This window comes from Collinsella sp. CLA-AA-H167 (genome assembly GCF_040095305.1).
Classification (GTDB): Bacteria; Actinomycetota; Coriobacteriia; order Coriobacteriales; family Coriobacteriaceae; genus Collinsella.
In genome coordinates this window covers 1-57671 of the sequence record NZ_JBBNGA010000015.1, presented here as the reverse complement: position 1 = coordinate 57671, position 57671 = coordinate 1, and the positions used below count along the sequence as shown (strand labels likewise).

Below are 57671 nucleotides of genomic sequence, written 5' to 3'. Positions count from 1 at the left end.
GCCAAGCTCTGCTACGAGACGCTTATGGCCGATGGCGTCAAGGCCAAGGTCGCGCTGGAGAAGGGTGCGCTCACGCCTGCCGTCGAGCATATCATCGAGGCCAATACGCTGCTTTCGGGCATTGGCTTTGAGAGCTCGGGCCTTGCTGCTGCTCATGCCATCCACAATGGCCTGACGATGCTGCCCGAGTGCCACGGCATGTATCACGGCGAGAAGGTCGCCTTTGGCACCATCGTTCAGCTGGTACTCGAGGATGCTCCGACTGAGAAACTCGAGGAAGTCTTGGGCTTCTGCATTGAGCTGGGCCTGCCGGTCACGATGAAGGAACTTGGCGTTGCCGAGCTTACGCGCGAGCAGGCCATGATTGTTGCCGAGGCCGCCTGCGCGCCCGATGACACCATGTGCAACATGCCGTTTGAGGTGACGCCCGAGATGGTCGCAAACGCCATCCTGGGTGCCGACGCGCTGGGTCACTACTACCTTATGGATGAGTAAATCAAGCTAAGGAAGGGGCAAAGCCAGCAGACGGCTTTGCCCCTTTTTGCTATGGTGCAAACCAACCTGACCCCATCGCACCAAGTTGGTGCAAAGGGGTCAGGTTACTTTGCACCAATCGTTGTTTGATGAAGGGCGGATTCTCGTATGGCGCTTCCTATGGTTTACGGCGGTCCCGGTCGGTATGTTCAGGGGCCGGGCGAACTTTCGCGTCAGGGCAGGTATTTGTCATGGTTGGGCTGCGCTGCCTATGTCTTGTTTGACCAGGGCACCGAGGATCGGCTGTGCAGGCAGATTGTCGATGGATTTCTGGACGACGATCTAAGCGAGCCGTTCTTTAAAATTTACAACGGTCCGTGTACGGAAGAGGCTGTTGCCGAAATGGCTAAGGAAGCCCAGGCTGAGTATTGCGACATGGTGGTGGGTATTGGCGGTGGCAAGATGCTCGATATCGCCAAGGCAGTAGCGTTTTATGCCGAGTTGCCGTTGTGCGTATGTCCCACGGCGGCCTCAATGGATGGTCCGTGCAGCGCGATTTCGGTGCTGTATCACGAGGATGGGTCGTTCGACCGCTACCTGATGCTCGAGAAGAATCCAGATCTGGTCGTGGTCGATACCAACGTGGTCGCAGCGGCCCCACTGCGTATGACGGTCGCTGGTATGGGCGATGCGCTGGCAACGTACTTCGAGGCGCGTTCGTGCGCCGCGGCGCACGGCGCCAACGAGCACGGTGGCGCGCCGGGGCACTTGGCTCTGGTTGCGGCTCGTGCCTGCTACGACACACTTATGGAGTGCGGTGTCGCTGCCAAGCGCGATCTCAAAAAGGGGCGTACGTCGCCAGCGGTTGAACGCCTGATCGAGTGCAATATTTTGCTCTCGGGTGTCGGCTTTGAGAGTGGCGGCTTGGCGTTGGCGCATGCCATCGCCAACGGGCTGACGATTCTGCCCGAGTGCAAGGCCATGCATGGTGAGGCCGTGGCATTTGGTCTGGTGGTGCAGCTGCGCCTGGAGCGTGCACCCGAGCTTGATCAGGTGCTCGAGTTTTGCCAGCGCGTCGGTCTGCCGACGACGCTTGAGGAGCTGGGGCTTGATGAGATTACCGATGCCGATTTGCTGAGCGTTGCTGACGCAACTTTTAAGAACGAGCGCAACATGGCCAACGAACAGACAAAGGTGACCAGGCAAAAGCTCGTGCAGCTCATGTGCGAGGCATAGTTTGGCGCTTGATTGGCCTTGTGCAATCGAGGCGGCGATAGGCCATGGGCTATTTGCCGCAAAGATGCTCCGCGTGTAATTTGCCCGAGGCGTGGGCCGATAGCGTATCATTATCTCTTGCTTGTTTGCACTGCTCAGGGAGGGGCCGCGCATGGCGCAGGAACACGATCTGTTTGATGACATTATCGAGATCAGCAAGGGTTTCGACTTTCTTAAAAACCCGCTTGGCGGTGTGACCGATGCGCTCGATCCGTCGGCGCCGCAGTGGAATCCTGCTGACTACAAGGAGCGTCCGCGCGGCAACACCATTCCGTGCTTGACCTGCAAAAACGAAAAGAGTGGCTGCACCGCGTGCATGGACGTGTGCCCGGTCAACGCCATCGAGGTCGAGGAAGATGCCATCGAGATCCTCGATTCCTGTCGCAAGTGTGGCCTGTGCGCCGCTGCCTGTCCGACTGAGGCGATCATCTCGCCGCGCCTGGCGCCCAAAAACCTGTATGACGACATTGTCTCGGCGGCTACAAGTCACGAGACCGCCTACGTTACCTGCACGCGCGCCCTTAAGCGCATGCCGCGCGAGAACGAGGTCGTCGTTGCCTGCGTGGGCGATATTACAGCCGAGACCTGGTTCTCGGTGCTGGCCGACTATCCCAACGTGAGTGTGTATCTGCCGCTGGGCGTGTGCGATAAATGCCGCAACACCGGTGGCGAGGACATGCTGGGCGAGGCGATTGCGAAGGCCGAGGAATGGGCTGGTACGGGTATGGGCCTGGAGGTCGACCCCAAGAGCCTCAAATGCCATAAGCGCCGCGAGTACGAGCGCAAGGAATACATGGAAAAGATCGCCCGTACCACGGGCCTGACCGTGACCAAACTCAATCCGGCGACGGCGGCACTGGCTTCGGTGACGCAGAAGCTCAAAGCCCATCGCCATCAGATCACCCAGCTGGAGCGCACGCTCAACACCATGTGCGGCACCACGACGACCAAGCGTCGCCGTTCGCTCACCCATGGGCGCCAGCTGGTGCTCTCGACGCTGCAAAACCACCCCGAGCTTGCCCAGAACATGCAGGTGAGCACGCCGGAGTGCGATTTTGACAAGTGCACGTCGTGCGGCGAGTGCGTTAACGCGTGTCCCACGTCCGCCTGCGATTTGGTGGGAAGCGGTCGCTTTGCACTGGAGTCCACGTATTGTTTGGGTTGCGGAGCCTGCGTCAAGGTTTGTCCCGAACATGCGCTCAAGCTGGTCGAACACGATGCGTCCAATCTGGTCGTCGCCGATCCCGAGGCCGAGGAAAAGGCCGCCCAGAAGGCGAAGGCTCACGAGGAGGCCGAGAAGGTCAAGGCCGAGGCAAAGGCCAAGCTCGATAAGATGCTCGATCAGGTGGAAAAGCTCGCAGACTAGTCAGCGACCCCTATCTCTGCTTCATTTGCGCCGCCGTGGCGTCCGGGTTCGCCTGGATGCTGCGGCGGCGCTATACTTATGCAGTTTGAAGTACCTGTATCAAAAGGAGCTGTCGTGTCCCTTTCCATCGGTATCGTGGGCCTGCCCAACGTGGGCAAGTCGACGCTGTTCACCGCGCTTACCAAAAAGACCGGCCTTGCCGCCAACTACCCGTTCGCCACGATCGACCCCAACGTGGGTATCGTCGATGTGCCCGATAGCCGCCTGCAAAAGCTCGCCGACATCGTCAACCCGGGTCGCATTGTGCCGGCTACGGTCGAGTTCGTCGACATCGCAGGTCTGGTGAAGGGCGCTAACGAGGGCGAGGGTCTGGGCAACCAGTTCTTGGCAAACATCCGCGAGACCGACGCCATCTGCGAGGTCGTGCGCTACTTTAAGGACCCCAACGTCATGCGTGAGGTGGGCCGCACCGGCGAGTTCGTCGATCCCGCCGGCGATGCCGACACCATCATGACCGAGCTCATCCTGGCCGACATGGGCACGCTCGAGAAGCAGCTGCCCAAGCTCGAGAAGGAGGCCAAGCGCGACAAGGAGCTCATGCCCAAGTTTGAGGTCGCCAAGCGTCTGCTTGCCTGGCTCAACGAGGGCAAGCGCGCCGCATCCATGGAGATGACTGACGAGGAGCGCGCCGCCGCCAAGGGCCTGTTCCTGCTCACCATGAAGCCCATCCTGTATGTGGCCAACGTGGACGAGGATATGCTCAACGAGGACCTGGCGCCCATCGATGGCGTCAAGCCGCTGCCGATCTGCGCCAAGATTGAGGCCGAGCTTTCCGAGCTCGATCCCGAGGACGCTGCCGACTACCTGGAGAGCCTGGGCCTGGAGCAGCCCGGCCTGGACGTGCTCGCGCAGGCCGCCTACAAGCTGCTTGGCCTGCAGTCGTTCTTTACGGCTGGTGAGATGGAGGTCAAGGCCTGGACGGTTCGTCAGGGCGCAACCGCTCCGCAGGCCGCCGGCGTCATCCACACCGACTTTGAGCGCGGCTTTATTAAGGCCGAGGTCATTGGCTACGACGATTACATCGAGCTCGGTGGCGAGCAGGGCGCCAAGGCCGCCGGCAAGCTGCGTATCGAGGGCAAAGAGTATGTCATGGCCGATGGCGACGTCGTGCACTTCCGCTTTAACGTGTAAGGACGACGCATATGTTTAAATATGGCAAAAAAGCTGGCTACATGGGTATTGCGTTGCTCGTACTTGCGGTGATTCCGCTGGTGGTTGCAGCGTGTGTTATCCCCAACATTGGTCCCGAGGTGGCAACGAAGTTTAACGCGGCCGGTGAGGTGACGCGCTGGGGCAAGAGCTACGAGCTGCTGGCACTGCCGGTGCTCAACCTGCTGCTGAGCGTGGCGACGTACTTTACGGCAGGACGTCAGGCTAAAAACAATGATGACTCCGCCGCCATGGCGCGCATCGTGTGCGAGCGCTACCTGCGAAACGGCTGCATCACGGGTGTGTTCCTCAACGTAATCAACGTCTACTTTATGTACTCGGCTATTACCGGAACAGGCTTTGGCTTTGGTTTCTAGCTTGTCCTTTTAGGCAACGAGCCTGCACGCATATTCAATGGCTGCTGCGAGGCCGCCGCTCGATCGTGGTTTAAAGACCATATCGGCGGCGGCCTCGTTTTCGTATCCGGAGCCGCGGAGGGCGAGTGCGATACCGGCTTCTAAAAGGAGCGGCAGGCCGCGTTGGCTGGTTGCGATTACGGCAGCCTGATTGAGCGAGCAGCTGTGCGCTTGGCATTGGATGGCAAGTTCGCCTTGCGCCGGGCAAGGGACCAGAACGGCGGCGACGCGACTTGATAGTAATGCAAATGCTGTGCGCTCATCGGGCGAAAGGCATTCGGCTTCAACGACGACGAGCTTGGGCGGTGCGCTGTTTGTGCGAAGCGTGGCTCGGTACGTGCGGACCGAAGAACCCGACATAGAAAACTCCTGTGTATTCGGCAAAACGTAAACTATAGTTTACGTTTATGTTCGGCTCCATTTCAAACTCGTCTGCATGGACGAACGTGCTAAACAGATTCTTGGCAGGCGGGTCGAAGAGACACGCAGGGACCTTGGTATCTCCAAGGTTGATTTTTGTGTGGCGACAGGAATCAGCCGACCCTACCTCGACCGAATCGAAGATGGGACGGCAAATTTCACGCTCAAGGTTCTATTTAAGATCGCGCCCGCCCTTGGCATGACGGTGTCAGAGCTTCTCGAGGGTATCGAATAGGGCGTTCCCCCGCTGTATTTGACGCTCTTTGGGCGGGTCCCCCTGGTTGCGATGTGCAAAATCGCGAGTATTCAGCACCTGTTCGGCCGTAGATGGTAGCCCGAGCGGCTGGCGTTGCCTTTTTAACAGTAGTTAATCCACGCGATAAATAAAAATGAGGAATAAATATTTACTAGACGGCCCGTTCGTCCTAAAAGTTTGTCTAACAATCAGCCGATTCTGCGCCTCCGGCGGAGAAATTGCAGAATACTCCGATTTTTGCACGGCCCGAGGGGGACCACCTGTCGTTTGAGGCTGCGATAAGTGGAACTGCCTTAGGGATTACGCCATCGGGATGCGGTCGTGGTTGACTTGGCTGTAGAACAGGCGCTGGATCTCGGCGGCATCGCGTGACTGGCCGAGTGCCCACATGGTTTTGGCCACGAGCGTCTCGGTTGTCATATCGTCGCCGCGCAGAATGCCCGGATGATCGGCGTAAGCACGGCCGACCTCATAAACGCCCAGGTCAAGGCCCTCTTCGGGGACCTGCGTGGTCATAACGACGGTGCGGCCCGAATCGACCCAGCGGAAAATTGTCTCCTGGAATGACTCGCCGGACTCGCCAAACTCGGGAATACCGCCAATGCCAAAGGTCTCCAGAATCACGGCGTCGTAGCTATCGGCAAGGGCGTCCAGGATACCCGGGTTTACGCCGGGCGTAAGCTTGAGTACAAATACGCGCGGGTCGATGCTGTCGTAGAAACGAACCGGGTTCTCGTCCTGGTGAGTGCCGTGGAGTCCGTTGCGAACGATGCGGTCGTTGCGGATATAGGCAATGGGCGGATAGTTGACGCTAATGAACGCGTTAAAGCTCATGGTGCGCTGCTTGCGGGCGCGCGTGCCGGCAATGGCTACGCCGCCAAAGACAATCGAGACGTCGTGCGAATGCTCGTCGAGCGCATAGAGCAGGCTCTGGTACAGGTTGAGCTTGGCGTCGGTAAAGGGATTGCCCATGGGCTTTTGCGAGCCGGTGAGTACGATGGGCTTGGGGCTGTCCTGAATCAGATAGGAAAGCGCCGCCGCGGTGTAGCTCATGGTGTCGGTGCCGTGCAGAATCACGAAGCCGTCGTGGTCGGCATAACCCTCGACGATGACGTCGCGGATGCGCATCCAGTCACTGGGGCGCATATTGGTGCTGTCGATGTTCATGGGCTGCACGACGTCGAGCTCGCAGAGGCCCGAGATCTCGGGGACGCTCTGGGCGAGCTCCTCACCGGTCAGGGCGGGGGAGAGGCCATTGCCGTCCTCGGTCGATGCGATGGTGCCGCCCGTGGCGATGAGAAGGATGCGCTTCATGCTGGTATTCCTATCGGTTTTGTCGCCGCAAGGGCGGAGTCGTTCGGCAGTATTGTGGCACAGGGCGTCCAATGTTCAAACGTAATACATCATCTGTAATGTTTAGTAATACTTCAATTGCCGTCAAATAAGGGCCCAGGTCGTGCGTTTGCCGTGCGCTGATGGCCGCGAGGGACGAGAAACCCCATATAACGTGTACACTATGGAAGTTATTTTCGTTCATTCACGCGGGTGGGCACCGGCTCCCCGCCAACAAGAGGGGGAAACCATGGATCAAAAGGCTTCCGCAAAGGTCCTCGTACTCGACTTTGGTGCGCAGTACGGTCAGCTCATTGCCCGTCGCGTCCGCGACCTCAACGTGTATTCCGAGATCGTTCCCTGCGACATCTCGGCCGATGAGATTCGCGAGATGAACGCCTCTGCGCTCATCCTTTCCGGCGGCCCGGCCTCCGTGTACGCCGAGGACGCTCCATCCATCGATCCTGCCATCTTTGACCTGGGCCTTCCCGTCCTGGGCTTCTGCTACGGCCATCAGATCACGGCCGTGACGCTCGGCGGCAAGGTCGGGCACTCCGAGGTGGGCGAGTACGGCCGCGCCACTATTACGCGCACTGCCGGCGCCAAGCTCTTTAACTCCACGCCCATGGAGCAGACTGTGTGGATGAGCCATCGCGACGCTGTTTCCGAGGTGCCCGAGGGCTTTACCGTTACCGCCAGCACCGACGTGTGCCCGGTTGCCGCCATGGAGTGCGTCGAGCGCAAAATCTTCACCACGCAGTTCCACCCCGAGGTCAAGCACTCCGAGTACGGTCAGCAGCTGCTGAGCAACTTCCTGTTTGAGATCTGCGGCCTGGAGCCCAACTGGAGCATGGACAACCTGGTCGAGACCATGACGGCCGAGTTCCGCGAGAAGGTCGGCGACGACCGCGTGATTCTGGCCCTGTCCGGTGGCGTCGACTCCTCCGTCGTGGCTGCGCTGGGCGCTCGCGCCGTGGGCAAGCAGATGACCTGCGTGTTCATCAACCACGGCCTGCTGCGCAAGGGCGAGCCCGAGCAGGTGGAGGAGGTCTTCACCAAGCAGTTTGACGTCGACTTTATCCACGTCCACGCCGAGGACCGTTATGCCGAGCTTCTGGCCGGCGTGACCGAGCCCGAGGAGAAGCGTCGCATCATCGGTACGCAGTTCTGGAAAGAGTTCTTCGCCGTGGCGCAGCAGCTCGAGACCGATGGCAAGCCGGTCAAGTACCTGGCTCAGGGCACCATCTACCCCGATATCATCGAGTCCGGCGCTCGCAAGACGGGCGGCAAGACGGCCACCATCAAGAGCCACCACAACCTGATTCCGTTCCCCGAGGGCGTGCACTTCGACCTTATCGAGCCGCTCGACCACTTCTTTAAGGACGAGGTCCGTGCACTTGGTCTGGCGCTGGGCCTGCCGGGCCACATCGTGTTCCGCCAGCCCTTCCCGGGCCCGGGTCTTGCCATCCGCATCATCGGCGCGGTCGACAAGGAAAAGCTCGAGATCCTCAAGAACGCCGACGCCATCGTGCGCGAGGAGCTCGACGCCTACAACCAGCGTCTGTTTGAGCAGACCGGCGAGCGCAACTCCGAGCACAGCTGCTGGCAGTACTTTGCGGTTCTGCCCGACATCAAGTCCGTCGGCGTTATGGGTGACGAGCGCACTTATCAGCGCCCGATCATCCTGCGTGCCGTCGAGTCCAGCGATGCCATGACCGCCGACTGGGCCAAGCTGCCCTACGACGTGCTGGCCCGCATCTCCGGCCGCATCGTTGCCGAGGTCCCCGGCGCCAACCGCGTGTGCTACGACATCACGTCCAAGCCGCCTGCGACGATCGAGTGGGAATAACGTACATACGTTCGGTTATTTTATATTACCAGGTAGCATGTGCAGTTTCAATTGAAGCTGCACATGCTACTGCATATGGGTCAATGTCGGCATCAATGCCCGCGATGCTTCTGATTGCGCCTCAGCGTTCGTCGCCCGAAACGCTCCTCCACCTCTTCCGCGCGGCATCGTACCTTCCCTCCTCGGCGCGCTTCGCCAACCCAACACAAAATTGACCATCGTAATATACAGTCAGGGTTGACGACAAGCTGATCTGCATGGTTGATTCCCCCTTTATGTAGACGACCATGCAGACAAGGGGCAACCGAGGAGACGGGTTGCTGATGCAAACTCCTGCATGCCCGCCACTACCCGACGGAGACCGTGTTTTGTTTCCAGTGGCCGCGCTGAAGGACGCCGGAATCATCCAGAGCATGTCCAAGAAGATCGATACTCTCAGCACCAGAACATGACCGTGCTAAATGAAGATTTTTTCGACTTTTACAGGAAGAATGAGTCTTCGCAGTTTGATCTCATAATTGGCAATCCTCCGTACATTAGGTATCAGTATCGCGAAAGCACCCAGCGCTCTCCCTATCCTCGATATTGACCTCGCACAACATGAAAGCAAACAAGCTGGTCAAACAAGCTAGTTAATGCTTGGGTTGGATTTGTAGTCGCTTGTACCGATATGCTTCGTAATGATGGAACTCTGGCCTTTGTTATTCCAGCCGAAGTCATTCAAGTTGCGTACGCGCAAGACCTACGATTGTTTTTATCAACACATTTTTCGAGTATTACTTTGCTCACATTCGAGGTGCTTGTCTTTCCTGAAATTGAACAAGAAGTGCTCGTGTTTGTTGGAAAAAGGGGAACCGATGACGGCAAAATCCGTGAAATTGAGTCAAAGACATAGAGACTTTGTCGAAACGTGACATCTCCACTATTCCATTTCAGCCAATAAGGCGCGTTCATGAAAAATGGATGAAGTGTTTCATTGGCGCTGAAGATGCCAAAGTTCTATTTGAAATTAAGCGAGACTCGAGATCCGTGCATTTTTCGGACGTCGCTCTAATCAACGTGGGCATAACGACAGGAAGCAACAGGTTTTCTCTCTCTCGACGACAACACCTCTTACAAGTATGAACTGGATTGTTGCCATGCCGCCAATTGGCAGAAGTTCGCGTGCATCGAGAATTAGATTCGAGGAGCACGACTGGAAAGAGAACAGGGCTGTAGGAAAGAGGTCTCGACTACTCGTCCTTAAACCCAATCAGCACGGCATGCTGAACCCCGTTCAGCATGCCGTACCTTGACGAAGGTGAAGAGAATGGCGAGCACGCAGAATATAAATGCTCGATAAGCGGCAGCTGGTATTCCGTCCCATCCGTATGGGTTCCCGACGCTTTTTTCTTAAGGCGTAACAACCTGTATCCGAAGTTTGTTCTCAATGCATGTTCCGCGGTTTCCACCGACACGATGCATAGAATGAAATTCAACGATGGCTTCAATCATGAAATTGCGCTATTGGCGTACTACAATAGCATTGACTTTGCTTTCATTGAGCTATGCGGACGAAGCTATAGTGGCGATGTTCTGGAAATCCTCCCGAAGGAAGTTGGAAGCGCGATGCTCCCTGATTTGTTTTCCCTGGAATTCGAAGAGGGGCAATAGAGGAATACCTGCATTTCATCGATGGCGCGACACGCTCCAACCCGAACATAGGAGTTGTTTTTGGACCGTATTGATTCCGAGATCCTTGTTAATCGACTTGGACTAGCACTCGAAATGTGCAATCCCGCCGACGAGTTTGGAAAACACCCCAGAAAAGGCGTCTACTCAGAGCAGAATAGTCTCCTTATCCAATAAGTATCGAAAAGACTCACAGAGGCAAAGATGGCAATATCAGCACCAAAATCAAATGACACGAATCTTTCCGATTTGCTGTTCAGCATTCATAAGGGAGAGACACAGCTTCCCGACTTCCAACGCAAATGGACCTGGGACGATAATCGAATTAGAAGCTTGCTCGCAAGCCTTTCGCAAGGTTATCCAATGGGCGCATTGATGCAACTTGAATATGGCGGCTCGGAGGTTAAATTCAAATATCGCACCATCGAAGGAGCTCCTTCCTCAGAAGCAACACCTCGTTATTTAGTTATGGACGGTCAGCAGCGTTTGACTTCGATGTATCGATCCCTGTACGGGAAGGATGCAGTTGCTACAACCAACGACAAACGCGTCGCCATCTCACGTCTCTATTATCTGGACATGAACACTTGCCTTGATCCGGAAGCTGATAGGTATGACGCCATTGTTTCCGTTCCCGAGGACAGGAGAATTAAGGAGAATTTCGATCGAGACGTCAAGCTCGACTTATCTACCCGTGAACTCGAATATGAACATGAGATGTACCCTGCAAACATCCTTTTTGACTCCAGCGCTGCAACGCAATGGCTTCTTGGATACATGGCTTTCCACCAATCATCTCCGGATGCTATGGCCAAGTTCAACAAGTTCCAGCAAGATGTCATCGAGACAATCACCTCATATAGACTTCCTGTAATAACCATGGATAAAAGCACGCCGCGCGAGGCTGTTTGCAAGGTATTCGAGAACGTCAATACCGGAGGCGTATCCCTCACCGTATTCGAGCTCGTTACTGCCACTTTTGCCACATACGAGTTTGACCTCCGGGGCGATTGGGAAGCCAACAAGCGCCGAATCCATGCGCTCGACAAGGACATTCGCACCGACGTTACGGAAAGTGTGGACGAAACCGCGTTCCTGACCACAGTGACACTGTTCACGAACTACAAGCGCAAACGCGATGGTTTGAGTGGAGCCGTCAGCTGCAAAAAGAAAGACGTGCTGGACCTGCGATTCGAGGATTATCAGGCAAACAAGGAAGTCGTCATCGAGGGCTATGAGCTTGCTCGCGAATTTTTGCTATCGCAGTCCGTATTTAGGAAGCGCGATCTTCCATACACAACCCAGATCATTCCATTGGCTGCAATTGCAGGCTACGTGGGCTCCAAGCTGTTCAAAGACCCTAAGAGTCAGAAAATTGTTGCGCGCTGGTTCTGGTGCGGAATCTTCGGTGAGATGTATGGCGGCTCGAACGAAACCCGCTACTGCTATGACATCGAGGATGTAGTCGCTGAAATTGAAGGCGCTGAATCCGAGATGCGCACCGTGAACGATGCCCACTTCCAATCCACCCGACTTTTGGGACTCCAGTCGAGGCAATCGGCAGCATATAAGGGAATCATGGCTCTTCTCTATAAGGGTAAGGGTCTAGATTTCATGCGTGGTATATCCATCGATATCGTGAACAGCATGGAAACGGCTCCTGATATCCATCACGTCTTTCCGCAGAGCTACTGCGAAAAGATGGGGTACGACAGGCAGAAATGGAATTCTGTCATTAATAAGACGCCCCTACTTCCTGAATCGAATAGAGAAATCGGAGGTGCAGCTCCTAGCGTCTATTCAGCGAAAATCCTCAAGAAGGCTGATATCGAACAAGATGAGCTTCGTAATCGAATCGAGTCGAACCTCATCGCATGGGACGCCTTTATTGTGGATGATTTCGACGCTTATTTCAAAGCTCGTGCTATTGCCTTGCTTGATGCGATTGAGCTTGCTATGGGCAAATCTATCTCCGACAGAAGCACAGAGGAAACGATAAAGAGATTTGGTTGTTCGCTGGAATAACAAGTTATTAGAGTTTGTATTATTCACGGAAAGAAGGCTTGATGACCGATTTCGAAGCTTTGCAGCAGTTATGCAACACAGCCGATCAGTTGTCCAATAGGTATACCAGCGCTAGCTCGCCTGACTTCAAAGCATGGAAGACGAAAGCCGATAGGCTTTTGATAAGGCGATTCGGCGAAGACAGCTACGAATTCAAGAGCTTTAATAAAATCAGTTATTCTCTGTCTCTCTTCACTATCAGCACACCTGACTCAGCGTTCGTTGAGGCTTGCACAAGCGGCCTGCGAAAGGCGAAGGCCGTACTTGAAACATACCTCGATGAATTTTCGGACCAGGAGGAGTCTGCATCGATAACAAACATAGGTGACTTCTCGAAAGTATTCATTGTTCATGGTCATGACGGAGAACTTCGAGAGAGAGTTGCAAGAATCATCGAAAGGCAGGGCTTGAAAGCGGTAATTCTAAACGAGCAATCAAACCACGGTCAGACAATCATTGAGAAATTAGAGACAGAAGGAAACGCCGCTGGTGCCGTATGTCTCTTTACCGCAGACGATGAGGGAAAATCACGTGTTGAACAATCAGCAAGGCCCAGGGCACGACAGAATGTCGTCTTTGAAGCAGGATACTTTATCGGTCGGCTGGGCCGAGAGAACGTCACCATCCTCGTAGATAAAGGAATCGAAATCCCCTCCGATCTTCAAGGCGTCGTATATACCGGAACAGATAATTGGGAATTCAGACTCCTGAAAGAGTTGAGATCGATGGGATACTCCATTGATCTCAACAAGATGGACTTCTAACTAATCCAGTAAGCCATTCTTCGCGCGATAAACTTTCGCTTCATAATGCGTTCGCCGTTTGATCAGGAGCAAATCGTGACCCACTGTGGCTCACGAAACCGCCCTGCCCCGCCCCGAAATCTGTGACCCAAATTTGACCCCATGGACTCGCGGCCATTTTTGAGACTGGATGCAAATGGGACAAACTGCAACAAACTGGAGGCAGTTTTTTTAACCATCGAGTGGGCGTGAGCGATATTCGTTGATTTCAAGCCCTCGACCTGCGAGAACAGGTCGAGGTTTCTTATTTTGTAACCTTTGCGGTTTCGCGCCCCGTGAACAGGGGACGTAGCACTGTTCACGTTTGGGCCCATGTCGGCACCGACCATTGCCCGCGCTGCTTCTGCTTGCGCTTCAGCTTCCGCCGCTCGAAGCACGTCGCTTGGAGTTCCCCGCCAGGGGAGAGCTAACCGTTCCTTGCGAAACCGCGAGACCACCTATATCCGCTTGCTGCGGGCTTGCTTGAGCCAGTTCCTCTTGAAAGAGCCTATACCTCCGAAGAACTTGTTGTACGTCTCACCGTTCTCCTTGGCCTCGTACTTGACCAAGGCAAGTTCGATAGTGCAGAGGTAATCCGCAACTTGCTCGAGGCGGTAGTCGGTCATCGAGGTCTTACGGCGTCGGACGACCCCTTTTGAGAGGACCTTGCCCACCGAGCGGTCGAGCGCCTGCTTGACAATGTCCTGACCGTTGTCGTAATAGACCTTCACATCGTCGAAGGATTGAAAGAAGCCCAGGTGTTCAATCATGGCAGAGGAGATATCGCGCCCCATACGCTCCATTAGCCTTGTCGGGTCTTCGAACTGGCTGCGGCGGTAGACGAACGTAATATAGGAAATGGGAAGTTTGCGGACGAACGAGGAGAAGTAGGCGAGCATCACCTTGCGCTGCTCGATGTTAAGAAACTCATAATCCTTGTGCCCGTTCATGAGAGGCTCGGAGTGAAACGGAATGTTAGGGAGATCGGCCCTGGCAAGCTTGGCCTCATAGCCCGTGACCGCCTCGGCGATGCTGTCTGCCTGGTCGTGAAAGACGAGTGTGAGCAGGTAGTAGCGAGCTTTGCCGCTGCGGTCGCCGCTCTCGTCGACGAAGATGCTGAGCTCCTTGGCCAATGGGGACTCCTAATGGAATGGATAAAAAAATAGCCGGGGGACTCCCCCGGCACTTGGAGGTAGCTTAATGAGCCACCAATAATCTTATAGCATGCTCTGACGGTGAGTGCAAGGGGGGCGAGCCGGTACATGGCGTCGCGGCTTATGCGCAGCATCGCGCGCCTCGTCGGCGCCGAATATCGCGTTAGTCGATGTGATGAGCCTCACCTGGCTCCTGCTAATGCTCTTTGTCATGGTCGTCCTCGAGTTCCTTTCGTTTCTAGGCTCCCTCGCGTGCCCGGCCGCGGGCGGCTCCCGGGGCGGTCGCCGCCGTCATTTCCTGCCGAGCCTGTACGAGTCGATCTCTCCCGTCCAGATGAGGTTGTACGCCTTGTTTCGGCTCGCCCTCATGTATTCCTGCATCTCGATCACCGTCATCCATTCGTCCCGATCTTGGCTTCCCTCGGGCGTGGCGCATTCGGCTGTGCGTGCCATGGTTCCTCCAATCTTCCCGTGCGGCACCGCGCGAGGACACCGCACGACACCGTGTGCCTTTTCGTCTGCGCGATGGTTGAACCGCCTGATGGCGCGATGCACGCGGCGGGGGCGGAGACGGGTCGAGCTGGTCGGGCCTCCACGAAACTGCCATGAGCCGCGCTTCTTAGTTCTCAGCTAAGTCTCTGGAAAGTGAAAGGCGCCCATGCGGGCGCCTGCCTAGTAGCTGGAGTTGTTCGGTTGTGGTTGGAATGCTTCTCTTCCGCGGTGCTGTCGTCCGGGGTCCGGCATCTGTCGCTCGCCTCTTTTGTCGTGTTTGATATTGCGTGTTCTGCGAGCGACCTTGCACAGGTTTTTCAGCCCGTTGCCCCAGGTGCACCCGGGTAAATGGTACCCACCCGCTGGGACATGGTTCGCCATGGCTAGCGTTTTGACAATGGGAGGCAGACGAGCGGCGTAGACATTGGCGCCGAATCAGAGGCGAACGATGCCGCCTATCTCAACCCTGTGTCTTTCGATGGCTTTTGCCGCCAGCAGTTATCACCCGGTAGAAAGTAAAGCCGTCTTCGTTTTGATAGGCCTGGAGTGTTGAATCGGTGCCACGAAGGGCATCTTCCAGTGCGGCGATTATCTCGCTTCCTTTCCCAGGCGAGGGTTCATTTGCCAATTCAGCCAAATAAAGACTTGCGAGGTTTGCATAGTCCTGTGGCATCATGATGCTTGAATTGGATTCAGGGGTCGCTCTTTTTGTGGGGGAAGCCTCGTAAAGCGCGGCCGCTTTTGCATAATTCTTCGGTATCCATCTGCCGAATAGATACTCCCTTGCAAGACACAGTTTCATCGAGGGAGATTCCATTTCGGAAAGAATGGCATTGCCCCTATCGGCTGAGGCGTTCGAAATCAAGCCACGCAAATGTATTCCGGCATACTGGATTCGTTGATACCACATGAGGTCATCTACGCCCCGTTTTTCAAAATAGTAGGCTGCCTTTTCGTAGTCGACGGGAGTGATTTCATCACCTGAATAATACGTATCCGCGAGGTTCGATGCTGCGAGCGTAAATCCTTCGGCCACTAATGCCTCATTGAAGCTGTACCGAAGGTGGAAGGACGCGCGAGAGTCGTTAGGGAGTTTGCAGATCCATTTCGGAAATGCGGCACCGTAGGCATTCAGTGGGTCGCGAGATGTTGCTATGTCATGCGCTTCGGTTTCCGCTTGCCGTTTTAGCTCCGCTATTTGTCCATAGCGTGCATCGTATTCCTCTCTGTTCCTTTTCCGCGTTTCTTGGATCGTCTTGATGGACTCTTCGAAATACTCCTTGTAATGGTCTTCCTGCAGCGAGCCATTTGCGCTCTTCGCAAAAAGCTCCATGCGGTCCAGGGCCTCGCATGACCACGGCTTGACGTACTCCATGGGTTCGTTCGTCGATTCGTGCGAATCGTAGTTTTTGTCATCCACGATTTTTACGAAGAGCTCGTATTGCTCTTTAGAGAGCCATATGCCTAAGGAGTGAATGTGCAGGACGATCGTTCGCAGCGCGGTTAGGTCCCAGCTGCCCATGTCCATTTTCTCGAGACCAACGCGGTCAAGTGGCGCGGTTACCGCGTCATAGCTGGGCTTAAAGCGAGGGTTCTCGTCGCCCCTGCGGCGCGCCTCGTCGCAAATGGACTCAACCTGCCTTGTCCAGCTTTCACTATCCGGGCACCTTTCTTTGACCCATAGCTTTAAATACTCTTGGATTATTCTTGTCGCGGTCTTTTTTACGTTGTAGATAATCTGGCTGCTGTCGTTCATCTCTGCTCCGTCCCGCAGGTCAAAGCCTTTAAAAGGGTGTCTTTGCTCTCCGAATCGAGTCGATTGGGGTTGTTTTCTCGTTGGCGGCTTTTCAGGCCAATTGCAAAATAGCAGCTTCTAGTGCGGCTTTATAGCCCTCTGCGGCCGCTTCGTAATCTCGCATATAGGATCCGAAGTCGGAGGCGGCGGCATTCGGAAAGCTCCCGACCCATCGTTTTCCCTTCGGCTTCGCCAGCTTCACCGCGCCGCCCATCCCGAATAGCCACCTGAAAAAAGTGGGTGACAGCATCACGTTGACGCAGGCGTAGCCGACGACGTTATCTCCGCCGCTCTCGTCGATATGGCAGAACTTGAGGTCGTGGCCGAACCTTTCGTAAACGTACTTGGCATGACTGCCGGAGACTTTGAGGAACAGCGTCCTGGCGGTGTCCGAGCCGAACATGTCGATCCGCTGGCGCGTGTCCGCGACCACCCGCGTCCTCAGCGCCTCGACCTTTTCATAGTCCGACAGCGGCTTTCCGGTGACAACCGGGTCTACGATATCGTCTAGTCGGTAGAAGTAGGGACTGGGGGAACCGCCTTCGTCGATATGCATGCTCTCGAGATAGTAGCGGCCGAAGCTGAACACGATCGCCACCGGGTCCTCCTCATACGGCCCGATCTTTACGGTCGATCCGTTCATCAGGTGAACCTGCTTCTTGAAGGCGAGCCTTTCGTTCATACGGATCGCTCGGGATGCGGCATGGAGGACGTTGAAAATCGCGTCGGTGTCCCTGCCGGCCTTGCGGTCGACGAACACGGTCTCCACGCTTTCGTCGACGTCATAGTCGGAGGAGAATGCGAGCACCTTCAAGGAGATCTCGTCTTTCCGCCCCTCGCCGATGAAGGAGCTTGTCCCCAGCACGTCCGAGATGAGGATCGCCTCCTCGGATGACAGGGGTTTGTTCACGGCCCTGAACCCGACGTTCTCGCCATGGCCTGGTATAGCTACGCGAATCCCCATTGGCATGCTTTCGCTTATCTGGTGCAGGTCTTTAAGGATGGCGTTCTCTGACGTCGGCTTTCTGGAACAGATGCCTATGACGCGCGCGATTTCCGATGCGGATATGCCCGTCCTCTCATTGGTGAAGCGGACGAGGAGGTCGAGGACGGACAGGATCCTGCTTCTCGATGTGCCGCTCGCCGCGAATCCGGCTTCCTTTAACTCGGAGATCTCCTCCTCGGTGAATGTCCTAGACATTGCAGGTCCTCCATAAACAGCTTTATTGCCTATGAAATTGTAGGCAATCCAAACCAGTCAGAGGAGACGAAATTCCGATGGCGGTTGAAAATAAGGGTCGAAGCAATGGAAGAGAGAGTAGGGAGCCAACTATGAACGACGCCGGACGGGTGGAGAGCGTCCCCAAGATTTCGCCAACCGATGCCGTAGCGGAGGCGGCGTGCGATAGCGGAAGGAGGATCCTCGGCTTTTCGCCGGAGCAGCTGACCGCCGCTTGCGGCCTGGCTTTGATGTGCATCGTGGTTTTAACCGGGTCGAACTACAGCCTCTCCATCGCCAAGGGGGATTTCAGGCTCGACCTTCGCCCTGCATGCTAGGTGATGCGCCCACGCGAAAACAACAACCGCTGTTATGGGGAGCGGCACCGGCGACGCGTGACGCGCCCCAGGGAATTAACACTCGATTCGAATGATAGGAGACCATATGGAATGCAGTGATTTCCCCGAAGTTGGCACCAGGTTGACGTACGGGGAGGCTATCCCCGCATACGACCGCCTCGATCGGTCGATGCTCGAGAGGGCGTACGGGGCCGGGCTCCTGCCCGCGGCGGGGCTGTACGACCTGCTCTGGCAGCTTGAGTCGCTCGCGCAGAAGTTCGGGATCGAGGGCAAGGGGGGCCTTCTCAAGGCTCAAGAAGGAGATTCGGTCGTTTTCGAGCGAGAGGACCGCTCTGGCGAACGGGGTGAACGGCGAGAGATTCTACCTGCTACAGGATGAACCGGCGCTCAGGCAGCATGACGAGACGCACCTTTTCAAGGTCGGGATCGACGGGGGCAAGATCGCCGATGACCTCGACGAAGCTCTCGAGCTGCTTTCGAAAGAGGCCTCAAAGAGCGACGAGTACGGCGACACGTATTCGCGCGACTGGATGGAGCGAGCTTCCGACAAGCAAGAAAAAGACCCTTTCCTGAAATGGGCCGGAATCGGGTTTTGCGCGATGATGGTCTGCCTCGGAATCTCGATGCTCGTCCATTCGGTCTTCCAGATCGGCTTCTGCTCCAAGTGGTTTCTCTGATGCGGAAGCTGGCAACTAGGACGACCGTCGTTCAGGTCATCAACTCATAGACGCGTCAACGCGGGGCTTCTCGCTTCGTCGATAGATGACGGAGATGTTTGACCTGCGAATTTGCCACCAGCGTGCAAGCCACGGCGCTGCCTCACCTGCGGTTACGGACTGGTGGCTTGCGCCCGGGAAGGCATGAACCCTACGGACATTCCTCGCGCTTTCGCCCTTAAGACCGGCCACGATGGTCTTAAGGGCGGAAGCGCGAGGTCAACGTCCTTGGTTCGAAGTCACCCTTCGCTCGTGTCCCCAAGGTAGTTCCCGTCTCTGTAGATGACCTTTTGAGGTCCCGTGAGCTCCAGCTTCAACACCTCACTGCAGATAACAAGCGTCCCTTGTTCAACCAATGAGGGAAGACGGTCTGTTGGGTACGAGACATCGTAACGCTCACGCGATCCGATTCTCTTGAAGTACACACCCGAGAACGATTGGGCTTTTCCATATCGGTCGGGATCGGATTCTCCGTCGTCGGGGCAAGCGAACAAGGCGGCCTCGGGGGAATCGTCGCCATCGAGATAAAAAACGGGAAACTCAAGAGGATTGCCTTTAGGAACGGCCGCCGATGCCACGTAGTTGCAGAGCTTCCACTCCTCGCTTTTCTGCACGCAATCGCTTTCGATGCCGAGGAGGCTTCGCATTTCAGCATCGATGCTGTAAGAACCTAGGACTAAGTAGAAAGCCAAGAGGACTGACGACCGGGCGTTTTCCATCTCGGTCCAATCGTGGAGATTGTCTTTGTGGGCAATGCCGTTCCTCATCGTTCGAGCGCTTTGGAGTGCGCGAATTATCGACTCGTACGTATCCTCGCTTATCGCCGTATCGAGAAGGTCTTCATTGCGGCTGTACAGCTGCTGCTTCTCGCAAACGTAGCCGCCGAAGAACCTTGTGAGCCTACCGAGGTCTAAGACATATTCGAAACCATCCGTGAAAAGCGCCTCGTCGATTTCGATTTCTCCGTCCTTGACTTCTATGTGTCGCGATTTGTCGGGAACGCCATCTCTTTTCGCGGGCAGGTAGTAAGGGTTCTCACCGGGCTTTTTGCCGTAGTAAATACGCCTACTCTTCGATTTCGAAGTCTTGTGTATGGCGTAAAGAAATCTGTACAGGAATTGTTCGAGCGATTTGAAGTACTCCAACGCGATGGGGGCGAAATCTATGCATCCTGCATGCGCTAAAGAATCCCTTAGCCATTCTGCGGTCTGGAAGCTTACTGCGAAATCCGTGTCACCGGTCAACGCCGAGTATCTGCCGTCTACGACAAAGCTCTTGTCTATGGCCATTCTCTGCTCGGACCCCAATTCCACGTCTGGTTTGTAGCCGATCAGACGGTCTCGGATGTCTCTCCTGAAATGGCCCATGCGCAAATGGTTAAGCGATTTGGTTATGCTCAAGCCATAGTAGGAACGCGCTTTCTGCCTAAGCTCAGCCACAGCCTCCTCGAATTTGTCGAACTCCTCTTGTGGAAAGAACAGGCGGAAGAACTCTTTAACCGAGATGTAGGGCGTAGCGTCCTTCACCGACTCGTAATTGAGAACCTCCCTCTTCGCTCCGTCCATAACCAAAGAGACGTAGGTGATTTTCGATACCCCAAAGTTTTCCCTCAGCGAATCCTCAAGCTCTTTCGGGAGACTCTGGTCTAATCCAGGTTCCTTGAATACAAAAACGCTCGGGGAGCCATCGACATCCACCTTGATTATGCGGACCACCCTCTTGCTCGCTTTGAGGACGGTCGGCCCGGCTAGGCCGTCTTTTGGGAGATATTGGTAAGCATCGCTTCTGCGAACGCGGGCACGTAGTGTTATGTATCCATATTCTGTAAGAAGCATGGAAATCGACTCGCAAATCAGTCGATACATGCACTCATTGGCTCTGTCCATGATGAAGGTATAGTTAAGCCGTTCGGACCCTGAGACGTCGCATAGATTTTCGGGTATTAAAGAGGTCTCTCCCCTCGACTCGGAATAGCCGCTTTCATCCCTCCAGCCATCTCGAATTTTCTTCAATTCGCTTAAGCCTTCTCCAAGAAGGAATTCTTTGTAGATCGGTTCGCTATTCATCCAATACCTCGTTTTCTCTGCGTGTTTACAGCCTTGCACGAGCGAATCGCTCCCATAGGCGTATCGCGGACCGCATATGAAAAAGGAGGCTACGGAGGCGGGCCAAAAGTGCTGGCTCGGGCCATGCCGCCGTCACCTATTTTCTCAGGCTCCATTGCCTGCGTTGGATGGCATTATCTCACCGCGTTGCCTCGGGAGCCATATCGTGCGGCGGACAGGGCAAACCCAGAGGGCAGTTGGTGGAGAAGCCGCAATTAGGTAACGTAAAATTCTTTGCGCACTTTGAAAGCTGAACACGCCCAGGAAAGAGAAAAGACATGGCGCGCGCCGTCGGTATGATTTGAGTGTCGAGTTCAATCATGCTAGGAGGCAGGCCATGTCCAACCCAATCGTATCATTCGACGAGCAGGCCGTGAAAGACGAATTGCGCGAGCTGGTCAGGAAAACCATTGAGGAGACCATCAACGCCATGCTCGACGAAGAGGCCGACCAGCTTGTGGGCGCGGGCCCGTACGAGCGCACCGACGAGAGGGCGGCGTACCGAGCGGGACACTACGAGCGCGGATTCACCACGACGTCGGGCCAGGTCACGCTCAAGATCCCCAGGCTCAAGGACATGCGCTTCGCCACCGCCGTCGTCGAGCGCTACAAGAGGCGCGAGACCAGCGTCGAGGAGGCCATCATCGAGATGTATCTGGCCGGGGTGTCCACGCGCCGCATCGAAGACGTCAGCGAGATCCTGTGGGGCGCGGACGTCTCCGCCGGCACGGTCTCAAACCTCAACGACAAGGCTTTCAAGGCGGTCGAGGAGTGGCGATGCAGGCCCTGGCCTGCGAATATACCCACGTCTACGTCGACGGCATCTACCTGAAGCGAACTGGGGCGGCTCCTACGAGAACGTGGCGGTCATGGCGGCGATCGGCGTGAACGAGGACGGCTACCGCGGGGTGATCGGCTGCGCCGAGTCGTCGGAGTCTGGCGCGACTTCCTGTCGTGGCTCAAGTCCCGCGGGCTGCGCGGCGTGCGCATGCTCGTGGGCGACAAGGCGGCCGGCATGGTCGGCTCGATCGCCGAGGTCTTCCCCGACGCCAGATATCAGTGCTGCACCGTGCACTTCTACCGCAACATCCTCGCCAAGGTTCCGAAATCCAAGAGGCCGCAGGCCGCGGCCATGCTCAAGGCCATCCATGCCATGGAATCCCGCGAGGCTTCCGAGGCCAAGGCGGAGTCTGTGGCCGCCGAGCTGGAGTCGATGAGGCTCAAGGAAGCCGCCAATGTAGTGAGAGATGGGTTCGCCGAGACCCTGGCGTATTGCGGCATGCCGCGCGAGCATTGGCGGCGCATTCGCACCAACAACGCGATCGAGCGCCTGAACAGGGAAATACGCCGGCGCACCCGCGTTGTGGGCACGTTCCCCGACGGGAAATCCGCCTTGATGCTGGTGACCGCGCGCCTGAAGTACGTCGCGGAAAGCGAATGGGGATCGCGCCGCTACCTGGACGTGTCGCTTCTCAAGGAGCAGTCGTGCTGACGGCTAGCTGAATTTGCGCAAAACTATTGACGGTACCCGCAATTAGGCCCCTGATCGCGAAAGCGGTTCAACTCATGAGTAAGCCACCTGAGACTACTCACTTTTCCCACGAATGGCGAAGAGTCGCGACCTGGGGTTTTGCGCACGATGCGCAATCCGCCCGCGTTGATTCACTTGCGATTGCGGCTGGCGGCTTGCGGGCTGAAAGGGCGGTTGAGTTTCAAAAGGGTGTTTTCGGTGCTATCGAGACTCCAAAGGCGGCACGCGGCGCCCTTTGGGACAAAAACTTAAACTCAACGCTCTGAGTTTAAGATGAGTTTTTGAAGTTGCCCCAGCTTTTGTCCCCGAAGCCGACGAAGCGCGACATGGCGTCACCTGGCGGCACTCGATTCGAGACGCCGCCGAAAACTGGGCGCAACTGGAATGACGGGACGACAGAGCCAGAGCCATCGAGTGGGAATAGAACAGACGTTCGATAAAATAATATAGTATCAGATAGCGGGCACGGTTTCAATTGAATCCGTGCCCGCTGCTGTATGTGTGTCCTTGCACGCCCAATATGCGCCGTAAAAGCCGTCTTCTTCAACGTCAAAGTGAAAGCGCTTCATTTTTTTGTCTCTCAAAATCTTATTTTCACGATTTGCATTCTCATCCCGTTGTCACCGACCCTTGCGAGAAACCGGAAAAAGCCGCTGACAGAAGGGTCCCTCAAATCGTTGTAGCCCAGCATGTAGCCCCGGCTGGTGACCTGCAAGCGGCTATCCCACGCACTAATCTCTTTGGGAGCGTCGGAAACCGCGAAATACGCGCCCACATCCTTGATCTTCGCGCTCTTGAGCCATGTCTTGGCAATCATCTTTACCGCCGTTCGGTTCGCCGCATCAAACACCAGCACACCGCCGGGGAAAGCGTCTGCCATTCGCTGCACCAGTGCCTTGACCTGCTCGGTCAGAAAATAATAGAACACGCCGGAGGCAAAGAACACCGCACCGCCGGAGGCATCGATTTGGGAGAACCATTCGGCATCGTTCAAATTGCAGGGGATGTTTTCCTCCCGCTCTCCGGCGGGCAACAGCTCATTGCGCACGGCGATCACATCCGGGAGATCCAGATTATAAATCTTGCAACTGCCGTTGTCGCAGCTTCTCCCTGTGCTGTCCAGTCCGCAGCCCAGATTGACCACCGCCGCATTGGGGTGAGATTTCAGATAATCCCGCACCTCAAAAGCAAGGTCATTCTGCCGCATGGCCACCTCCAGTGAGCCGAAACGCTGCATCAGGCTGTGGGATTTTTTCTCCGCCTCAGAAAAATCGTAGTCGATCTCGTTAATCAGCCGCACCGCCGTTTCGTCCCGGTAGAGATTCGGGTATAGTTCTGAGCAGACCTTCCGCGCATACAGCGGAATGATCAGCGTCTCCTGTACGGTGTTTTCTCGATTTTGTATTTCATGGGGATCACTCACTTTCTGATAAATGGCAGTTCCGGCATACAGTCACGCTCGGCGATGTGTGCCAGCATTTCGGTGAACCCCTTTGGATCGCGTATCTGATATTGCATATGATCGTATCCCTCAAACACGGGATAATGGCCGCAGGGGTAGGCCTCCATCACTGCTTGACGGTATTTGAAATGATCTTCTGTGCTGCCAAACTCGAAATAGGTATGTTTTTGCAATTCTTTCGAAAGCGGCGGAAAGGGTTTATCCTCCAGACTGTCCGAAATCTGCCGCCGCAAATTTGTATAGGTCAGATTTTTCCCTGCGTCTATAAAAAACGGCTTTATGGAGTCGTCGTCACACCACAGTATCTTTTTCAGCGTACCGCCCTTCGACCAATATAGGCTCTTGATGGCAAAATACAGAAACGGCGTCATGATACGGCGCATGCCCTTTCTGATTTGGGCGAACTGCCCGCCGTCAAAGAAAGCGTGCTCCACGGGCAGCTTCGTCTGCGTCAGAAACGCCATGGCAAGGTCTGCACCGATGGAAGAAGCGACCACCATCGCCAGTGTCTCCACGCCCTGTCGATGCAGAAAGTCCTCCACCTGCCGTATTTCGTCCAGCTTGCTGACATATTTCTGTCCCTCGCAGTAAACGGTGGAGGTGGGCAAGATGCAGAAATATCGATCCTGCAAATACCTCGCGCAAGCGGTTTGCTGCTCGCTCCTGTCACACCCATTGCATGAAAGAACAGCACGGCAGGATTCCTCCTGTCGCCATATGTTTGAAACAGCATTTCTATCACCTCATATTTTCATAAAAAGCATCATGATCGCCGCCAGCACAGCCGCTATGGCCGTCATGCCTATCGCCATGTGCTGGATGGATGCAAAAATGCCCGTGCTCGATGCCCTTACTTCCGCGCCGTGACGCAGAGCCACCTTTTCTTTTTGCGTATCTGCACCTCGTGAAAACCCGCCTGCTCCAGACATGCCTTTAATTCAACGTCCTTATAGATGGTCATGCCGCCGATGATCTGCGTCCACCTCTCGTCCTTGTCCGTATCGCCATTGCTCTCGTTGCAGATGAGAATTGTCCCGCCTGGCTTCAGCGTCCGCCAGACCTCACGGAAGCATCGGGGCAAATCAGGCCAAAAATAGACGGTCTCAAAGGCCGTGGCGGCATCGAAGTAGCTATCCTCAAACACCATATCCGCCACACTGCCTTGCAGAACGGCGCAACGCCCCTCCTGAATTGCAATTCGGTTGAGCTTTCTAGTCTTCTCCACGCTGACGGGCGAATAGTCGACGCCCTTGACGACGCCATGCGGGCATTTTTTCAGCAGCCGTTTTATGTTCGCCCCGCCGCCGCAGCCGCAATCCAGCACCTTGGCATTTGGCGCAAGTCGTAGAAATCGAAGTCCCCACCGCGCCACAGGGCTGTGGCCCAGGTTCATCATGGCAACCATAAGTTTTCCGCCGAGGCCCACGGGCTTGCGGGTGTTTTCAAAGAACGACATCTGCCCCCTCCGATTTTGTGCATTCCGCATAGGTCAACGGGAACGAGGCCTTCAACACCGCGCTTTTCTGCACCGCCCAGCCGTTTTGACGCAGGAAACGTAGGTATTCCTCGCTTGTCCACCTGCTGTGGAGGGGGAATCCCGCCATACTCATGAAAAAGGCTTTTGCCTTGCCGGAAACCGAGTTCTCCGCGTGGGTGAAGGTTGGCGCGATGAGCACGCCGTCGTCCTTCAGCACCCGCCTGATTTCTTGCAGGGCCTTTTCCGGATGCGGCACTATGTGAAGCGCGTTGGACGCAATCACCACTTCGAAGGACTTCTGTGCATAGGGCAGGTGGAACATATCTTGTACGGAAAAGTGCAGCTTTGCGGATTGAATGTCCCGTTTTGCTTCAAGGATCATCTTTGCAGAAGCGTCCGTAGCCTCGATGTGTGCCGCCGCATTCACGATGCTCTTTGCGATAAGCCCCGTGCCGGTGGCAACCTCCAGTACGGTTTTTGCTTTCACTACCGGCCGGATCAGCCCATACATCTTCTCATACGCCGCCCGGTCCTTTCGCATGAAACGGTCGTACCGACCGGCATTCTTGTCCCAGAAGCCCTTGCGTTCGTGCATGGCTATCGCCCCCAAACAGTTAGAGCCATCTAACTATAACACACGAATCATACAGTAAGATAAGGCTAACCTTTTTTCTTGGCTAAGATGCATCTCTTCGGTTTTTGCTTATAACAGCGCGAGTCAGATACTAGGCTGGAGCTGAAGAAGGAGCTTGGCGGACAGGTAGGTCGATACCGGTTCCCGGAACGGTGATCCAGCCAATTACACCAGGGCTCTAGTCATTGAGTGGGAATAGAAAATTCCTTAGTTATGGGGGTAAAAATTTGATTCCCTTTAGGATAAACCCCCATGACTATATGAATTGACCTGCTGACTTTAATGAAGATTGGAGGGTAACGGCCAGGGGTGACGGCCCAGCGAGTGCTATTTTGCGAGCTATGCGCATTGAAAGCGACCTCTCGTGGTATAAACTACTTGCCGGAAGCTGCGGCTTTCAGAGTACGGCTTACGTGTACGTTTAACCTCCGTGGGCGATGGGGTGCCGCAAAGCGTAGAATATCGCCCACCTGTAGGGGCCCGCAGCGATGCGGGCCCCGCTTCGTATGAAGGGGGCGTAACCGATGAAGATTGTATCCATCCCCAGGACTTCTTCGTCCACGCCGAGGGCGACCGCGAGCTCATGCTTAAGCACAATCGTCCCTGCATCGTAGTGGTGAGGCTGCGTTTCCGCGGGAAGCGCAGGGACTTCGCCGTGCCGCTGCGTTCCAACATCGCCCCTAACGTGCCCAAAGACCAGTACTTTGCGTTGCCACCCCGCCCCACGACGCGCCCCAACTGCCGCCACGGCATCCACTACATCAAGATGTTCCCCATAACCAGGCCTACCAGCGCCGCTTCAGGACCGAGGGCTCGGCCTACTACGAGACGCTCCAACGCATCATCGACGGCAGCACCAAGCGCATTGTCTCAGAGTGCCAGGCATACCTCGACCGCTACGAGCAGGAGGGAAGGCCTCGCTTTGCCGTCGACATCGACCGCATCGTGGTGCTGCTGGAGGGCGAGAAGTAGGGCACCTCGGCTCAGTCTCGAGCCATACAGAGTCGCTCCGCATTTTTGAACGCCGTGTGTGCGTCCCAAATACTTGAGAAACAAGCTGTGAAGTGCGGCGGCGCGCCCGTGCCCGTGCATAGCCGTCACCATCAGCGTCTACGCGGCGTCGGCTTCAAGTGGAACTGGCCCCACTGCTGTATATGGTTTGCCTTGCTGCACATGGCGATCAATGCCCACGATGCTTCTGCTTGCGCTTCAGCTTTCGCTGCTCGAAGCGCGCCTCCGCCTCATCCGCGCGACGCTGGCTTCTTGCGCGGGCTGACTCCCGTTTCATTGTCTCCCGCTGACTCGCGAGCACCTGCTGCGCCCTGGTGCCCATCGCCGGCTGCTTAAGGGCCTTCGACGCCTCGCGGGCGCGGCGCTTGGGGTTCCTCGCGGGCTTGCTCGCCTCGGCGGGATCGTCACCGAAGAACGCGAGCTCCGCCCATTTGCTTGTAACGAATCGCAGGATTTCCTCATCGGACGGTTCCGCGCCGAAGACGATGCGGGCGGCGCCGTATCTGCCGTCCTCGACATGCTCCGCCAGCCCGACCCAGAATTGGCCGTCGTGATATACGGTCAGGGTGGATGACACGCTGATCTGCATGGTTGGTTCCTCCTTTATGTAGATGACCATGCAGAGAAGGGACAACCAAGGAGGCAGGTTACTGATGCGGACTCCCGCACGCCCACGACTACCCGACGGGGACTGTGTTTTCATCTCTGGTGCCCGCATTGTAGCACGCGCGGATTTACGATGTTGATCGCCGGCGCCTAGGCGGAGATGAAGGCGGTTCGATCTAGGTCAAGCCGGTCGCTCGTTCATGAAGTGGCCGATTCCCTGAAAATAAAAGGCGCCCAGGAGGACACCTACAGGCTATCTTCGAAATACTTGGTTTGGGGCAGACGGAGGAAAAAATAGGGCAGAATCGCTCTCACGATCCCGCCCCGCAAACCCGAGGGTTTCTAACTGGCTCCATTATTCCGGGCTTCTCAGTTCTGTCATTGACCCAGGTATCACCCGTCTCCTATAGCGAGTGAATATAAAAATAGGGCAGAGTCGCTTGCGCAAGTCCGCCCCTAAAACCGTGAAGGTTTTGCTATCTGCAGGCTATTCTACCAACCCGAGCGATTCTGTCAACCTGCGAAGGAACTCGAGCGCGGAGCGAGCTGCGGCGTCGGGCCCCTTGTCGGGCAGCGCCTCGGTTTCTCCGTCGGCCCTGGCGAACATCTCGGCGAGCTCGGATGCGGCGCGCGAGCGCGAGGAGCCCTCGGGTACCAAGCCGGAGTGCGCCACGAGCACGGTCGCGACCTCCTGCATGGCCGTATTCCCCATCCACTTCCTCCTGGTCGCCTTGGGGATTCCCACGGCGGCGACCCTTCGGGAGACGCCACTGGACGCCGAGCCCCGGGCGGCGCCCCTCTCGGCGAAGCAGTTGATCAGGCACGAGCCGTGCGCGGCGCAGTTGCGGACGGACTTCACGCGCTTGAGGTCGTAGTGGGAGGCCTCGAAGCGCCTGTCGCCCCATCGCCTGGCGCAGAAGCGCACGAAGTCGATGAGGGTGCCGAACGAGGTGAGCTCAAGGAAGGCCCAGGCAGGCATGTCGCCGGAGTACTTCGCGTAGAGGCTCGAGCTGTAGGGGCTGCGGCCGCTCATCTTGAGCTCGCGCAGGCGGTACTCCCTGTTTGCAGTGGTAAGCGATGCCATGTAGTCGGCCACGATGGCGTAGCCATCCTCTCCACGGTCCTCCATCTCGCGAAGCAGTGTCACCTTCTGGAAGTGCTCGATGTCGAGCGTCATGCCGAGCAGGGCGTGGCGTAGCTCCTGGTCGAGCGCCGCGAGCAGGCGTAGCTGGCCGAAGTCGAGGTCTACGTAGCGGCCGTCGCGCGGGCCTCCCTCGTATTTCGAGAAGAGTTTGCGATAGGATGCGAGCTTGAAGAAGTTGCACTTGTCGCGCAGGTAGTCCTCGGCCTCTTCCTCGGAACACAGCTCGAAGGCTACGCCCTTCTGCTTGAGGTGCTCTATCTGCTGCTCGATCGTGAGGATCGGCTTCCTATCGTGGGGTTCGGCCATGCTCGTTCTCCTGTCATAAAAAGTATTGCCTATTTTACCAGCATGTTCTCGACATTCGGTGAAGGCCTCATCGTCGACTCATGGGCAAGCCGCCTGATACGACTCCCTTTCCCTGCCAGCAGCGCAGTCGCCTGACCTGCGGCTTTGGAATCGCGTTGGAAGCCGTCCTCGACCAATCATTTGCAGTTGTTGCGAGTGGCTTGTGCGTGATGCTGCGGTTGAGTTCCAGAAACGGGCGATTCCGCCCAATCGGGCATCCGAATCACGGCCGGAAGCTCCTTTGGGACAAAAACAAAAACTCAAAGCCCTGAGTTTGAAAAAAGTTTTTGAAGTTGTCCCAGCTTTTGTCCCCGAAGCCGACGAGACGCGACATCGCGTCATTCGGCGGCACGCGTTCCGTGTCGATGCCGAAAACTGGGTGCAACTGGAATGACGGGACGACAGAACCAAAGCCACCAGCGAAATAGTGGGAATAACAGCCCTCGAACCCTTTGGTTCGAGGGCTTTCTTTTTGCATCTCTACCTGGGAAAACGACCCAATTATTCCCGTGTGTCCCTACTGGGCGGTACAACGGAGTACTCGGCGGTACGGGAATAATTAGGCCCTGCGGGAATAATTCACAATTCGGGTCCCCCGAAGACCGATTTCGAGCGGATGAAACTGACTTGAAACTGCGAGGCGGATTCAAGCCCTCTTCAATTGCATTCGCCCAGGTCAACAAATGGGAATAAAGAAATGCGAAAATCGGTTTCCGCAGTTTCAGTGACCCCGAATGCCGCCGAATAACGCCGTGTATTCTGAGCGTATTGCTTGCATTGTTGCATTATTTTCCACAATGCAAGCATGGAATAAATCGAAGTCATACGAGCCACCAACGACATCGCCTCTTCCCAAAGGGGGCTCTTCACATCTGTGCAGGCGAAGGTGCTCGGCGTCGAGCGGTACGCGCTCTCGAGGCGGGAAGGGCTCGGCAACATAGAGAGGCTCGCGAAGGGCGTCTACCGCATGGGCGGCTCGCCGAGCACGCGGGAGGAGGACGTCCTCGCGGCCTGACTGTCGATCGACCCGGGGAGGCGCCCCGTCGCCATGGGGGCGACGGCTGCATGGCTCTACGGCATCGGCGAGGTCAGCCCCTCGCCCTACGAGTTCTGCACGCCCGAGAGAAAGCAGACTAAGCGCCCGAACCTGATTCATCAGGAAGCGCCGCCTCGACCCGAAGGACGTGGCGATCGTCTCGGACATCCCGGCGACGAGGCCCTGGCTCACGGTGGTGGACCTGATAGACTCCGGGGAGGAACTGAGCCTGGTCGCGAACGTGCTCACGGACGCGCTCGAAAGGGGCCTCGTCGAAGACGAGGGCGCGCTGAGGGAGAAAATCGACGCCGGGGGGCAAAAGCCGGGATGCCGGCGGGGGCCAGCCTGTACGATTCGTTAGCTAGGAGGCGGGAAGAATGACGTACGAGAACGGCGGTCAGCTCGACAGGGCCCTGAAGAGGGCCGTTCGCGACAGGGGCGGTGACCCCGGGGACGGCTGTCGTCGGGCTTTGCGCGACCGGTTCCTGCGCAGGGTGTTCAGCAACCCCGACGGCCGGTTTATCCTCAAGGGCGGAAGCGGGCTGCTCGCGCGCATCCCCGACGGCCGCGTCACGCGCGACATCGACTTCGCGACGGCATCTGTGTTTGATAGCGTTCAATTTACGGGTTGGGGCTGCGGTGGAAATCCTGGACCAAAAGAGGACCAGGATTTCCACCGCAGCCCCAACCCGAAAATCAGGCTTGACTAAACACAGACGGTCTGCTGCGCGAGTACTTCCCGAAGGGGACCGGCTTCTCTGCGGTCTCGGACGAGGAGGTCGAGCGGGTGTACGATGCCATCAACCGCAGGCCCCACAAGCGCCTGGGGTTCAGGACGCCCTACGAGGTCCACTACTCAGGGGTGTTGCAGTTGCTCTGAGAATTCAAGCTCGAAAAGGCGCAAGCAAAGGTATCTTGACTACGCTCTAAAGCGTGGCGTGAAGTCCGGCATCGTTGACGCGCTGAGGCTTCAGGGAATTGCCGCGAGCGAGGTTGATGCAGTTTCTGTTGTGGTTGACGAGCATTCGACTTCGATCGACGGAAAGTACAACCTGGCAGAATCGGTTGATGAGGAGCTGCGCTGCGGCATGTTCAACCCAACGTGGCAGACCTCCTACCCTCCTGTATTTAGCGACTGGCTGCCCAAGATTCCAGTCTCCTATGTCGACTCCTCCAAGGTGGCTATGGTGAGGGCGGCTGACGTGACGGCGAACTGGGCATTTATGGCCGAGCGCGACAAAGAGACATATCCGCGAGCCTACGAGATGCTATCAAAGGCGACGGTCCTCGGGCTTCTGTAGCGTTGGACATGTAACTATCTGTCTTTTCAAAAGCCGTGAAGATCTTGGTGGATGATAAATTGCGATTTGTCCGCCTCGGCAGCGAAGTCGGCGAACTCCTGTTGGAGGGACAACGGGGGAATTGCAATGGGAATAGCGGCCAAGTCTGCTGCGCTGATATTTGCCTGATGGACACTTCCCTTCGCTATATTACGAAGGACTCGCTTTCCTTCCTTTGAATTCAGGTAACCAGATACATATTCGGCAGAGCTGTGGTCAGCGAACCTTACGCACACGATGTACCCAGCAATAACCATGGTCTCTGACTGATGAAAAACGCAAGTTTTCCCAACCTTGTCAATGCTGTTGGTTCGATTAAAAAGCATATCGCCATAGCGGACGGTAGCATTTTCGAGAGCTTGGCCCTTTAGGGTGATTCGCTTTGTATCGGTTAGGTCAAGGATGCCGTCGTCGGTGATATTGTTCATTCGGATGTAGACATAATCGCCATCGGCGCCGGCTTTTGCTGAAGTGCCGTAGTGCATTTCTATGCTGTAGTTGCCGATTGTTTCGATTGGCCATGATGCGTGTGTCTTGGTTCTAAACATCTCGACAAACCGTGATTTGACTTAACAGATATACCTTCTATGAGAGTCCCTTACGTTGTCCTGATCGACCATTGCGTACATCAACGTTGTATCAATCTTTTGATGGCCAAGCAGCTTCTGCACCTGCTCGATGGGCATTCCTTTTCCAATTGCTTTGGTGGCCAGCGTTCTCCTGAACTTATGTGGGTGGACGTGTTTGACGCCTGCTTTTGTTCCCAAGGAGCGAAGGCGGAGCTCGACTCCGCTTACTTGCAGCCTAGAACTCGGCTTTGTGAGACTACAGAATAGCGCGGCGACGTTATCGCTGCGTTCTTGCAGGTAGTTGTTTAGGTGCAGCTTTGTAGTCGCATCAAAATAGACGACTCTCTCTTTGTTGCCCTTTCCGAGTACAATGCACTCTCGCCGATTTAGATCAACGTCTTCTCGATTGAGCGAGACGAGTTCGCCTATTCTCATCCCTGTTGAACTAAGAAGGTTGATGATTGCCAGATCCCTCTTGCAAGAACAGGCGTCTGTGAGGGCTATAAGTTCTTCATCAGAATATACGGACTTGACCGTTCTCTTTGAGCGAATCTTTTTAATGCGTCGTGCAGGGCTTTTGAGTATATGGTTCTCGTCTTCAAGCCAAGAGAAGAATGACGACAGGATGCGCCTGACGTTGTCGACGGTGATGCTCCCTGCGTTATTACCCATGGGATATTCGCTCAGGTATGTTCGTAAGTCATCTGAACTAATCCGGACAATTGGTTTTTTGATTGCTTCGAGCGCCCTTGTAAGTGTGGCCTTGTAGTACCTGATGGTCTTAGGCGAGCATCCCTCGATGGTTTTGGCTGCGAGGAATCGCTCCATGTACTTTGAGGCCTCGTCTTCGACATTGCTGAGCGCGTTCACTTCAAGTTCGATGCCCCTGAGTTCGCTCATAAGGACGCTCTCGAGATACGAAAGCACTTCGCCGCTAACGAGTGCCTGCATTTTTGTGAGAACCGCGTTTGCTATTTCGATCGTCGTGTGCATCAGTTCCTCCCATCCCGATATGGATGGGAGGAACGTATCACGCGAGGAATCGGTCTAGAAGGGCGTCGCGCTCTGCGGAAAGGGCGTCGACCTCTTGCTCGAGTGCAAATTGCGATTTGTCGACCTGAGCGACGAAAGAGGCGAACTCTTGCTGAAGCTCAAGGGGAGGCAAGGGAACCGTCATTCTCTTTAGAGCTTCTTTGGTAATTGCCTCCCTTGTTGCTCCAGCCGCTCTTGAGCCGTTTAGCAGGAGTCTCTGATACGAATCGCTGATCAGCACCGTGTTCAATAGCACCGGCAGCATCCGTTTTTGGTCGACTCTGACAATTGAGACATGCTGATTAACACGTCCACCAGCCAATTCATCTGGCAAAAGACATGAACGAGCAACCGAAGCGCCAGTAATATTCAGAAGCACGTCACCCTTCATCAGCGTGACGCCTTCTAGTTTTGCGGCTTGTTCATCATCAATACAAGCAAGGTCCTTCCACACGAAACGACCGTTGTGAACATTCGTACTTCTGACCAGCGGAACACCTTCGGCCTTGTATGCCGTTTTGCCACCTCGTGGCGTTGCTCCGGAACCCAACTTGGTACAGAGGTCTTCAAGCCTAACGAAAGGCCATTTTTTACCATCGACCGGATCGCCAAATACCTCTACAAACCGTGATTTGACGCTCTCCTTGAGAGCGGCGATTTGCTGTCGTTTGCTATTGATTTCATCTGTTAAGCGATTGAAATCGTCGATGAGGGCTCTCTGCTCGGAGAGCGTCGGGACTGGGATGGGGTATTTGAGCAGCTCATCCTTGTCTCCGCGAGGCCTGCCGGTTCCCGTGAAGGTGGACATATCGTAGTCGAAGAAGTCCTTCTGCCACAGGAGCAGATGGAGAAACTCGGGCAATAGGCTGTCGGTATTTATGCTTCGGAATACCAAAACGTCCTTGGAGCACGCCCCATCGCGGTCTGCGAGCCAAATCTTCTGCAGATAGGGGCGAATATTGGAGACGAGCGTGTCTCCCTTCTTGTATGCGGTGCCAGCACTTGCCGGAAGCTCTCCACTATAGGTGGTTATGCCGCCACGGTCCTTGACCATGTTTTCCGTTGTTACGTAAGTGTCGGTGGTGATGGAACTCTGGGCCACGCTGTTGGTAACGTAGGATGTGATGTCTCTAAGCGTCTTGACTACGGTGCCCTGGGCGAACGAGCGGGGCTTGTAGAAAGAGCGGGGAATCGTAAGAGTCTCGTCGAACTTATCGGCATCAAAGTCAATGAAATCGGCGGTCTTGGCATAGTAGTAGTACTGGGCAAGGTCGCCGGGCTCAACTTGCTCGCCGGAGAACCATGCTCTGATGATGCCGCTTAGCGAGTTCGTGTCGTCCGATTCGTTGTCCGAATAGAGCACGCCCTCACCATCGATGGGCTGTATCCCCTCGTTGCCTTTGCGATTGCTCCATTTGTAGCCAAGGAAAGAGGCGATTTCCTTGGTCGTGTTAGGTGAGTTGATGATGAGCGTCTGTTCGCCGCAGACGAGACCCCAAACGCGCAGGCGTTTGCGCTCTTCCTTGTGCGCATGGCGATAGAACAGCTCGTTCTCTGCTTTGAGCCGTGAGTTCTTGTCGGCCGCCTTCCAAGTCTTGCTCTTCCGAAGGGTCTTGAGCTCCTTCGATGATTTGAAAAGATGGCAATAAACGCTGAAGTGGCGAGTGTTTGCCCATTCGTTCCAGTTAGCCTCTCCTGCGAGAAAAGCCCGGTAAGTATCTCCGTCTACATTAATTGTGCCGAGATAAGCGTTGAAAGCGCTTTCGTCTCTCCAGCCAGTGAGCTTCCTGCGCTCAAAAACAGCGTCAACGAAATCAAGTGCGTTCGCATTGCGGGGCGGGATCTCGTCAAAGCGACGTAGGAACATAATTGCGACGTTTGTTCCTGTGGCCGCGAATGTGCCTGATCCAAACCTGGCGATGGAGACGATCTCGAAGGAGCTCAAAAGCACATCGCGTGCGGCCATGAAACTCGAGCTCGTGCTCTTGTCGAGGATCGAGGTGGGGAGGACGATGGCGGCGTAGCCTCCGGGCCGAACAAGCTGTGCCGCACGCTCGACAAAGAGGGTCTCGATTTCCGAGCCGCTATCGCTGATGGTTTCCAGCACTTTGAGTTCGTTGTTGTGAAGCTTGAGATGCGGTTTGAAGGCCGCTACAGAGTACGGGGGATTGGCGACAAGAATGTCGAAGCGTCCCCTGTCGGTTCGGCTGTCGATTCCCTTGTCGGGATAATTTTCAAGTCCGTCGCCGAAGACCACGTTGCTCTGCCCTGCGCCATGCATGTAGGACGAGACCTTGGAAACGCGAGCGAGTCGATAGTCCTTCTCGATGCCGACGAGATTGTCTCTGACCCAGTCGGCGTCTCCGAGGTCATCCTCTATGGTCGGATCATATTGGCATGCGGCGTCGGAGATTTCTTCGAATCCTTCTGTGAGAAAGTGCCCCGCGCCACAGGCGTAATCGATAACGCGTGGATAGTGCACGGCACCAGCCTCGTCCTGCACGATGCTGTCGAGTGGGAGTGACTTCCAAATAAAACGGGTGATGGGCACAGGTGTGAAGAATTGGCCCTCGTTTTGCTTAAAGCCCTGATTAAGGAGCTGTTCGAAGAGGTCGCCCAAGAATTGAATGTCTTGAGTTCCTACGATGCGATACGGCTGTAGAAGTTGCACCGTCTCTACGAGTACCTTGCCGTTCTGAAGAAAGAGTTCCTCGTTGTGGACGTCTTTGAACGCAAAGTCATTGTTGGTATAGAACTTGAGCTTGCGCAGCGTGCCGTTCAGCTCCTCGATGAGCTTCTTGCGGTGCTGGCCCGTATAGTTGCTTATGAGGTTTTCGGCGTAGTCGTTGGGAACGTACAGGACCTCTTCCCGCATGAGCTTTCTCATGCCGTCTGAGTGGAGTCTCTGGAGCCTGTCCTGGAGCGTTTCGTAGGTGTCGCGTCCTTGGCGGTATTGGAACTCAATCTCCTGGGTTGGCATTTTCGAGAGCTCGTCTTGGAGCTTCGCGATAAAGAGCGCGATAAGGCGATTGAAGGCGTTCTCTTTATCGGAGACGTTGTTGTGGCGGAGGATTTCCTCGAAGCGGTTGACGATGCTGTCTTCGGCCCTGAAGTCGACAAGGTCCTTCTTGAGAAGGGGAGGAACCATCGGGTGGTATGCCGTCGACCTATCGCCAAAGAGGATGTTTCCCTCGACTTGTTGGTTGTACGTTTCCGTCCAAACTTGATGGAGCTGTTCCACTGTATGGGCGTCGCGGTAGAGCGCAATGGTGTCATCGCGTTTGGCGAGCGCGATGAAGTTCTCGTCATCGCTGCAGTTAATTGAAACCTGGTCTGGCACGATTTCGTTGTTGATGAAATCGCATGCAAAGAGTACCAACCAGCGAGTCGCGCGCTCTTGTTGCCAATAGGAGAGGAGTTGCCCTCCGTCTGACTGCATGTTCTTGAATTCGTTTTTGAACTCGGTTCCAGGGGTCTTGCATTCGACGATTGCGAGTGTGTCGCCCCTCTCGTCATTAATGCAGATATCAGCGCGGCCGCTCTTTTGTTCGTGCCCAAGGGCCCATTCGCGCTCCAGCTCAAGTGATTCGGGGCGATATCCTTTGTCGAGGAGCATGGTTACGCAGGCGAGTACGACGAAGTTCTCGTTATCGGAAAAGTTACAAGTTGTGTCTTTGTTGACTTTGAACCCCAGGTCTTTCGGGTAGCCGATGCGTTTCTTGGAAAAATCGACCGTGATTTGCGCGCTGGTCTCTTCCCAGGATTTCTGATAAACGGTGCCGTCGCCCGAGGGCTCGTAGCACAGAGCCCTAAGTGCGTCGCGAAGATTGTCCAGAGTAATCATCTAATGTCTCCGTAGCTGCGAGGTGAAAACACAATTCGCTAATTTTATCGCAGAGGGCGCCGTAAGAACGTAGTGTGATTGGCGGTGCTGCTGCTTGCCAGGGCATTTGATTGGATGATGACGCGCACGGGGCGGGATTCGCCAGTCCGCTAAGCCACGCTGGCAACAGTAGCGTACCAGGCGGTTGCTTGCAGAGATCCTCACGCGCGCCGTGCTTGAACCACTGGAGGTACGTGTTTCTCGTCGTGCGTCCATCGGTGACCGATCCGCCTTTTACTAAACAAGTTTATCGAGCGCGCGAAGCGATTGAGCCAATGGCGAAGCTCCAACTTATTCGTCAACTCATGGGCAAGCCACCCGAGACTACTCATTTCTCCTACTAGCAATGAAGGTCTGCGACCTGCAGTTTTGCAAACTGCTTGAAAGCCACCCGATGAGATACCCCCGATTTCCACTTGGAATCGGGGGTATTTTTATTTACAGGCTTTAGCCTGTGTGGGGCGCGCAGCGCGCCGCATCAGAAACCACCCGCTATGCGGGTGGGGACAACCGGCTTTACAAAGCCGCCCCCTCGCCGGACACTTGCGATTGTTCAGGCCGCAAGGAATCCGAGTCGAGAGGGCGGTGGTGGCGTATGGCCCAGAAGGCCTACAGCCTGTCGCACACGAAGTGGATGTGCAAGTACCACGTCGTGTTCACGCCGAAGTATAGGCGCAAAGTCATCTACAACCAAATAAGGTCCGACCTTGGGGAGATCTTCAGGAAGCTCTGCCGGTACAAGGGGATAGAGGTCATCGAGGGGCACCTGATGCCCGACCACGTCCACATGCTGCTGGCGATACCGCCGAAGTACAGCGTGTCCAGCGTGATGGGCTATCTGAAGGGGAAGAGCTCGCTGATGGTATTCGACAGGCACGCGAACATGAAGTACAAGTTCGGCAACAGGAAGTTCTGGGCCGAGGGCCACTGCGTTTCCACCGTCGGCCTGAACGAGGCGACGATCGCGAAGTACATCCGGGAGCAGGAGAAGGCCGACATCGCGCTCGACCGGCTGAGCGTCAAGGAGCACGAGGACCCCTTCGATAGGGGGCCGGGGCGCAAATAGCGCCGGTTTGACCGGCCCGTCACGGGTCAACCTGCAGTGCGGCCCGAACCCCGTGAGGGCCGGCGCCTTTAGACGCGTGCCGGAAATCCAAGGGTTACACCCTAAGAGCAAACCACCCCTTCTAGGGGTGGTTTTGATTTAAGCGTCCACGCATGAAACACGGCGCGATGAACTGCGCTGCTCGCCACCTGCCCGCGCCGCCGAGAGCAGGGCGCCCAAATCGGCCTGGATCGCCTCTGCCTTGCTTCCAAGCTGCAACGGAGCCGAGTCGCCCGAGATGTTTACGCTCAAAAGGTGCGCATCCGGCAGCTTCGCGGTCATGCTCCAGAACGGGAGCGTGATGATGCCGGGGGTCATCTCGCCCACGCCGAGCTCCAGCAACAGCACGCGGCGATCGCTGCGCTCGCGCACGAAGTGCTCGTATCGTCCGAGGCTCTCGCGCCAGGCCGCACCCTGCAGAAACGTGTCGTCGCGCACCCACGGCACAAGCTGCCAGCCGCAGTGCGGGCATCGGGGGACATCCTCGCTGAGGACCTCGAACCCCGCCATGCCCGCGAGCATGCGTTCGACGTAGGGGCTCGCGTCGAAGAGCTCGTCGCAGCATGGCTGCTTGCACTGAAGGTGCGCGAAGCTTCCCTGATAGTTGCAGGTTCTCTCGTCGGGAAACGTCTTCTCGACTTGGATGTCTACATTGGTGCTCAGGATGAAGTAATCCTTATGGCCGATGAGGGACCGTAGGTCGAGATAGGGCTGCGAGGCCAGCTCGCGCAGCATGAAGTCGATGTATCGCGCATAGTATGCCCATTGCTGCTCGAGGCTGGGGTAGAGGCGGTAGAAGCCGTCGAAAAGGCTCTTGAAGCCAAAGGCCTGCTGCCAGTCCGCCATTCCTGCGCGCGCCATGCCCGCGCGGTTGTAATGGTTGAACCCGGCGGCGCTCGACATGCCCGAGCCGATGCCGACAATGATGGCGTCGGCATCGTCGATAAGGCTTCGAAGCCTCGTCGCTTCTCTTTCTAGGGGCGGCATCGGGCGATCTCCTCGAAAGCCGGGACCATATCGCCGTCAACGAGAATTGTCTCGCACGAAGCATCGGGCGCCATGGCCTGGCTGTAGTTGAACACGATGTACGTGGCGTGCTTGCAGGCGTTTGCGATCTGAGCGAGCATGTGCTTTATGACGCCGTTGCGCAGCCCCACGCCAAGCTCGAGGATGGCAACCCTGTCGTTGCGATGGGCTCGCACAAGGCGCGCAAGCTCTTCGAGCTGGGCCGCGGCGATGGCGTCTGGGTGAGTGAGACGCAGCTCGTCGATCGACGTGCGCGTGCTCCCCTCCGTCTCGAGCACGCGGTTCTCGTCGAACCCTGCGCGCGCAAAATGCCCGTCGATATTGCAGGTGATCACGAAAGAGTCCGCATGCTCCGTAAGACGCCGCAGCGTGTTCATGAGCGGGCTGGGCTCATATTCGAGATACTCCTTTTGATGGAATCGCTCGGCCCATCGACGTCGTACGTTTGCATCTGGGGAGGCGAGCCCCTGCAGTATGCAGCCGATGACGTCGGCCTGGGCGAGGTCCCCGTACGCCTCCCAAAAATGATCATCGGCGCGGAAGAGGTTGAGCCCCTCCGCCATGTCGAGCCCGTTGCTGGCGCCGATGACGATCAGATCCGCCTCGGCAAGTGCCCGTCCGATGCGAGCCGTCTTTACCGTTTCCATGCGCTACCTTCCCAGCGTCTTGCGCACGTCGGCGAGCACGTCGGCGATGTCGGCGCGGATCGCCATGCCTCGGTCCTCGATCGCGCGGGGGAGAAACTGCGTCTGATTGTTCACGGCGATGTAGCTCGCCTGCGGCAACTGCGCCGTGAGAGCCCAGAACGGCTCCTGGATAAACGCAGGCGTGATGCGGCCCACGCCCAGCTCGAGGAAAAGAATCTTCTGATGCGCGTGTGCGTCGAGCCAGTCGGAGACCTTGCGGTACTGCTCCTCATAGAGCTTGCCCTGCAGGAAGTTACCGTAGCCGCGAACCCAGGGGAACGCCTCTGCCCCGCAGTGCGGGCAGCGCGGCACGAGCTCTGTCGGAACCTCCAGGCTGTCTCCCATGGCCTCTACCATGTTGGAGACCGGCTCGACCGCATTCCACACCTCGTCGGTGCAACAGCGGGAGCATTGGAAGAAGCGGTGGTCGCCTTGAATCTCTGCCACCTTCTCCCAGGGGTAGAGCTTCACAAACTGCGTGTCCTGGTTGGTGGTGAGCACGAAGAAATCCTTCTCGGCGAGAATGGCGTCAAGGTCCTTGTAGGGCTTGCGCAGCGGGGCGTTGAGCGTGGTGTCGAGGAAGGTGGCGAGGTATCCCCAGCGCGCCTCGGCGGTGGACCAGCGGTAGAACGACCCCTCGAAAGCGCCCTTGAAACCGTAGCGCTCGGCGAATTTGCCGAAATGCCTGCGATAGGTCGCGTTGTCCTCGTAGTAGAAGTCGCCGCCTCCCGCCGCGGAGAGCCCGGAGGCACCGCCCACCAGCACGCAATCGGCTTCCTCGATCATGCGGGCGAAGTCCTTGATTTGCTGTTCGTAGGGCTCGGGTTCGCGGTCACTCAGCTCATAGGGTGTGCTGCCGCTGCGGTAGGCGGCCTGATGGGAAAACGATTGGTTGGTGAGTTCGATAACGAGCTGCTCGTACGGAGTCACTGGATACCTTCTTTCAGCTATTATAAACAGGTGTTGATAAAAAGTATCCATGTTGATTTGCGCGAGAGCAATGAACAGCTTCGATGCGCTGTCGATAAACGAACGATTGCTGGGCATTGTCGAGCGTTGCAATTGGAGGGGTAATGGAAACGGGGAAGATAGACCGTCGCCGACGCTATACGCTCTCGGTCATACGGGAAGCGTTCTTTGCGCTGCTGGCCGAGGTTGGCTTCGCGAAGATGACGGTAGCGGATATCTGCCGCCGCGCCGATATCAACCGCGGCACGTTCTATCTGCACTACGAGGACAAGTTTGCGCTGCTCGACGAACTTATCGACGAGGCCCTGGCGGCGGCACCGCCGCTCGAGGGAACGGAGGCGGGCGCCCTCTGCCAGCGCCCGCCGGCAAACGATGACTATTATCTGCTCTACTCGGATGACGACGCGTACGCCCGGGTGGCGCAGCGCGTCGTCGAGCGCGGCGCCGAGCAGATGGTTCCCTCGATCATGGAGGAGACTGGGCTTTCGCGCGAGGACGCCTATCTGCTCTTCGTCCACAACGTTCAGGGAAATCTCGCGGTCAACCGCCTGCTCGGTTGGAGGCGAGGGCCCGAGTTTGCCCATGCCCAGGAACTGCTCAGCGCCTATTCCGAAGGGGGCATACGAGCGGTATCGGCTTGTCACGATCCCCGTAGCTCATCTTGACCGCGTGCCATTTTAGGCAGGCGGCGCAGCTATGAACAAGAAGAACGCATGGCAATCGGCGTTGGTGGAAATGCTTGTTGTCCTTACCAAGAGGAATGCTGATTGTCATTCAACGATGCTCCAGCGGACAACTCCGGTGTGCTAAAACGCCTTCTCGCTCAAGAACTCCCTGAACGCGGGGATGTCGAAGCCGACGAGGCCACGTCCACGTTCCCCGATAACGCCGTCCTCGAGGAGGCGGCGTTTGTATTGGCTTGCGTAGTTGCTGGCGACGCCCATGCGTTTGGTTATCTCCGAGACCCTGCTGGGGCCGGAATCGGGCAGCATCGCGAGCAGAAACTCAATGTCTTTATCGGAAAGCTCCCGATAGGTCGTTTCGAGAATTCGATCGCGCAGTTCCATACGGGCAAGCAAAGAACCCTGCTGGACATCGGATGTACTGATTTTGGGCGAGTTTTCCGAAACATCCCAAGTGCGATATCCGACGAGCTGCATCATATAGGGGAATCCGTCGACGGCCTTCACGGCATCCTCGAGTGCTTCTGGCGTGATTGATCGTCCTCCTGCTTCAATGGTTTTACGAAATGCATTTGCAATCTCAACATCAGTGATTCGTCCCAGCTGATGGTACTGGGAGCGCCTGAGGAACGAGACGGAATCGTTACGCAGCAGCGCCGATACTTTGTAGGGTAGCCCCGCCATGAGAAGGGCTACCTTTTTGCCCTCTCGTACAAAATGTTGGTAGACAGAGGCAAATTGGAGCATTTCATCAAGATCGACCGTGACTTCATCGATAGTGATGAGAAGCCCGATGTCATGCTTCTCGAGCTGCCTGAAAATGCTGTTCATACGTGTGCGCCAGTTGCCCTGGGCCTCTTGAGCATATGTCCAATCGATGCCCACTGGACCAATTTGAACGCCGTTTATGCGCGCGTGAGGCTGTGAGAGGTAACTATCTGCGGCTTCTTTGGTTCGCTCGATAATATCTTCGAGCATGCCTGGCATGGCGGAGACATTTGCTGCGATCCAGTCGTGTTCAAGCGCCGTTTCTGAAAGGAGCGAGAGAAGTGCCGTCTTGCCCGTTCCCCTTGCGCCAGTAAAAATGGTCGACAGGTTGGGATCTCCCGGGCCATTGATAAAGCCACGGTTGATGTCACGCAGGATATGCTCGCGACCCGCTAGAAAGGGAGGGATGCTTCCAAATGTTGGGGTAAAGGGGTTCTTGCTGTACTCCATGGTAGCTCCTTTGCAAGTTTTGCTAATTTTTGCAACTTTTGCTAACTTTTGCAAGTTTTGCTAACGGCTTAACACGCCTTGTGTCGTGGGATTGCAGGAGTGAAAAACGGGGAGTTCTGTTATTCCGACTACGTTGCAACGAGTGGGGCCCGGAGCGCGATGTTACTGCGCTCCGGGCCCCACCGTTTTAAGAGCTTATGGCGGTTCTGCCGTCGTCCTAGTCAAACAAACTCGGCATGTCGTTTTCCTTCATGAGGGCGCCGGCGGAGGGCAGGCTTTGCGCGGTGAACTTCTCGGCCGAGACGCCGGCGCCAAGGATTTCCTCGGTCGTGCCGACGGTGGTGACCGAGCGGCCCTTCTTGGCCGTAAAGGCCTGGACGCCCTGCGTGTTGGTGGTCGTCTTGGTCTTGAGTAGCGACGTGTTAAAGTTCATCAGGCGGTAGTCGCTCGAGACCAGTGCGAGGTCGCGATCCTCCTTGAGCACCTGCGCATACAGCAGCTTGCTGCCGCCGTAGATGGCGTTCTTAAGGCGCTTGCGGTTGGTCTTCGTGACGTATCCGGCAAGCGCGACGCGCACCACGCGGCCGTTCTCAAAGACAAACAGTGCGTCGGCCTTGTAATCCTCGGGGTCGATAACCCAGATCACGCTCTCGTCGGGTTCCATCTCGAGGTCGGTCGGCAGGTACGAGCCCAGCTGGGCCGACTTGGTGTCCTCAAATGCCGCGACCTTGCACTTGTATACCTGGCTCTTGTTGGTAAAGACCAGCAGCTCGTGCGTGTTGGCGGACGGGAACTCGATAAAGGGCTTATCGCCGTCCTTGTACTTGAGCGTGGCGGCCTTCTTGAGCACGCGGTCGGTCATCTTTTTGAGGTAGCCATCGCGCGAGAGCATAATGGTCACCGGGTACTCCTCGACCTCGGGCTCCAGGCTTACCTCGACGACCTCGTGGGGCTCAATCCTGCCCGTGCGACGCGGCATCACGTACTTCTTGTTGACCGCGGCCAGTTCGTCGCTGATGACCTTCTTGATGTTGTCCTCGCTCGAGAGGATCTCCTCGAGCTCGGCGATCTCTCCCTCGAGCTTGGCGATATCCTTGGTGCGGTTGAGGATGTACTCCTCGTTGATGTTGCGGAGCTTAAGCTCGGCGACAAACTCGGCCTGGGTCTCGTCGATATCGAAGCCGCGCATAAGGTTGGGCACGACCTCGGCCTCGAGCTTGGTGCCGCGGATGATGGCGATTGCCTTGTCGATATCGAGCAGAATCGCCTCAAGGCCGTGCAGCAGGTGCAGGCGCTCAGACTTTTTGCCCAGGTCAAAGTTAATGCGGCGACGCGTGGACTCAATACGCCACTTGACCCACTCGTGCAGAATCTGGCGCACGCCCATAACACGGGGATAGCCGTCGACGAGCACGTTGAAGTTGCATGAGAACGAATCCTGCAGCGTGGTCGAGCGATAGAGCTTGGCCATGAGCTTGTCGGGGTCGACGCCGCGCTTAAGATCGATGGCGATACGCAGACCCGAGAGGTCGGTCTCGTCACGGATGTCGGCGATCTCTTTGACCTTGCCCTCTTTGGAGAGCTTGACGATGCGCTCGATGATGACATCGGTCTTGGTGGTGTAGGGAATCTCGTAGACTTCGATGATGCGTTCTTCGGGAATCCAGCGCCAGCGGGAGCGGATCTGGAAGCTGCCGAGGCCGGTCTCGACGATCCTTTCCATCTCCTCGCGGCGGTAGATAATCTCGCCGCCGGTCGAGAAGTCGGGCATGGGCATGTACTCGAGCAGATCGCAGTCGGGGTCCTTCAGGTAGTGCATCGTGGCGGTACAGACCTCGTTGAGGTTGAAACCGCAGATGTCGGAAGCCATGGCGACGCCGATGCCCTTATTGGCCGAGACGAGGATGTTGGGGAACGTGGTGGGCAGCAGGCGCGGCTCCTTCATGGCACCGTCGTAGCTGTCGACGAAGTCGACCGGGTCCTTGTCGATGTCCTTGAAGATCTCGGCGCTGATGGGGGAGAGCTTGGCCTCGGTATAACGCGAGGCGGCGTAGCTCAGGTCGCCCGAATAGTACTTGCCAAAGTTGCCCTTCGACTCCACGAAGGGGGCGAGCAGCGCTTCGTTGCCCGTGGCCAGGCGCACCATCGTCTCGTAGATGGCGGCATCGCCGTGCGGGTTGAGCTTCATGGTCTGGCCGACGATGTTGGCGCTCTTCTGGCGCTCGCCCTTAAGCAGGCCCATCTTGTACATGGTGTAGAGCAGCTTGCGGTGCGAGGGCTTAAAGCCGTCGATCTCGGGGAATGCACGCGAGACGTTGACGCTCATAGCGTAAGGCATGTAGTTGACCTCGAGCGTCTGCGTGATCGGCTGGTCGGTGACCTCGGAGTGCAGGCCGATGACGTTCTCGGCGTTGACCTGCTTTTTCTTTGGCTGGTTCTTCGTCTTCTTCTTTGCCACGATTTCCTCTTGAACTTCTTATAGGCCGTCGTTATCGATTTGCTGCTATTGCAGGTCCAGCTGGTCCAGGTATTCCTTGCCGTGCTCGGAGATATGGCGCTTGCGGCCCGCCTCGTCGTTGCCCAGCAACAGGTTGAACATGGTTTCCATCTTGGTGACGTCCTCGGGCTCCACCTTGATCAGGCGGCGCGTCTCGGGGTTCATGGTGGTGAGCCACATCATGTCCGGGTCGTTCTCACCAAGACCCTTGGAGCGGTTGATGGAGCACTTCTGGTCGCCGATCTCCTTGAGGATGCCGTTTTTCTCGAGCTCGGTGTAGGCAAAGTAGGTCTTCTCTTTGCAGTTGATCTCGTAGAGCGGCGACTCGGCGATATAGACGTAGCCCTCGTCGATAAGCGTGGGCACCAGGCGGTAGAGCATGGTGAGCACGAGCGTGCGGATGTGATAACCGTCGACGTCGGCGTCCGTACAGATGATGACCTTGTTCCAGTTGAGATTATCCAGGTCAAAGGCGCCAAGGTTCTTGATGCGCTTGTCCTTGATCTCCACACCGCAGCCCAGCACGCGCATGAGGTCCATGATGATGTCGGACTTAAAGATGCGCGGGTAGTCCTCCTTTAGGCAGTTGAGGATCTTGCCTCGGACGGGCATGACGCCCTGGAACTCGGCATCGCGCGAGGTGCGGATGGCGCCTGCTGCCGAGTCGCCCTCTACGATGTAGATCTCGCGACGGTCCTTGTCCTTGGAGCGGCAGTCGATGAACTTCTGCACGCGGTTGGCCATATCGGTCTTTTGCTGCAGGTTGGTTTTGATGCTCTGGCGCGTCTTCTCGGCGTTCTCGCGCGAACGCTTGTTGATGAGCACCTGCTCCATGATCTTGTTGGCAGCGTCTTTGTTCTCGATCAAGTAGGTCGAGAGGCGCTCCTTAAAGAAGGCAGTCATGGCCTGCTGGATAAAGCGGTTGTTGATGGCCTTCTTAGTCTGGTTTTCGTAGGACGTCTGGGTGGAGAAGCAGTTGGTCACCAGTACCAGGCAGTCCTGGACGTCTTGCCACTTAATGCCGCTCTCGTTTTTGTTGTACTTGCCCTGTTGCTTAATGTAGGCATCGATGGCGCTGGTCAGAGCGCTGCGAGCGGCCTTCTCGGGCGAACCGCCGTTCTCGAGCCACGATGAGTTGTGGTAATACTCCTGCATCATGAAGGTGCGCGAGAAGCACATGCATGCGGTGATCTTTACGTTGTAGTCGGGCAGGTCCTCGCGGTCGCGACCGCGACGGTCGGCCTCGATAAAGAAGGGCTCGGTGAGGTAGTCAGTACCGACCTTCTCGAGCACATAGTCCTCGATGCCCTTGGGGTAGCAAAAGTCCTCTTCGGAAAACTCGCCGTCGTCGCCCTCGATGCGCAGGCGGAAGGTCACGTTGGCGTTGACCACGGCCTGGCGGCGCATGGTCTCGCGATACCAATCGTGGGGGATGCTGATGGAGGTAAAGACCTCAAGATCGGGGCGCCACTTGATGGTGGTGCCGGTACGGTCCTCATCGCTGGGCTCAATCTCGAGTGCCTTCTTTTTGGCGCCGACGACTTTGCCCTTCTTAAAGTGCAGGGAGTACTTGTTGCCGTCGCGCCAGACGGTGACGTCCATGTACTCGGAGGCGTACTGGGTTGCGCACGAGCCCAGGCCGTTGGTGCCGAGCGAGAAGTCGTAGTCGCCGCCCTGGTTGTTATTGTATTTGCCGCCGGCGTAGAGCTCGCAAAAGACGAGTTCCCAGTTAAAGCGCTTTTCGGAAGGGTTCCAGTCGAGCGGGCAGCCGCGGCCGTTGTCCTCTACCTGAATGGAGCCATCGCGAAAGGCGGTAAGGGTGATGAGCTTGCCGTAGCCCTGGCGCGCCTCGTCAACGGCGTTGGACAGGATCTCGAAGGCGGCATGCGCGCAACCGTCGAGTCCGTCCGAGCCAAAGATGACGGCGGGGCGCAGGCGTACGCGCTCCTCGTCCTTGAGCTGGCGGATACTGTCGTTACCATAGTTTGCGGTGTTTTTTGCCATACTCGCTCTCTCGGTGCTCCTTTGCTGCGTTTAAGTCATATAGATAGTCAAGGTAGCATAGCCCAGCCCATAGGCGATTCCAACCAACACGAAATCCATCGAACAATCGTTCGAATTAACGGGTATAGTGTTTAGTGGTAGCGCGGCATTGTTAAACAAATTTGGATACAAACGAATTTTATTTAATAGGGGCCTAGTTTTACTAAACAAAATCGAACGATTATGGGTGACACGATTCAAAAAATCGATGAGTTCGCGGATGCCCAATCTTACTCGGACAAAACCGAGTCGGTTCTGCCCGAGTAAGATGGAATGACGAATCGAAACTGCTATATCCGTATACCGATGACAGATATAGTTGACATCAATTAGTCGATGCAATATATTTCTGGCATGATGCAACGCATATTTGTCCAATATGACGAAAGGAACTTTATGCCGGGTAAGAAAAACCTCCGCATGAAGGCGGCACGCGCGGCGGCTGGCCTTTCGCAAGCCGACTTAGCCCAAGCCGTGGGCGTTACGCGCCAGACCATCGGCCTGATCGAGGCGGGCGGCTATAACCCTACGCTCAATTTATGTGTAGCGATCTGCAAAGCGCTGCACGTGACGTTGAACGATCTGTTTTGGGAAGACGAGATCGACGCCGACCCTAACGCTCTTTAGGAGTTCACTATGAAATTTGAAGATCTGAAAATCGTGCAAAAGTGGCGTGAATATGCCGGTCCAAAAGACGAGCGCCTGGAAGCCGAGAACGCGAAGATCTACAAGATTGGCTTTTATCTGCTTTCTTGGGGCATGTTGATGATTCTTTTCTACGAAATTTTGGCTCGTCAGGTTGCGTGGGTTCACAACAACGCCAGCGAAATACCGCATCTCTTTGCCACGCCGTTTGAGGCTGCGATGTATGCGTGGCTCGTTATCGTGATGCTGATTTGTGCGGTGCTGCAAACGCGAAAGGGCTATATCGATACCAACCGTTTTGGGCAAACCGAGCATCTTCCTGTTGGATATTTCCTGCTCCTCTGCGGTATCAGCGGGATCACGAGCGCGCTTGTTATCGCGGCGATGCGCTGCGTCGCGGAGGTGCAGATCGTGCCGCTCGAAGATGTCTTTTGGGCAGCGAACTTGGCGACGGGCGTGCTCTGTGGTGTGACGATTTCCATAGCCACATTCGCCGCTCTGTGCGCATCGTTCTTCACGGCGAAAAAGCGTCGTGCCAAGATTGAGGCAGAACTCGATTCCGCTGGCGACATCTAATACGTAATGGGCTGGCTCTGGGTATCCAGAACCAGCCCATTTTGATGTTCGATGAGCCGAGTCGGCGTCTCTCACAAAAGTAACTAGGAGCTAGCGAGGCCTATCCGAATCGACCTCATTGGCGGTGTCTTTTTCGAGCGCCGTGCGGCGGGCGCTGTAGGCGACAAGGCCGGCACCAACTGCGGCGAGCGCTGCTGCGGCTGCGGTTAGGGGGACGTTGCTGTCGCCCGTGCCCGCAAGCGCGCCCGCTTTTCCGGAGCGCTTGTTATTGCCGTGGTCCTTGCCACTGCCGGAGCTGCTTCCGCCGGAGCCGCCGCCCTCGTCAGTACCGCCGCCACTCGAGCCACCATCGCCGTCTACTGTCATCGGGGCGTCGTGAAGTCCTGTCGTATCCGCGCTGTCGCATACGCCGACCTGCACTTCCGAGCGTTCGCATGCCGCGTCGGGCACATGAAGCTCGTGCAGAACGGCACCCAGCGCCGAGTTTGCGCCCGGTCGGATCTCCTCGAGCGTTACGGGATCGAGCGCCACCAGATTATGCGCCTTCGCATACAGCGTGACGCGCTTGCCCACTTCGTCGCTCCAGCTCTCGGGGATGGCGAAGCTCATGCGGAACTGTGCCGTGCAACCCGGTGCCAGCACGGCGTTGCCGTTGTCGGCAACCAGCGGGTGCGTTGCAAAACGTGCGCCCAGCGTCTCGAGCGCGTACTTCACGCGTGCCATATCATTGGTCGAAGCATCCTCGGCAAGCTCTGGATCGTAGGTCGAAGCCATGCGTACGTTCGCTCCGAATCCGATGGATGCGCTGGAGAACGGTTGGCTGGAGCCCTCTCGGTACAGATCGATCGTGCCGGCAGTCAGCAAAGTGTTGCCGTCGTTTCGCACCGTGACCATGAAGGATTCGCCTGCTGCTCCGGGCACCACCGCGCCCGAGGTAGCGACCGCGCCCGTCGGAGTGGCACACGCCACCAGAGGCACTTCGATACCGTGCAGCTCTGCCTCGCTCTTCTCCGCGCTCACAATGTGCGTGGCGAGCGCGGAGAGCATGCCTCCCGACGTCAAAAATGTCGTTATCTGATCGACGGGATGGTCCAGCTCGCACATCACGAACGGCTCCGTGAACAGATCGCCTGCCAAGGTGCTGGCGAAGATGCGGAAGTGCTTGCCCATCACTGCTACCGGGTTGCCTTCTTCGTCGTAGGTTTGCCCCACCTTGCCATCGGTGTTCTCTACATAGAGCGCGCACCTGCCGTTGTTGCTTACGCTAAACGATGCCGGGCCACAGCCTGCGGCACCCACGGGCTGCGTTGCAAATGCCGATGCGCCTCGCGTCCAAGTAATATGCTGCAGCTGCTCGTTGACGGTGGCCAAAAAGCCCGAATGTTGTGGCCACGGCACCGCATGGGGCACCGTGGCGTCTGGTGGCATAACGCCCCAACCCGCAATGGACTGGCCGATCACGGCGTACGATGCGCAGCCGCAACCGCCTGCAGTCTCGTACGCAACGGGCACCACCATTTTGCCGTTGATATTCTCGGGCTCGCTCAGCTCGATACTCGACGGTGCCTGCGGAAAGCGAAGAACTTGGCGGAACGTCAGGCTGTCGCCCGAAACGTCCGACCACAGGGTGAAGCACTCCAGCGCAACCTCAGCCTCGCTGCCGAGCGCCTTCTCTGCGGTGGCTCCGCGGCGGTGGAGGTAGGCACCCGACAGGCGTCCGTTGACCAGCGCCTTGCCTACCGTGATACGCGGGCACTGCAGGCAATGGTAGCCATCCTCTTGCAGGCGGCCGCGCGAGATGCTGCGCCATGACGTATGCGACACCACGCGGATCTCGTCATTACTTATGCGCAGACGCACGACGGACAGTATGCCGGCTGTGCTTGCCGTATCGAAAAGGGTGTTGTCGCCGGCGGGGCGCTCGCCCGAGACCAGCAGCACGTAGGCGTCCTGGTTTCCTCTTCCGTCCGTATATTCCACCACGTCGAAGTCGTAATCGAATATGCCGTCGCGCTCCACGTCGCCCTCGCCAAACCCAAGGGGAAAGTCCACGGGCGTGGGAGCGGACCACGTGCCGTTTGCCTTTGTGTGCACCACCAGGCGCGAGCGGCCATTGTCGCCGTAGCGCACCGAGGCGATACGGAACAGGCATTCTACGCCGGCAATCATCGTTAGCTTCATGTGGGCTTCGCTGAGCACGCCGGAAAACAGCACGTTGTCGCTCGAGGGTTTTATGCCGCCACGCTCGTCCTCCGACACGCCGGCAGAATTGGCGTTCGGGTCCGCAACGGCGTTCGTTGACTGACCGATGTAGGTGTACTCATACATCGGCGCGGCATTTTCGTCGTTCTCCATCAGCGCGTGGACGAAATGTTCGACCTGTCCCGTGTCGTCGCTCTCCGCGTTCGTCTCGAGCTCAATGCGCGTGACCGTTTGATCCCAATCGCGCACGACAGGCGCGGCGTTTACGGCAGTGGCCTTAACCTCGGCGCGTGCGAGCAGCTCGGCGTTGGTGACGATGGTGGCCGATGCGATAAACTGCGGCACACCACCTGCCTCGGCGTTGCCGGCCGAGCCGAAGCAGGCATCCAGCGTATAAGGCGTATCTCCACCCAATGCCAGCTCAGAGCGTTGGAGCACATACTGGTCGCCATTGTTCACCGACATATTCCACGAATCGATGAGTGTGGGCCACGACCCCGACCAAGCCTTGGTGGTCCACTTGAACATTACGAACTGGAGTATCACATCGACATCGACGTCTGCACCTACGCGCAGCCGCGGAAGCTGGTGTCCATCTGCCTTCTCGTACCCAATGAACAGCGTGAGGGATGCGGCGCCGCGCACGGCAGACGAAGCGACGCCTGCAACGCCGGCGCCAAAGGTGACGGCAAGCCCGATCTGGATGGTGAACGAGCCCGACGTGTTTGAATAGTCGAGCGAAATGTTTTTAAAAAACGCCGCGCCGCTGCCGTGCGTGTGGGCACCCACAGCGAGCGCCAGCTTCGCCAGCACCCAAGGGTTGACGTTTAGGAAAAATGGCACCGGTCCTAGGGTAAACTGCTCGGTCCAATTGAGGTCGGTTCTTACCTGGAAGAGGGCCTTAATATTGCCGTATGCGGGGTCGTTGTTGTTACCCCAGGTTTTGCCCACCCAATCGTAGGCAAGCGAGCCGTACAGCTGTGTGGCGATATCCATCGTGAACAGCGGCGTGCAATGGTGGCGAAGGAGCTTGGTGTTTCTTGGATCGGTGCCCGAACCGGCACTCATACTCTTGTACTGATTCCACTTCCCCTCCATCTCGTCGAGGTAGCGGTTTGCCTGCTTGGCGCCCGACTCGCGCGGCGATTTCTTCCAGTATTCCGGATCAGGGTTGCCCGAATCGTTCATATAGCTGGCTGGTTTGTATCCTCCACCAAACAGCACGTATCCAGCAAACGAGAAATCGAAGAGGATCGGAAATGTGGGCATCCAGCACGTGAACTTATTACCACCGATGCCGGGAAACGATGCGGGGAAATCAAACGGAGTGATCTCTTGGTCCATAGTGGTGGGGACGATAGTGGTCGATCCGGATTCCGCCTTTGCCGCCGGCGCGGTAACAACGGCCATGGGGGAGGAGAGCGTGTAGGTTTTGCCCTGGTAGTCGAGGACAAAGCGCAGCTTGCATCCTTCTTCCAGAAGGCTCGACGCTGCATCGAGGAACTTGTCTTCGAGTGTGAACGTCGCCAGATTATCCGCGCCCGATGCGCTGGCCTTGATCTGACCAATCTGCGTGACGGTTTCGGTTGAGCTGCCCGCAGCGGGCATCACTTTATTGATATGCAATGTTGCCTGCCCGCCCTGCGGCAGATGAGCCTGCACGGTAAATGCGTGCGTATCGGGCTGCTCGTTTGCCGTGTCGTCCTTCGGCAATCCCATGAACGTGGCATCAGCGTACTGGATGTCCCATTCGTCGAATGTGAGCTGGCGGAAGTACGGCTCGCCGTCGGAAAGCGGACGCGTGGGCGCGGTTATGGCGGTGCCGCCCTGGATACGCGCAAGGGGAATCTCGACATCGCGGTAGCCCGCCATGCTAATGGAGATGCCGCCGTTAAAGTCGTACGCGTCAAGGAGCTTTGCCTCGTCTACGTAGCCTTCCGAAAGCGAGGCAATCTCAAAGATGGCGGTGCCTTCGTCATCGGTCGTGGCGGCGAGCTGCTTGCCTGCGGCGTAGCGCGACGTGAGCGTGACCTGCGCTCCCTTGATGGGCATATTCTTGTTGGCGACGTCGACCACGACCACACCAAACATGGTGCGCGAGAGAACGAGCACCCTGAAGGGGTCTTTTTCGTCGGCATAGGCTTCGGTGGGCGCGAACGGCAGCAGGAAGGCATTTTCGCTTCCCGGCACGCGAGGCAACATGATGCTCGCTAGCGAGGACGCTCCGGCAACAAGTAACGAACGGCGATCAAGCATCTTGGACTCCCATCCCGCAAATATCGGTGGAAATAATCCAATTTTGCGAGAAGGCGCTTCGTGGCGGTAGTGCCGTTCGATGGCCAAAATGTCCAAATTGATCGAGCGAAGCGCCGGGTTCCGGAACGCGTTCGATGCGCTTGGCAGCCCGGTCGCTAACGCAACATATGCGCGACCAGCTCGGCGCGTGTGCCGATGCCAAGCTTTGCGTATACGCCGGATAGGCGGTTTTTGACGGTGCCCGGCGATACTCCCATATGGCGTGCGATTTCGGCGTTGGTCCACCCACGACAGGCGAGCATGGCCATGGTGAATTCCGTGGTCGTTAAATCGTCGGCCACGTCCTCGCCCGAATCGGGGTTGTGGATGCGCCGCCAGCCGTAGCTGAAGCGGTACGTGATCTCGATGATGCGCGCGAAATCGTCAGGGTATTGCGTTTTTAGGCACGCCTCGATGAGCCCCTGTAAAAGGCCGTGGTGCTCGCCGATGAGCTCGATAAGGCCGTCGGGGCGCGCAATGTTCCAAGCGGTTCCGAAATGCGTCCTTGCGGCGTCGACGTCTTTGAGACTCATGCAGGCCATGGAGGCTGCCAGGTGCAGGAACAGTTCCGAGATGGGATAGCTTCCCTGTTTCATGATCAGGGCGTTTTCCGCCATGCCCAGACTGCGGCCATATTCGCCGCGCAGGTACAGGGCATGCGCCATCACGTAGCTGGCGAACAGGCGCAGGCCTTCGGGCAGATGCGCCGCAAGCGGATAAAACTCTTCGGCAGAATACGGGGAAGGCAGGTGCAGCAGGACGCTCGCGGCGGAGGCGAACAGGATATGCGTGGCGTGGACGGCGGGCGATTCCTCGTCAGTTGACGTATCGAGAATGCCCGCAAGGCAACGGCGGGCATCGGCGATACGGTTGAGCGATAGACTGGCATATCCGCAGATAAAGCATGCGGAATAGCGCAGCGCGGGGTCGGTGGCGTCAAGATAGGGGCGTGCTGTCTTGGCGGCGAGTGCGGCCTGTCCGCGAAAGTACAGCGCTTCTGCCGTGGCGATGGCGCGTGAATCGGGGTCGGAAATGCCTGCAACCGCAGCGTCAATCTGCCCCGGCACAAAGGCGGTGCACATCAACGGCATGGGAACGCATGGGTAGCCATCGCAGTCCATCTTCCATCTCCCAACAGCTGGCAACACTAGCAGCAATTGTACTCTTGTTGCTCGGGACTGGAATTTGTGGGTATCGCCTACGATTGTGCCGAACGTATAAAGGAAGAGTCTATTGGCGATGCTCCCAAGGTGGCTACCGAAGTCTAGCTGACCTTGGGATATAGAAAAACTGCCGCCCCTGCAAAAAGCTCTGTCGCAGCGATGGGAAACGTATCTCGTTCTGCATATAATGAGGTCATATGACGGTGCGTCTGCATACGCGCGGCGCATTTCCATCGAACCGAGAAGGAGCTCTGCATGGATCCCAACAAGCGTCCCGACGACATGGTACGTATCACCACTCCCGAACTTGCCCAGGCGTTCATCGAAGAGCAGGTCGCTGCAATCCGCGAGCAGATCGGCGACAAAAAGGTCCTGCTGGCTCTTTCCGGTGGTGTCGACAGTTCGGTTGTCGCGGCCCTGCTCATCAAGGCCATCGGCAAGCAGCTCATTTGCGTGCATGTTAACCACGGCCTGATGCGCAAGGGCGAGAGCGAGCAGGTCGTCGACGTCTTCAAGAATCAGATGGATGCCAACCTGGTTTACGTTGACGCCACAGATCGCTTCTTGGACAAGCTCGTGGACGTCGAGGAGCCCGAGGCCAAGCGTAAGATTATCGGCGCCGAGTTCATTCGCGTGTTCGAGGAGGAGGCCCGCAAGGTTGGCGATGAGGTCAGCTTCCTCGCCCAGGGCACCATCTATCCCGACATCCTGGAGTCCCAAGACGGCGTGAAGGCTCACCACAACGTGGGCGGTCTGCCCGAGGATCTGCAGTTTGAGCTCTGCGAGCCCGTCAAACTGCTGTACAAGGACGAGGTCCGCGTCGTGGGTCGCGAGCTCGGCCTGCCCGAGAATATGGTTGAGCGCCAGCCGTTCCCCGGTCCCGGCCTGGGCGTCCGCTGCCTTGGTGCCATCACCCGCGACCGTCTTGAGGCGCTGCGCGAAGCCGACGCCATCGTGCGCGAGGAGATCGACAAGGCCGGTCTGACCATCTGGCAGTATTTTGCCGTCGTGCCCGACTTCCGCGCAACCGGTGTGCGCGAGGGCAAGCGCGCCTACGATTGGCCCTGCATCATCCGCTGCATCAACACCGTCGATGTCATGACTGCCGAGGTTCCCGAGCTCGACTGGGCGCTACTCAAGCGTATTACCGCTCGCGTCACCGCCGAGGTTCCCGGCATCTGCCGCGTGTGCTACGACCTCACGCCGAAGCCCGTCGGCACGGTGGAGTGGGAGTAGGCTTCTACTCTTTTGGACGAATTGCATTGACAGGGAGGGGCCCCGCGCAAACGTGTGCGGGACCCCTTTCGTTTTACTGTTCGGCTAACGCTACAGATCATTTTGGAAGGCTTACGAGCATGGTGGTCCCGTCCTCGGAACTTGCTTCGACCTCTACAGCGCCACCGTGAAGCGCTGCAATCTCCCAAACGAGCGCGAGTCCGAGTCCTGCGCCGCCGTATGCCCTGCTGCGGGATTTATCCAGGCGAAAGAACGGTTGGAAGATGCTCTCGCGGTACTGCTTGGGTATTCCCGGGCCCTGATCCTCGACTCGCAGGAACACGCGGCTGTTGTTGTCGCAGATGGAGACGTTGACAGTCGAGCCGGGGCGGCTGTAACGGATGGCATTTTCGACCAGGTTAAACACCAGCCGATAGAGGAGCGTGTCGCTCCCGATTACTAAAGCGTCTCCAGCACAGTTGAGGGCTATGCCCTTATTTTCGGCAAGTGGCGCAAGGTCGGTGAGGACCTCTTCGGACAAGGGACCAAGTTCAACATCGTCCTCGCAAGGAACGCTGCGGAGCTCACTCATCTCGAGCAACACCTTGGTCATCCGCGACATCCGCTCAGTTTGTTCTTGTAGCAGGCCGAGCAGCTCGGCTGTTTCGGGTTGCAAACCGGAGTGCTCGGAGATGAATAGTTCAATCTGTGCTTGCATAAGGGCGAGCGGGGTGCGAAGCTCGTGTGCGGCGTTGCCGGTAAACTGACGCTGTGCAGAGAACCCTTCGCCAAGAAGAGCGATCATGTCGTTGAAAGAGGCGCTGCATCGTTGTAGCTCGGTGGGCACATCTTCATTGAGTCTGATTTCGCTTAGGTTGTCAGGCTGCACACGCTCAACCTGAGCTGCAAAAGCCCGTAGCGGTTTGAGTGCACGGCCGCTCGCAAAGTATGCCAGCGCGCCGCCAAGGAGTGTGACTCCAGCCGTGATGTACCAGGCTGTCGTGCCAAAAGACTCCTGTGCGTCATTTACGACGATTGTGACCTTGTCATCGAGGGCCGCTTTCGTTGGGTCGAACGCCTGGAGCGAATCTTCGCCGGTTGCGTTAAAGGCCGAGATGTCGCTGCCGATGGCATCCATGTAGCGCATGCCCGTATAGCCGACCAAGCAGTTCGTCAGTACGCATGCCGCACACGTCAGCAGTGCCGTCATAATCGTTATGCGCCATTGCAGCGAAAGCCCTTTCATTCTCCATCCTCCATAACGTAGCCCTCTCCAATCCGATTGCGAATCGGGTCGTATCCCAAAGCGCTGCGCAGCTTTTTGCGCAGTGACGAGATGTGCACGCGGGTCGCGTTGCTAAAACTGTTGACACTGGTATCCCATACGTGGTCGATGAGCTCCTCCTGGCTTACCGGTCGCCCCTGGTTGAGCATCAGGTATTCCAAGATACCGGTCTCCTTGCGCGTGAGGCATAGGGTCTCGCCGCCCACGGAGGCGAGGCGCGCCTTGGTGTCAAAGTTCAGCGATCCGCAGGTCAGGACAACATCGCTTTGCGTAAAGCGCCTGAGCGTGAGGCTGCGGATACGTGCCGCCAGCTCGTCAAGATGGAACGGCTTGGTGAGGTAGTCGTTGGCGCCCGCATCGAGTCCCGCTACCTTGTCGGCGACCTCGCCGCGGGCGGACAGCACGAGCACCTTAGTTTCGCAATCGGTAGTTCTGAGTTGCCTGAGCACGGTCATGCCGTCGACATGGGGGAGATTAAGGTCGAGCACCACAAGATCGAAGGTCTCGATATCGAGCAGATCGAGGGCCTGCTGCCCGTCGTAGCAGCAGTCGACGCTATAGGCCAAGTTGCGCAGGCTGCGTGCGATTGCATCGCACAGCGCCCGCTCGTCCTCGACGACCAAGATGCGCATAGCGTTCTCCTTGCATAGTCATTCGCGCTTAACACGGATTTTATAGTCGGTATGGTCCAATGGGTCGCGAAACGAAAGGAGTGGTCAGATTGTTCAAAGCGATTAAGCCTGTGGCGCAGGTGGCTTTGCTGATCGTTGGGGTAGCCATGGTTGGCTTTGGCATTATGCGCGGCGAGGCAGATGCCGTGCTGGCCAAGGCAATCAGGCTGTGCTTGGAGTGTATCGGAATTGGTTAAAAGAAAAAATACCGTATCGCATCTTTTGGCGAGATTTCGCGGATCCTTGATTCTCATGTTCACTGCAACAGCCTCAGGACTCAGCGCAACGCGTTGCGCTGAGTCCTGAGGCGCGAATCCGGGTAGGCAACCCCAGAGGGGCCGGAATCCCCCGGCCCGCGATGGAGGGAG

49 protein-coding genes and 2 pseudogenes (1 of these 51 running past the window's edge) are annotated in these 57671 nt (G+C 56.9%); 25 read left to right on the top strand and 26 right to left on the bottom strand.

Annotated elements, in window-relative coordinates; translation table 11 throughout:
• From AAAT03_RS09065 to AAAT03_RS09045, 5 genes are all read left to right on the top strand, one after another.
• Positions 1-495, top strand: the 3' portion of a protein-coding gene (locus AAAT03_RS09065) for a glycerol dehydrogenase (protein ID WP_117635909.1). It extends 606 nt beyond the left edge of the window; only the last 495 of its 1101 coding nucleotides appear in the window; the start codon falls outside the window, past its left edge; it ends in the stop codon at positions 493-495.
• A 147-nt stretch (positions 496-642) separates the two neighbouring features.
• Positions 643-1710: a glycerol dehydrogenase gene (locus AAAT03_RS09060; protein WP_117645896.1), complete on the top strand. Its 1068-nt coding sequence runs from the start codon at positions 643-645 to the stop codon at positions 1708-1710.
• A 151-nt stretch (positions 1711-1861) separates the two neighbouring features.
• Positions 1862-3115 carry a 4Fe-4S binding protein gene (locus AAAT03_RS09055; protein WP_089572782.1) on the top strand — a complete coding sequence of 418 codons (1254 nt, stop codon included), beginning with the start codon at positions 1862-1864 and terminating at the stop codon, positions 3113-3115.
• A gap of 114 nt (positions 3116-3229) precedes the next feature.
• Positions 3230-4306, top strand: coding sequence for a redox-regulated ATPase YchF (gene ychF / locus AAAT03_RS09050; RefSeq protein ID WP_089572784.1), 1077 nt, complete (start codon positions 3230-3232; stop codon positions 4304-4306).
• Positions 4307-4317: 11 nt separating this feature from the next.
• Complete coding sequence (locus AAAT03_RS09045) at positions 4318-4701, top strand: DUF1648 domain-containing protein (protein ID WP_089572786.1); 384 nt, start codon at positions 4318-4320, stop codon at positions 4699-4701.
• A 9-nt stretch (positions 4702-4710) separates the two neighbouring features.
• Here the strand turns inward: AAAT03_RS09045 and AAAT03_RS09040 are convergent, their stop codons facing one another.
• Positions 4711-5100 (bottom strand): hypothetical protein, encoded by a 390-nt coding sequence (locus tag AAAT03_RS09040; protein WP_118267638.1) that lies wholly within the window; start codon positions 5098-5100, stop codon positions 4711-4713.
• 616 nt (positions 5101-5716) lie between these two features.
• Positions 5717-6730, bottom strand: a complete 1014-nt coding sequence (locus AAAT03_RS09035; protein ID WP_349103170.1) for an asparaginase — start codon at positions 6728-6730, stop codon at positions 5717-5719.
• A 268-nt stretch (positions 6731-6998) separates the two neighbouring features.
• On the opposite strand from AAAT03_RS09035, the gene guaA (AAAT03_RS09030) reads away from it, so the two are divergent.
• The 4 genes from guaA (AAAT03_RS09030) (at position 6999) to AAAT03_RS09015 (ending at position 13096) form a co-directional block, all read left to right on the top strand.
• Positions 6999-8597, top strand: coding sequence for a glutamine-hydrolyzing GMP synthase (guaA, locus tag AAAT03_RS09030; protein ID WP_035136929.1), 1599 nt, complete (start codon positions 6999-7001; stop codon positions 8595-8597).
• Between the two features lie 1467 nt (positions 8598-10064).
• The gene (locus tag AAAT03_RS09025) at positions 10065-10250 is read left to right on the top strand and encodes a hypothetical protein (RefSeq protein ID WP_349103169.1); all 186 of its coding nucleotides are present in this window, start codon (positions 10065-10067) and stop codon (positions 10248-10250) included.
• Positions 10251-10472: 222 nt separating this feature from the next.
• The gene (locus AAAT03_RS09020; protein WP_349103168.1) at positions 10473-12293 is read left to right on the top strand and encodes a DUF262 domain-containing protein; all 1821 of its coding nucleotides are present in this window, start codon (positions 10473-10475) and stop codon (positions 12291-12293) included.
• Positions 12294-12334: 41 nt separating this feature from the next.
• Positions 12335-13096 carry a nucleotide-binding protein gene (locus tag AAAT03_RS09015; protein ID WP_349103167.1) on the top strand — a complete coding sequence of 254 codons (762 nt, stop codon included), beginning with the start codon at positions 12335-12337 and terminating at the stop codon, positions 13094-13096.
• A gap of 476 nt (positions 13097-13572) precedes the next feature.
• Here AAAT03_RS09015 and AAAT03_RS09010 read toward each other — a convergent pair whose 3' ends face one another.
• From AAAT03_RS09010 to AAAT03_RS08995, 4 genes are all read right to left on the bottom strand, one after another.
• Positions 13573-14247, bottom strand: coding sequence for a DUF3800 domain-containing protein (locus tag AAAT03_RS09010; RefSeq protein WP_349103166.1), 675 nt, complete (start codon positions 14245-14247; stop codon positions 13573-13575).
• A gap of 312 nt (positions 14248-14559) precedes the next feature.
• Positions 14560-14721 (bottom strand): helix-turn-helix domain-containing protein, encoded by a 162-nt coding sequence (locus AAAT03_RS09005; RefSeq protein ID WP_349103165.1) that lies wholly within the window; start codon positions 14719-14721, stop codon positions 14560-14562.
• Positions 14722-15220: 499 nt separating this feature from the next.
• The gene (locus AAAT03_RS09000; RefSeq protein ID WP_349103164.1) at positions 15221-16516 is read right to left on the bottom strand and encodes a hypothetical protein; all 1296 of its coding nucleotides are present in this window, start codon (positions 16514-16516) and stop codon (positions 15221-15223) included.
• 91 nt (positions 16517-16607) lie between these two features.
• Complete coding sequence (locus AAAT03_RS08995; protein ID WP_349103162.1) at positions 16608-17756, bottom strand: WYL domain-containing protein; 1149 nt, start codon at positions 17754-17756, stop codon at positions 16608-16610.
• Between the two features lie 131 nt (positions 17757-17887).
• Between AAAT03_RS08995 and AAAT03_RS08990 the strand changes: the two genes are divergently transcribed.
• From AAAT03_RS08990 to AAAT03_RS08980, 3 genes are all read left to right on the top strand, one after another.
• On the top strand, positions 17888-18112 hold the full coding sequence (locus AAAT03_RS08990; RefSeq protein ID WP_349103161.1) for a hypothetical protein: 225 nt from the start codon (positions 17888-17890) through the stop codon (positions 18110-18112).
• A gap of 106 nt (positions 18113-18218) precedes the next feature.
• Positions 18219-18512: a hypothetical protein gene (locus tag AAAT03_RS08985; RefSeq protein WP_349103160.1), complete on the top strand. Its 294-nt coding sequence runs from the start codon at positions 18219-18221 to the stop codon at positions 18510-18512.
• On the top strand, positions 18478-18810 hold the full coding sequence (locus tag AAAT03_RS08980) for a hypothetical protein (RefSeq protein ID WP_349103159.1): 333 nt from the start codon (positions 18478-18480) through the stop codon (positions 18808-18810). Before AAAT03_RS08985 ends, AAAT03_RS08980 begins: the two co-directional genes overlap by 35 nt.
• Positions 18811-19088: 278 nt before the next feature.
• Here the strand turns inward: AAAT03_RS08980 and AAAT03_RS08975 are convergent, their stop codons facing one another.
• Positions 19089-20915, bottom strand: coding sequence for a hypothetical protein (locus AAAT03_RS08975; RefSeq protein WP_349103158.1), 1827 nt, complete (start codon positions 20913-20915; stop codon positions 19089-19091).
• A gap of 376 nt (positions 20916-21291) precedes the next feature.
• Between AAAT03_RS08975 and AAAT03_RS08970 the strand changes: the two are divergent.
• Positions 21292-22446: pseudogene (locus tag AAAT03_RS08970) on the top strand (IS256 family transposase).
• 619 nt (positions 22447-23065) lie between these two features.
• Here the strand turns inward: AAAT03_RS08970 and AAAT03_RS08965 are convergent.
• The 6 genes from AAAT03_RS08965 to AAAT03_RS08940 form a co-directional block, all read right to left on the bottom strand.
• Complete coding sequence (locus AAAT03_RS08965; RefSeq protein WP_349103157.1) at positions 23066-23908, bottom strand: class I SAM-dependent methyltransferase; 843 nt, start codon at positions 23906-23908, stop codon at positions 23066-23068.
• Complete coding sequence (locus AAAT03_RS08960; protein ID WP_349103156.1) at positions 23905-24579, bottom strand: hypothetical protein; 675 nt, start codon at positions 24577-24579, stop codon at positions 23905-23907. Before AAAT03_RS08960 ends, AAAT03_RS08965 begins: the two co-directional genes overlap by 4 nt.
• 218 nt (positions 24580-24797) lie before the next feature.
• A complete protein-coding gene (locus tag AAAT03_RS08955) occupies positions 24798-25403 on the bottom strand; it encodes a class I SAM-dependent methyltransferase (RefSeq protein ID WP_349103154.1) in 606 nt (201 codons plus the stop codon).
• On the bottom strand, positions 25390-26019 hold the full coding sequence (locus AAAT03_RS08950; protein ID WP_271729437.1) for a class I SAM-dependent methyltransferase: 630 nt from the start codon (positions 26017-26019) through the stop codon (positions 25390-25392). The genes AAAT03_RS08955 and AAAT03_RS08950 overlap by 14 nt, the downstream gene beginning before the upstream one ends.
• A 1219-nt stretch (positions 26020-27238) precedes the next feature.
• Positions 27239-27658: a YjdF family protein gene (locus AAAT03_RS08945; protein WP_349103153.1), complete on the bottom strand. Its 420-nt coding sequence runs from the start codon at positions 27656-27658 to the stop codon at positions 27239-27241.
• 504 nt (positions 27659-28162) lie between these two features.
• Entirely contained in the window at positions 28163-29125 is a 963-nt protein-coding gene (locus tag AAAT03_RS08940; RefSeq protein WP_117583312.1) for an Abi family protein, read from the bottom strand.
• Between the two features lie 202 nt (positions 29126-29327).
• Between AAAT03_RS08940 and AAAT03_RS08935 the strand changes: the two genes are divergently transcribed.
• The 6 genes and pseudogenes from AAAT03_RS08935 (at position 29328) to AAAT03_RS08910 (ending at position 31501) form a co-directional block, all read left to right on the top strand.
• Positions 29328-29558 carry a hypothetical protein gene (locus AAAT03_RS08935; RefSeq protein ID WP_128619958.1) on the top strand — a complete coding sequence of 77 codons (231 nt, stop codon included), beginning with the start codon at positions 29328-29330 and terminating at the stop codon, positions 29556-29558.
• Positions 29559-29978: 420 nt separating this feature from the next.
• Complete coding sequence (locus AAAT03_RS08930; RefSeq protein WP_117817992.1) at positions 29979-30179, top strand: type IV toxin-antitoxin system AbiEi family antitoxin domain-containing protein; 201 nt, start codon at positions 29979-29981, stop codon at positions 30177-30179.
• 169 nt (positions 30180-30348) lie between these two features.
• Positions 30349-30561, top strand: coding sequence for a hypothetical protein (locus AAAT03_RS08925; RefSeq protein WP_349103151.1), 213 nt, complete (start codon positions 30349-30351; stop codon positions 30559-30561).
• Positions 30562-30577: 16 nt separating this feature from the next.
• Positions 30578-30910: a nucleotidyl transferase AbiEii/AbiGii toxin family protein gene (locus AAAT03_RS08920; protein ID WP_117583308.1), complete on the top strand. Its 333-nt coding sequence runs from the start codon at positions 30578-30580 to the stop codon at positions 30908-30910.
• Positions 30910-31080, top strand: a pseudogene (locus AAAT03_RS08915) (IS30 family transposase); the annotation flags it as partial. The gene AAAT03_RS08920 and the pseudogene AAAT03_RS08915, both read left to right, overlap by 1 nt.
• Positions 31081-31138: 58 nt before the next feature.
• Positions 31139-31501, top strand: coding sequence for a hypothetical protein (locus AAAT03_RS08910; RefSeq protein ID WP_117583307.1), 363 nt, complete (start codon positions 31139-31141; stop codon positions 31499-31501).
• 26 nt (positions 31502-31527) lie between these two features.
• On the opposite strand, the gene AAAT03_RS08905 is transcribed toward AAAT03_RS08910, so the two are convergent.
• The 3 genes from AAAT03_RS08905 to AAAT03_RS08895 are packed head-to-tail and all read right to left on the bottom strand — an operon-like array spanning position 31528 to position 36985.
• Positions 31528-32088 (bottom strand): restriction endonuclease subunit S, encoded by a 561-nt coding sequence (locus tag AAAT03_RS08905; RefSeq protein WP_118065718.1) that lies wholly within the window; start codon positions 32086-32088, stop codon positions 31528-31530.
• Positions 32089-32109: 21 nt separating this feature from the next.
• Positions 32110-33102 (bottom strand): site-specific tyrosine recombinase/integron integrase, encoded by a 993-nt coding sequence (xerA, locus tag AAAT03_RS08900; RefSeq protein ID WP_117583305.1) that lies wholly within the window; start codon positions 33100-33102, stop codon positions 32110-32112.
• A gap of 37 nt (positions 33103-33139) precedes the next feature.
• Entirely contained in the window at positions 33140-36985 is a 3846-nt protein-coding gene (locus AAAT03_RS08895; protein WP_349103150.1) for an N-6 DNA methylase, read from the bottom strand.
• Between the two features lie 634 nt (positions 36986-37619).
• On the opposite strand from AAAT03_RS08895, the gene tnpA reads away from it, so the two are divergent.
• A complete protein-coding gene (gene tnpA / locus AAAT03_RS08890) occupies positions 37620-38090 on the top strand; it encodes an IS200/IS605 family transposase (protein WP_349103149.1) in 471 nt (156 codons plus the stop codon).
• A 138-nt stretch (positions 38091-38228) separates the two neighbouring features.
• On the opposite strand, the gene AAAT03_RS08885 is transcribed toward tnpA, so the two are convergent.
• Genes AAAT03_RS08885 through AAAT03_RS08875 form a run of 3 tightly spaced genes read right to left on the bottom strand, consistent with a single transcriptional unit; the run spans position 38229 to position 40771 of the window.
• Positions 38229-39116: a hypothetical protein gene (locus AAAT03_RS08885; protein ID WP_349103148.1), complete on the bottom strand. Its 888-nt coding sequence runs from the start codon at positions 39114-39116 to the stop codon at positions 38229-38231.
• Positions 39104-39802, bottom strand: a complete 699-nt coding sequence (locus tag AAAT03_RS08880; protein WP_349103147.1) for a hypothetical protein — start codon at positions 39800-39802, stop codon at positions 39104-39106. Before AAAT03_RS08880 ends, AAAT03_RS08885 begins: the two co-directional genes overlap by 13 nt.
• 3 nt (positions 39803-39805) lie before the next feature.
• Positions 39806-40771 (bottom strand): NAD-dependent protein deacetylase, encoded by a 966-nt coding sequence (locus tag AAAT03_RS08875; RefSeq protein WP_349103146.1) that lies wholly within the window; start codon positions 40769-40771, stop codon positions 39806-39808.
• Between the two features lie 143 nt (positions 40772-40914).
• Between AAAT03_RS08875 and AAAT03_RS08870 the strand changes: the two genes are divergently transcribed.
• Positions 40915-41475, top strand: coding sequence for a TetR/AcrR family transcriptional regulator (locus AAAT03_RS08870; protein WP_349103145.1), 561 nt, complete (start codon positions 40915-40917; stop codon positions 41473-41475).
• Between the two features lie 141 nt (positions 41476-41616).
• Here AAAT03_RS08870 and AAAT03_RS08865 read toward each other — a convergent pair whose 3' ends face one another.
• From AAAT03_RS08865 to AAAT03_RS08855, 3 genes are all read right to left on the bottom strand, one after another.
• Positions 41617-42711, bottom strand: a complete 1095-nt coding sequence (locus AAAT03_RS08865) for an ATP-binding protein (RefSeq protein WP_349103144.1) — start codon at positions 42709-42711, stop codon at positions 41617-41619.
• Between the two features lie 217 nt (positions 42712-42928).
• Positions 42929-45169 (bottom strand): DNA gyrase subunit A, encoded by a 2241-nt coding sequence (locus AAAT03_RS08860; RefSeq protein WP_349103143.1) that lies wholly within the window; start codon positions 45167-45169, stop codon positions 42929-42931.
• A 45-nt stretch (positions 45170-45214) separates the two neighbouring features.
• Positions 45215-47212 carry a toprim domain-containing protein gene (locus tag AAAT03_RS08855; RefSeq protein WP_349103142.1) on the bottom strand — a complete coding sequence of 666 codons (1998 nt, stop codon included), beginning with the start codon at positions 47210-47212 and terminating at the stop codon, positions 45215-45217.
• Between the two features lie 435 nt (positions 47213-47647).
• Between AAAT03_RS08855 and AAAT03_RS08850 the strand changes: the two genes are divergently transcribed.
• Complete coding sequence (locus tag AAAT03_RS08850) at positions 47648-47878, top strand: helix-turn-helix transcriptional regulator (RefSeq protein WP_349103141.1); 231 nt, start codon at positions 47648-47650, stop codon at positions 47876-47878.
• Positions 47879-47887: 9 nt separating this feature from the next.
• On the top strand, positions 47888-48472 hold the full coding sequence (locus AAAT03_RS08845) for a hypothetical protein (protein ID WP_349103140.1): 585 nt from the start codon (positions 47888-47890) through the stop codon (positions 48470-48472).
• Between the two features lie 90 nt (positions 48473-48562).
• On the opposite strand, the gene AAAT03_RS08840 is transcribed toward AAAT03_RS08845, so the two are convergent.
• Both AAAT03_RS08840 and AAAT03_RS08835 read right to left on the bottom strand, forming a co-directional pair.
• Entirely contained in the window at positions 48563-52930 is a 4368-nt protein-coding gene (locus tag AAAT03_RS08840) for a hypothetical protein (protein ID WP_349103138.1), read from the bottom strand.
• A 155-nt stretch (positions 52931-53085) separates the two neighbouring features.
• The gene (locus AAAT03_RS08835) at positions 53086-54090 is read right to left on the bottom strand and encodes a LuxR C-terminal-related transcriptional regulator (RefSeq protein WP_349103137.1); all 1005 of its coding nucleotides are present in this window, start codon (positions 54088-54090) and stop codon (positions 53086-53088) included.
• A 297-nt stretch (positions 54091-54387) separates the two neighbouring features.
• On the opposite strand from AAAT03_RS08835, the gene guaA (AAAT03_RS08830) reads away from it, so the two are divergent.
• Positions 54388-55368: a glutamine-hydrolyzing GMP synthase gene (guaA, locus tag AAAT03_RS08830; protein ID WP_117640855.1), complete on the top strand. Its 981-nt coding sequence runs from the start codon at positions 54388-54390 to the stop codon at positions 55366-55368.
• Positions 55369-55465: 97 nt separating this feature from the next.
• Here the strand turns inward: guaA (AAAT03_RS08830) and AAAT03_RS08825 are convergent, their stop codons facing one another.
• Both AAAT03_RS08825 and AAAT03_RS08820 read right to left on the bottom strand, forming a co-directional pair.
• Complete coding sequence (locus AAAT03_RS08825) at positions 55466-56593, bottom strand: ATP-binding protein (RefSeq protein ID WP_349103135.1); 1128 nt, start codon at positions 56591-56593, stop codon at positions 55466-55468.
• Positions 56590-57264 carry a response regulator transcription factor gene (locus tag AAAT03_RS08820; protein ID WP_349103133.1) on the bottom strand — a complete coding sequence of 225 codons (675 nt, stop codon included), beginning with the start codon at positions 57262-57264 and terminating at the stop codon, positions 56590-56592. The genes AAAT03_RS08825 and AAAT03_RS08820 overlap by 4 nt, the downstream gene beginning before the upstream one ends.
• Before the next feature lie 59 nt (positions 57265-57323).
• Between AAAT03_RS08820 and AAAT03_RS08815 the strand changes: the two genes are divergently transcribed.
• Positions 57324-57500, top strand: a complete 177-nt coding sequence (locus AAAT03_RS08815) for a CD1871A family CXXC motif-containing protein (RefSeq protein ID WP_055252401.1) — start codon at positions 57324-57326, stop codon at positions 57498-57500.
• Positions 57501-57671: the final 171 nt, after the last annotated feature.

Coding starts and splice junctions, on each gene's coding strand:
- AAAT03_RS08855 (WP_349103142.1), bottom strand. CDS start 47,212: ATGGCAAAAAACACCGCAAACTATGGTAACGACAGTATCCGCCAGCTC.
- guaA (WP_035136929.1), top strand. CDS start 6,999: ATGGATCAAAAGGCTTCCGCAAAGGTCCTCGTACTCGACTTTGGTGCG.
- AAAT03_RS08820 (WP_349103133.1), bottom strand. CDS start 57,264: ATGCGCATCTTGGTCGTCGAGGACGAGCGGGCGCTGTGCGATGCAATC.
- AAAT03_RS08995 (WP_349103162.1), bottom strand. CDS start 17,756: ATGTCTAGGACATTCACCGAGGAGGAGATCTCCGAGTTAAAGGAAGCC.
- tnpA (WP_349103149.1), top strand. CDS start 37,620: ATGGCCCAGAAGGCCTACAGCCTGTCGCACACGAAGTGGATGTGCAAG.
- AAAT03_RS08975 (WP_349103158.1), bottom strand. CDS start 20,915: ATGAATAGCGAACCGATCTACAAAGAATTCCTTCTTGGAGAAGGCTTA.
- AAAT03_RS08880 (WP_349103147.1), bottom strand. CDS start 39,802: ATGGAAACGGTAAAGACGGCTCGCATCGGACGGGCACTTGCCGAGGCG.
- AAAT03_RS09025 (WP_349103169.1), top strand. CDS start 10,065: ATGAAATTCAACGATGGCTTCAATCATGAAATTGCGCTATTGGCGTAC.
- AAAT03_RS08990 (WP_349103161.1), top strand. CDS start 17,888: ATGAACGACGCCGGACGGGTGGAGAGCGTCCCCAAGATTTCGCCAACC.
- AAAT03_RS09000 (WP_349103164.1), bottom strand. CDS start 16,516: ATGAACGACAGCAGCCAGATTATCTACAACGTAAAAAAGACCGCGACA.
- AAAT03_RS08955 (WP_349103154.1), bottom strand. CDS start 25,403: ATGTCGTTCTTTGAAAACACCCGCAAGCCCGTGGGCCTCGGCGGAAAA.
- AAAT03_RS08870 (WP_349103145.1), top strand. CDS start 40,915: ATGGAAACGGGGAAGATAGACCGTCGCCGACGCTATACGCTCTCGGTC.
- guaA (WP_117640855.1), top strand. CDS start 54,388: ATGGATCCCAACAAGCGTCCCGACGACATGGTACGTATCACCACTCCC.
- AAAT03_RS09060 (WP_117645896.1), top strand. CDS start 643: ATGGCGCTTCCTATGGTTTACGGCGGTCCCGGTCGGTATGTTCAGGGG.
- AAAT03_RS09015 (WP_349103167.1), top strand. CDS start 12,335: ATGACCGATTTCGAAGCTTTGCAGCAGTTATGCAACACAGCCGATCAG.
- AAAT03_RS08850 (WP_349103141.1), top strand. CDS start 47,648: ATGCCGGGTAAGAAAAACCTCCGCATGAAGGCGGCACGCGCGGCGGCT.
- AAAT03_RS09035 (WP_349103170.1), bottom strand. CDS start 6,730: ATGAAGCGCATCCTTCTCATCGCCACGGGCGGCACCATCGCATCGACC.
- AAAT03_RS08945 (WP_349103153.1), bottom strand. CDS start 27,658: ATGCAGATCAGCGTGTCATCCACCCTGACCGTATATCACGACGGCCAA.
- AAAT03_RS08835 (WP_349103137.1), bottom strand. CDS start 54,090: ATGGACTGCGATGGCTACCCATGCGTTCCCATGCCGTTGATGTGCACC.
- AAAT03_RS08895 (WP_349103150.1), bottom strand. CDS start 36,985: ATGATTACTCTGGACAATCTTCGCGACGCACTTAGGGCTCTGTGCTAC.
- xerA (WP_117583305.1), bottom strand. CDS start 33,102: ATGCACACGACGATCGAAATAGCAAACGCGGTTCTCACAAAAATGCAG.
- AAAT03_RS08845 (WP_349103140.1), top strand. CDS start 47,888: ATGAAATTTGAAGATCTGAAAATCGTGCAAAAGTGGCGTGAATATGCC.
- AAAT03_RS09040 (WP_118267638.1), bottom strand. CDS start 5,100: ATGTCGGGTTCTTCGGTCCGCACGTACCGAGCCACGCTTCGCACAAAC.
- AAAT03_RS08905 (WP_118065718.1), bottom strand. CDS start 32,088: ATGTTTAGAACCAAGACACACGCATCATGGCCAATCGAAACAATCGGC.
- AAAT03_RS08815 (WP_055252401.1), top strand. CDS start 57,324: ATGGGTCGCGAAACGAAAGGAGTGGTCAGATTGTTCAAAGCGATTAAG.
- AAAT03_RS08885 (WP_349103148.1), bottom strand. CDS start 39,116: ATGCCGCCCCTAGAAAGAGAAGCGACGAGGCTTCGAAGCCTTATCGAC.
- AAAT03_RS08825 (WP_349103135.1), bottom strand. CDS start 56,593: ATGAAAGGGCTTTCGCTGCAATGGCGCATAACGATTATGACGGCACTG.
- AAAT03_RS08985 (WP_349103160.1), top strand. CDS start 18,219: ATGGAATGCAGTGATTTCCCCGAAGTTGGCACCAGGTTGACGTACGGG.
- AAAT03_RS09055 (WP_089572782.1), top strand. CDS start 1,862: ATGGCGCAGGAACACGATCTGTTTGATGACATTATCGAGATCAGCAAG.
- AAAT03_RS08840 (WP_349103138.1), bottom strand. CDS start 52,930: ATGCTTGATCGCCGTTCGTTACTTGTTGCCGGAGCGTCCTCGCTAGCG.
- AAAT03_RS08920 (WP_117583308.1), top strand. CDS start 30,578: ATGACGTACGAGAACGGCGGTCAGCTCGACAGGGCCCTGAAGAGGGCC.
- AAAT03_RS08950 (WP_271729437.1), bottom strand. CDS start 26,019: ATGCACGAACGCAAGGGCTTCTGGGACAAGAATGCCGGTCGGTACGAC.
- AAAT03_RS08865 (WP_349103144.1), bottom strand. CDS start 42,711: ATGGAGTACAGCAAGAACCCCTTTACCCCAACATTTGGAAGCATCCCT.
- AAAT03_RS09005 (WP_349103165.1), bottom strand. CDS start 14,721: ATGGCACGCACAGCCGAATGCGCCACGCCCGAGGGAAGCCAAGATCGG.
- AAAT03_RS09045 (WP_089572786.1), top strand. CDS start 4,318: ATGTTTAAATATGGCAAAAAAGCTGGCTACATGGGTATTGCGTTGCTC.
- AAAT03_RS09020 (WP_349103168.1), top strand. CDS start 10,473: ATGGCAATATCAGCACCAAAATCAAATGACACGAATCTTTCCGATTTG.
- AAAT03_RS08940 (WP_117583312.1), bottom strand. CDS start 29,125: ATGGCCGAACCCCACGATAGGAAGCCGATCCTCACGATCGAGCAGCAG.